Origin of the sequence: Novispirillum itersonii, assembly GCF_014205675.1 — a bacterium.
Lineage (GTDB): Bacteria > Pseudomonadota > Alphaproteobacteria > Rhodospirillales > Rhodospirillaceae > Novispirillum > Novispirillum itersonii_A.
Genome location: NZ_JACIIX010000003.1, coordinates 226723 through 284393, shown reverse-complemented (window position 1 = coordinate 284393; position 57671 = coordinate 226723). Strand labels below are relative to the sequence as shown.

The following is a 57671-nucleotide window of genomic DNA, read 5'->3' as shown; positions in this document are numbered from 1 at the left end:
CCGACACAATATGCGGAAGGCCATAAGCATTTCCCCTGAGTCTGTCAGGGGCTGATTCTTTTTCTGTACGTAAAAAGGGGGATGGTGCCGCAGAAGGGACTTGAACCCCCGACCCACGCATTACGAATGCGTTGCTCTACCAACTGAGCTACTGCGGCACACACAGGCGATGAAGCTTCATCGTCTTTCCATCCGGCCATCCCTTTGCTTGCAGAGGCAGACCGGACCGGCTAATCAAAGGCATCCCGTTCCCGGGCAGCCTTCAGGCCGGTGTGGCGCGCAAGATAGACGTGCGGATCCGGTTTTGCAAGCCCCGTTTGAAACACCCTTTTCAATCACCGGATCTGCTTTCATGACCGCCTCCGCCCCCTTTCCCAGCCATCGGTATGTGCTGCTCGACCGCGACGGCACCATCAACGTCGATACCCATTATCTGTCTGATCCGGATGAGCTGCGACTCGAGACCGACGCGGTGGCAGGCCTCTGCCTGCTGCGCGATATGGGGTTCCGCTTTGCCGTGCTGACCAACCAGTCCGGCATTGCCCGCGGTTACTTCACCCGGGCCCGTCTGGAGGAAATCCACGACCGGCTGACGGCCCTGCTGGCGGAACAGGGGATCACCCTCGACGGGTATTTCATCTGCCCCCACGGCCCGGATGAAGACTGCCCCTGCCGCAAACCGCTGCCCGGTCTGGGCGAACAGGCCCGGCAGGCCCTGGGGTTTGATCCCCGGCAGGCGTGGATGATCGGGGATAAAGACGCAGACATCGGGCTGGGTCAGGCGCTGGGGGCAAAGACCGTTCTGGTCCGCACCGGCAAGGGCGCCAAAACAGAAGCGGCCGGGACCTGCACCCCGACCCTGATCGCCGACACTCTGGCCGATGCAGCCCGGCAGATCGCCGCCTACGAACAGGCCTGATCCCCGGACCGGTACAGATCCAGCAGCACCGGCGCGTGATCCGACGGCGGGGCCCAGTCCCGCCCGTCGGACAGCACCTGATATCCCGCCAGCTGCGGCTTCAGGGCCGGGGTCACCCAGACATGATCCAGACGGCGCCCCTTGTCCGCCGCCCGCCAGTCGGCGGCACGGTAGCTCCACCATGTGGAAATCCGGGTGTCCGGCGGGATAAACTCCCGCGCGGCATCAACCCAGCCGCTGCTGGCCTGTAGCCGGTGCAGGTGGTCCACCTCCACCGGCGTATGGGTGATGATCCGCAGCATCCTGCGGTGATTCCATACATCCGACGGCAGGGGGGCCACGTTGAAATCCCCCATCAGCACCGCCGGATCCTCCGGAGAATGCAGCGCCCGCAGCCCCTCTGCCACCGCCGACAGATACCCAAGCTTGTAAGCGAATTTTGGATTCACCGCCGGATCGGGCTCATCCCCCCCGGCGGGAATGTACAGGGAATGAACCGTCAGCCCGGCAACACGGGCCGAGATATGGCGGCAATCCTGCTTTCCCCCCCAGTCATGGACACGGATCTCCTGCAAGGGATGGCGGGACAGGATCGCCACGCCATTGTACCCCTTCATTCCGGCCACCGCCTGATGCGGATAGCCAAAGGCGGCACAGTCTACCGCCGGGAACAGCGGGTCAGGGCATTTGGTTTCCTGAAGACAGATCACATCCGGCGCGGCCTCCTGCACCAGCCGCTGTAACAGCGGCAGGCGCAGCCGGACCGAATTGATATTCCATGAACACAGGCGCAGCACCGGCCCGGCCCCGTCAGGCCAGCCGGAATTCAAGGGCCGGAAGCCCTTCGACCTCAGCCCGGACCGCATCCCCCGGCACCAGCGCCGCAACGCCTTCCGGCGTTCCGGTAAAGATCAGGTCCCCGGCCGCCAGTTCCACCAGCTGTGACAGATGGGCGATGATCTCCAGCGGCGACAGGATCATCTCCTCCAGCGCCCCGTCCTGACGGACAACGCCGTTCACCGACAGCCGGATCCGGCTGCTGGCGGGCAGGACCTGATCCAGCGGAGCCGACAGCGGCAGCAGCGCCGCCAGCGGTGCCGACCGGTCAAACCCCTTGGCCATATCCCACGGACGGCCCGCCTTCTTGGCTTCGGCCTGAAGGTCCCGCCGGGTCAGATCGACGCCGACCCCGACACCATACAGGGTTTCCGCCGCCTGCTCCGGCGACAGGGCACTGCCGCCGGACTTCAGGGCCAGCACCAGCTCCACCTCGTGGTGCAGATCCGACGTTGCCACCGGAAACGGCAGGGTTGCCCCGGACGGAACAACGGCATCCGCAGGCTTGCAGAAAAAGAACGGGGCTTCTTTGGTCGGGTCCCCACCCATTTCCCGGGCATGGGCGGCATAGTTGCGCCCGACACAGAAAATGCGGCGCACCGGAAAGACAGCGTCCAGCCCGGACACAGCCACGGTGACGGCGGGCGGCGGAGCAAAAACAGTGGAGGTCATGGCAGGCAGATCCTGTGCTGGGCGGCGGACAAAGACTCAATGGTCCTTGGTTTTCGCACAGTTCGTCAGCCGGTTGAAGAGGGTAGCCCTGACAGGAAGGCCCCGGAGGTCGGGCTGAAAAAACGGAACGCCCGGTCAGGGGGGGACCGGGCGTTCGGCTCCGTTAGGAGCACCGGAAAGCGGTAGGGGAAACCGTTTCCGGGGAAGGACAGGCATTTCGCACTGTCCGTGTCGGGATTTGATTTAAGTCAAAATTGTCTGATCCGCCACATCAACATCAGCATGTCAGACATGCGACAAACGCATGACGGTTGCATTATAGAGGAAGATACTCATCCATAGATCCCCGGGCCGGAGGCAGATCAGCCATCCCCTGTGCGGTCTGGCACCTTCAACATCCTGTTTTCCCCGGATTTTTCTTCCAGACGGGGATATCCGCCCCGGACAGCGCCTTAGCGGTTGTCGCCGGGAAGATCGGTGTAGACGAACAGCTCATTCTTAAAGGTCACGGCGGTTTTTGCATCAAACAGCGACACCATGGTCTCGATGCCCTGCGCATCAGTCACCCGCCACTGCCGCAGCTCGAAGGGGGCATCGGCAAACACCAGCGTCAGTTTCCCGGCAGCGGGATCGGATGCCATCACCACATCCACCTCATTCACCCCTTTTGCCCGGCGGACACCGGTCAGGATGATATCGGGGTCAGAGAAACGGACATTGTCGCGCAGCAGAATTCCGGCCGGAGTCGAATCCAGCGGCAGATGCGTCACCTGTCCGCTGTCTTTATCGACGTAAATCAGCCAGGTCCCGTCGGCGATGATCTTCACCTGCGACGGCGGATCATAGGACAGATTCATTTTACCCGGGCGCTTGATCGCCACCATCCCTTCCAGCGAAGAGCCGGAAGAGGTGATCTGAAGGATGCGGGCCTGAAGGGTTTTCAGGCCGGACATATAGGTTTCTGCGGTCTTCAGAAAGGCTTTGTCCTCGGCCGTCGGCGCATAGGCCGCAGGGCCACCCTGTGCGGCTGCCTGCGCCGTCGGCGGCAACAGGGCAGCGCCCCCGGCCAGCAGGGACATCGCCAGAACAGCAGTGGACAACAGGGTGCGGCGCGACAGCATGGGCAGGCACTTCCAGAAAAATACAGACAGAAAAAAGACGGACGGAGACAGGACGGTTCCCCGACGGTGTTACCGTGACCGCCGGGCCGGGTCATGTCTTTTTTCCCGACGGTCACACTCCTAAGGGGCGATCATGGCCAAACCATGACCGTCATCTCCCCCCGGACGGGTGATCAGAACCCGTCCTGCGGGGGCGGCAGCAGAACCTCCCGCTTTCCGGCGGAATTGGCCCGGGAAATCATCCCGTCCTTTTCCATCCGCTCTACCAGACGGGCGGCCCGGTTATAGCCGATCTGAAGGTGCCGCTGAATAAAACTGGTGGAGACCTTGCGTTCGCGGGCAATCAGGGCCACGGCCTGATCAAACAGCGCGTCCCCCCCGGCCCCGTCATCGGCACCGCCGCCGGTCAGCATGTCCAGAATGCTGGAGCCGCCCTGCTCCTCCTCGTCAATCACCGCCTCGATATACTCCGGCGTCCCCTGATCGCGCAGGAAGGAGGCAACGTCCTCCACTTCCTGATCGGAGACGAAGGGGCCATGGACGCGGCTGATCCGCCCACCGGCGGCCATATAGAGCATATCGCCCTGCCCCAGAAGCTGTTCCGCCCCCTGTTCGCCCAGAATGGTGCGGCTGTCGATCTTGCTGGTGACCTGGAAGGAAATCCGGGTCGGGAAATTGGCCTTGATGGTGCCGGTGATAACATCAACGCTCGGGCGCTGGGTCGCCATGATCAGATGGATCCCCGCCGCCCGGGCCATCTGGGCCAGACGCTGGATTGCAGCTTCGACATCCTTTCCGGCGACCAGCATCAGGTCAGCCATTTCATCGACGATCACCACAATGAACGGCAGCGGGGTCATGTCCAGCTGCTGTTCCTCGAACTCCGGCTTCCCGGTTTCCGGGTCGAAGCCGGTCTGCACCAGACGGGTCAGGGTCTGCCCTTTGGCACTGGAGTCGCGCAGCTTCTGATTATACCCGGCAATATTCCGCACCCCCATCTGGCTCATCGCCCGATAGCGGCTTTCCATTTCCTTGACCGCCCATTTCAGGGCGACGACGGCCTTCCCGGGATCGGTGACCACCGGGGTCAACAGGTGGGGAATCCCGTCATAGACGCTCAGTTCAAGCATCTTGGGGTCAATCATGATGAAGCGGCAGTCCGCCGGACTGAGGCGGAACAGCAGCGAACAGATCATGGTGTTGACCGCCACCGACTTCCCGGAACCGGTGGTTCCGGCAATCAGCAGATGCGGCATCCGCGCCAGATCGACATAAACCGGCGTCCCGCCAATATCGCGGCCAAGGGCCAGCGTCAGCGTCCCCGGCTGGCGCGGCATCTCTCCGGCGGCCAGAAGTCCGCGGAAGTTGACCATCTCCCGCTTGCCGTTCGGCAGTTCGATCCCGATTGTCGACTTCCCCGGCACCACGGCAATACGGACGCTGATCGCACTCATCGAACGGGCAATATCATCCGCCAGCCCGACAACCCGGCTGGTTTTCGTGCCCGGGGCCGGTTCCAGTTCATACAGGGTCACCACCGGGCCGGGGCGGACCTCGACAATCCGGCCATTGACGCCAAAATCATCCAGAACCCCCTCCAGCAGCCGGGCATTCTGGGTCAGGGCATCCTCATTGAAGGCAGAGATCCCGGTGCCCTTCAGCGGCTGAAGCAGATCCAGCGGCGGCAGACGGAACGGAACTCCGCCCTCTTCCGGCAGCAGCGAACTCTGGCGGGCCGCCAGCTCTTTCCGCGAGGCTGGCCTGGCCGGAGCAGGCGGCGGCGGAGCTGTAATCACCGGCTCGGGCCGGGGCGGCTCAGTCTCAGACGTCTCGCGGCGCGGTGTGCTTTTTTCGGTCCCTTTGGCCGTTCTGGGTGTCTTCCCCTGTGTCGGCCCCTGTGCCGGACCAACCGGAGCGGCCGGGGTCTGGCCTTCTTCCCCCTGCGCCAGCGGGGCAGGGTCCGTCAGACCGGTATCCGTTGCCGACAGAATCGGATCGCGGCGCTCAACGCCTTCTGCCCCTGCATCGCCACGGCGCAGGGTTTCCATCAGTTTCCGGCCCACCCGCCAATGACGGTGCTCCGCCCCTCTCTCCGGTTCCGGTCCAGAAGCGTCAGAGTCCTCCGCCCCATAGGCCTCCGGCGCGGTTTCCTCCGCCGGGTGACGGTCCCAGTCCTGCTCCGGACGGCGGACGTGGATCAGGCCAAAGAGGCGCCCAATCGCCCGCCATTCCCGCCAGCGCAGCATGGCAACCCACAGATACAGCACCAGCCCGAGAGCACCGGCCCCGATCTGCGCCAGCGGAATCAAAGACGGCGAGAGACCGTGATCCCGGACCACAAGGCGGAGGGTATTGATCAGCATGGTACCGCTGACACCGCCCAGCCCGACAGGAGCAATCCAGAACGCCGGAGGCGAGAACAGCAGCGCTGTAGCGCTGGCCAGAATCATCGCGATGACCAACACCACCAGACGCAGCCAGATCCAGCGGACCGGAGAGGCCAGCAGCAGCCGGAAGCCCCAGAAAATCAGCAGCGCCAGAGGGGCCAGAGCCAGCAGGCCAAACCCCTGAAACAGGGCATCGGCCGCCACCGCCCCCGGCAATCCCAGCAGGTTATCCACCTGCTTGGGGCCGGCCGTATTCAGGGATGGATCCGACGGGGAATAGGCCCACAGGGCCACGGCGAGAACGCCGGACAGCAGAATCAGCGCAAGGCCGATCAGACGGCGGCACAGCCGGATCAATGCCTCTTTTGCCTCGGGCGGCAAAAGGCGGGTCCGGTCTGGGGCGGCGGGGCGGGGGCGGGTGGATTTCCGTGTGGACATGGGCGGCACTATAAACAGAACAAACCGGGGACGGAATGCCCCCCGTCACAGAAAACCTGCCGCCACACACTCTTCGTGCAGAAGGCTGCGGCAGCGGGCGGTCCGCCCCTTGGGAAACGACCGGATCAGGCTGACAGAAGCGGCCCGAAGCGGTCACAGATCTGCTGATAGATATCGCGCTTGAACGGCACGATCAGCCGCGGAACATCGGCCAGCGGCACCCACTGCCAGGCGTTAAATTCCGGGTGTTCCGTTTCCAGCGTGATATCGCTGTCCTGACCGGTGAACCGCATCAGGAACCACTTCTGCATCTGCCCGCGATAGCGGCCCTTCCAGACCTTTCCGACCAGATCCGCCGGAAGATCGTAATAGAGCCAGTCATCGGTCTCAGCCAGCAGGTCTGCCGCGTTGGTGCCGATTTCTTCCAGCAGCTCGCGCCGGGCGGCATCCCGGGGATTTTCCCCCGAGTCGATTCCTCCCTGCGGCATTTGCCAGGCATCCTGATCCGTATCAATCCGCCGGGCGACAAAAACCTTGTTGTCGGCATTGACCAGCATAATCCCGGCACAGGGACGATACGGCAGGGACGAGAGATCAACCGGCGGAACAGACGGACGGGACATGATCATTCCTGACATCAGTACGGGTTTGCGATTGAGACCGCTCCGCCCCCTTAAACAGACCCCGTCGGAGAATGGACGGACTCCATACGGCCGAAACAGGGCAGCCGGAACAGGCTCAGGACCGGGCCGGGTGGCCCCCAAGCCAGACATCCCGGGGGAGACAGAGGCAGAACTCTAGCGGACTTTCCTGCCCGGACCAAGGCCATGCGGTCACGGCACAGGGGATCCGGGGCACTCCGTCAGCCTGACGGCATCCCGGTCACACCGGAAACCGGAGCAAACACAACCCCCTGCCCCTGCAAGGTGGCCATCCACGCCAGAAGCCGGTCATAGGCCAGCGGCGAAGGATTACTGACACCGATCGCGGTTCCGCGCTGTTTGGCAACCGTCACCAGATAGGACAGGCGGGCATCAAAGGCATCGCGGAAGGGGCGTTCGTCCACCATCACGATGTTCTGCACCACCGGGACCGAAATCCCCCGCATATCCCCCAGCCCCTTCGGGCTGGCCGTATGCACGTACATCAGCCCGTACTTGCTCAGGGCTTCCAGCAGCGGCCGCATATGCACCGGGGAGGCCCCGAACTTACCGCCCATCCGCCCCAGAAGGCCGACATAGCCGGTGGTCTTGCCCAGAATCGTCTCCAGCCGGGTCAGATTGTCAATCTGCGGCAGGATGGTCAGCAGGCCCAGCGGTCCGGGGTCCTGATTCGGGAAGTTTTCCGGTTCCAGCGGCAGTTCCAGCATCACTTCGTGACCATGGGCCCGCGCCTTCTTCACCAGCTCATCCAGCCGGGGCGAATATGGGGAAAAGGCGAGCGTCACTTCCGGCGGCAGCTTCAGGATCGCGGCATCCGTGGCATCGGGGTTCATCCCAAGGCCACCGATGATCACCGCAATGCGCGGAGCCGCAGCAGGCAACGGGGCCTGTGCCTTGAACGGGCGGGCATAGACCTGCCACGAGGCACGGCCATCCTTGCCCAGAATCGGCAGGATCCCCAGCGGGCTGCGCTTGGCCAGATCCGGATCCGGTGCCTCTTTCAGCGGGGCGGGCGGGGTCTTCAGCTCCGGCAGGGCCGCATAGCTGGGGGGCTTGGTTCCAGTGGTGCGCAGGGTCGGTCCCAGCGGGTCAACCAGCATCGGCAGGGAGGCCATCGGATCGACGACCTTCGGCTTTCCGGCAGCGGGATCCGCCGGGGCCGCCGCCGTTTCCGCCGGTTTCTCCGGCTGGGCCGCCGGAGCGGACTGCTCGGCAGGTGCCGGAGTCGCAGCAGCCGGATCCGCCCCCTCCTGCCCCTGCGCCAGCCATGGCCGACGCGAAGGCGATTTTTCCGTCCCCAGCGCGGCCCCGGTCTCGGCCTTTGCCTGCAGGGGAGATTTCGGCGGCGGCGGCATCGCCATGGTGACCCGGGTCCCGGAGACAACCGCCTCTGACGGCGGTACCGAAATCGGCACACCCTTCTCGTTCAGAACGGTCAGGCCTTCCGCCACCCAAGGCTCAGGCTCCGACGGGGAGCCGAACAGCCACCAGACACCCCCGGCAAGGGCGATCAACAGGGCAGCGGTTGACACCACACCGACCACCGAACGGCGGCGGCGGCGCTTCTGATAGGCATCATCCGCCGCATCCGTGGCAAACGGATCATCCGGCGGTGCCCCATCCAATCCCGGGAAATCGTCTTCAGCCCCGGCATAAGCCGCAGGCTCATCGAGTCCCCGCAGGGTCGGCTCTTCCCGGGTGGAGAACGGATCATTCGCCGCAGCGGCAGCAGGGGCGGCCCCCATCACCGGAACCGCAGGCTCCGGCCGTTCAATCACCGGAGGCGGCAGGGCTTCCAGTTCAGACGCGATCAGGGCCAGCAGGGTCGGGTTATCAAAAGGATCAGCCGCCTGTGCCGACGCCCCCTTCGACTTAAACCCCGGCAGCTTCGCCACCAATGGCTTCAGGAAGGCCAGCGGAGCAGACGTCGGCTGTTTTTTGCCGGAGCCGCCTTTTCCGGAACCGCCCTTCTTGGTCGGCTTGGCGGAGCGGGCCGATTTTTTCTCCTCCTCGGGCGCGAACGAGTCGTCATCGTCAGCATCGTAGGCAGACGAATCCTTCTGTTTGCGCTTCAGCAAGGATTTAAGAGAAAAAGCCACCCTGCTCCCCTGTATCCAGAAACCCGTCGCCTGTTTATGACCCGGATCCGGGCCCGCCCTCTCCGGTGGGCTTTTTCTGTCCGGAGACCTGACGGTCCACACGCAGACCGTCAGGTCTCCGGACGCACTATCGCCCGAACTATGCAGAACGGCCCGTTAAAGAAGCGTTAGGGCACTATAATCCGCACCACCTGCGACGGCGATGAAAAACATGCCAATAAGCCTATACAATAAAAAGAGAAGCCCGCACAGGCGGGCTTCTCTCTTTCCACAGGATCTTACTGAACGCTGGTCTGGCGTTCGCGGAAGATCGCCACACCGCGCAGAATGTCCAGCGCCCGGGACAGCTGATAATCCTCAGCCTTGCCATCGGCGGCGGAGGCCGGAGTCACATCGACCCCATCCTCACCCGCATCCGGGGCAGCCTTGCTGTCCTTCGGCTTCTTATCCGCGTCTTTCTTGTCCGCCGGAGCATTCGGATTCTTCAGGGCGTTCGGCAGATCAGCCTCCGCCCGGCGGCGCTGTTCCCCGGCACCGTCGGCAACCTTCAGCTGACGGACCTCGATATCCGGTTCAATCCCGACCGCCTGAATCGAGCGGCCCGACGGCGTATAATAGCGCGCCGTGGTCAGGCGCATTGCCCCATGACCGGCCAGCGGAATAATGGTCTGGACCGAGCCCTTGCCGAAGCTCTTGGTGCCGACGATGATCGCCCGGTGATGGTCCTGCAAGGCACCGGCAACGATTTCCGACGCCGAGGCCGACCCATCGTTGATCAGCACCACCAGCGGCAGGCCGTCGGTCAGATCGCCCTTCCGGGCATTATACCGCTGGGTATCCTCAGCATTCCGGGACCGGGTCGAAACAATTTCCCCGGCATCAAGGAAGGCATCAGAGACCGAAATCGCCTGATCCAGCAGACCACCCGGGTTGTTGCGCAGATCCAGCACAAAGCCGTGCAGCTTATCGGTGCCGATTTCCTTGCGCAGCTTTTCGATCCCGTCCTTCAGGCCATCATAGGTCTTTTCGTTGAAGGCGGTCAGGCGGATGTAGCCGATATCCCCTTCGCGGTGCCAGCGGGCCGACTTGATCTGAATGACATCGCGGGTCAGGTTGACGTCAAACGGCTGCTTGCCATCCCGGCGGATGGTCAGCTTGATCACCGTGCCGATCTTGCCGCGCATCTGTTCCACCGCATCCTGAAGGCTGAGGCCGAGCACCGGCTTGCCGTCGAGATGGGAGATCAGATCGCCCGGCTGCAATCCGGCGCGGAAGGCCGGAGTGTCGTCGATCGGCGAAACGACCTTCACCAGACCGTTTTCCATCGACACCTCAATCCCCAGACCACCGAACTCGCCCTTGGTCTGGACCTGCATGTCCTTGTAGTTTTCCGCATTCAGGTAGGACGAATGCGGATCAAGGCTGCTGAGCATGCCGTTGATCGCCGCTTCGATCAGCTGCTGATCGGTCACCGGCTCAACGTAGTCCCGGCGGACCCGTTCAAAGACATTCCCGAACAGATCGAGCAGACGGTAAATGTCTTCGTTCGAGCTGGCTTCGGTTCCCTTGGTCTCGGCCAGTGCCGGCGCAGACACCGTGGTTTGAAACGCAACCCCCGCCCCGAAGGAGAGAGCCGCCACGGCACACGCCGCAATCAGAGACTTCCGCATCATGTTCGCAGTATTCAACCTTTGCGAGCCGTTAGCCAAGGCAGGGGATTCACCGCCTGTCCGTCCTGACGCACTTCGACATAAAGGGCCGGATCTTCTGACGATCCCATAACCCCGACCGGTTCGCCAGCCTTTAAACGCTGCCCCACCGTTACGTCGATCCGCCCCATTCCGGACAGAAGCGTATGATATCCCCCGCGATGTTCGATGATCAAGAGCAGCCCATACCCCCGGAACGGGCCGGAGAAGGCCACGGTCCCGGAAACCGGGGCAACAATCTGCGCCGCAGAGCGGGTCCGGATGACCACACCCTTTGACGTTCCGCCTTCCACTGTGTCGCCATAGCGGGTCACCAGTGTGCCGCGGGCCGGCAGCCCGGCGCCGGACACTTCCTCTGCCCGCTCGGCCGGAACCGGCTTTTCCGGGGCCTTCGGTTTTCCCAAGGCGGCCAGACGGTTCGCTTCCGCTTCTTTTGCCTGCCGTTCCGCTTCCTGTCGGCGGCGCTCTTCGTCCTCGCGCTGCTTCCGTTCCACTTCCAGACGGGCCATCAGCTCCCGCAGGGAACTGGCATCCTTCGCCAGCGCCGCCGCCCGGTCAGCCGCCGCCTGCCGCTCCTTATCCGTCAGCTTGACCAAGGCCGCCTTCCGCTCAAACAGCTTGCTCAGCTTGTCGTTCTGGCGGTCAAGGCGGGTGGAGGTTTCGCCGATCTCCTTCCGGCGGCTGACGATTTCCTGCCGGACCTGTGCCAGCTTCTGGATTTCCTCCCGCAGGGCCGCCGCCCGGTCTTTCAGGGCCGGAATGGCGGAGCGCAGCAGAATCGCACTGCGCAGGGTCTCGTCAGGATCCCCCGGCTGCACCAGTACGGTCTCCGGCGGGCGGATCGCCAGACGTTCCAGCCCGGTCAGCACCTGAAGCATGGTCTGATCCTGCGTGCTGAGCTGGCTTTTCAGCGCCGCCTCCCGCTTACGCAGATCCGCCACTTTTGTTTCGAGACCGGAAAGCTGTTCCTCATAATCCTGCGAGGAGCGGGCCGCCTTCACGATGTCATCGCGCAGGCTGTCCAGCTCCTTTTGCAGGTTTTCTGCCTTTTCCTGAAGCTGCCGTTCTTTTTCCCGGCTTTCCTCAAGCTGCTTTTCGACCTTCTTCAGCTCCTGATCCGGGGCTTTCGGCGTTTGCGCCATCGCCGGACCAAACTGGAGGGAAACCCCAAGCGCCACCGACACCAGCCACAGGGCCGCCGGACGGCAGAGGGAACCCGTCCGGAGGAACGGCCGATGCCGTTCCCTCCGGGAGGCGTTCCCTGCCCTGCCCCGAACTGTCGTGCCCCCGTGCCGGAGTCGTTGCACTGCCGGTCTTACTCCGCTGCCTGACGCAGGGACGACACGCCGCCCAGCAGGGAGGCCCCGGTCATTTCCCCCGGCTGCGGCAGCCCCATCAGGGCCAGCATGGTCGGGGCCAGATCGGCCAGACGGCCATCCCCCAGAGAGGTCACCCCGGCCGGACCGTTGACCAGAACGGCGTGAACCTTCCCGACCGTATGCTGGGTATAGGGCTCCCCGGTTTCCGGATCCTTCATCAGCTCCGCATTGCCGTGATCCGCCGTCACCAGCATGACGCCGCCAACGTCCTTCAGGGCGGCTTCCAGCCGGGTCAGGCAGCCATCAATGGTCTCCGCCGCCTTAACCGCCGCCGCCATAATACCGGTATGACCGACCATATCGCCGTTGGCAAAGTTAACGACGATCAGGTCAAAGGCCTGATCCCGGATCGCCTTTTCCAGATGGTCGGTGACCTCCGCCGCCGACATTTCCGGCTGGAGGTCATAAGTTGCCACCTTCGGGCTGGGCACCAGAATCCGTTTCTCGCCCGGATAGACTGTCTCTTCCCCACCGTTCAGGAAGAACGTGACGTGGGCATATTTTTCGGTTTCAGCGATCCGCAGCTGGGTCAGGCCCGCCTTGGACACCACCTCACCCAGAATACCGCTGAGAGTTTCCGGCTCGAACAGTGTGTCCAGCCACTGGGTATGGGCCTTGGAATATTCCACCAGACCCAGTGCCTTGGCAAACGGCACCACCTTCGAGCGGGCAAAACCGTCGAAATCCGCATCCAGCAGGGCCTGCGTGATTTCCCGCGCCCGGTCCGCCCGGAAATTGGCCATCAGCAGGCCATCGCCGGTCTTCATGCCTTCGAAACCGCCGATCACGGTCGGCAGCACGAATTCATCAGTCTTTTCGGCGGCGTAAGACGCCTCCATGGCGGCAATCGCGTTGGGGGCTTCCTGCCCCTTGCCGGACACCAGCGCATCATAGGCCAGCTGCACCCGGTCCCAGCGCTTATCGCGGTCCATGGCGTAGTAGCGGCCGGAGACGGTGGCAACCTTCAGCTTCGGCAGATCCCGGGTCGCTTTCAGGAAGTCCTCCAGATACCCCTTGCCGGACTTGGGCGCCGTATCGCGGCCATCCATGAAGGCGTGGACGCAGACCGGAATACCGTGGGCATTCAGGGCCGCCGCCAGCGCCGCCATCTGATCCTGATGGCTGTGCACGCCGCCGGGGCTGAGAAGCCCCATCAGGTGGACGGAGCCGCCGCTGGCCTTCATTGCCGCGACAAAGGACTGGAAAGTGGCGATCGTTTCAAGCCCGCCCGCGGCCAGACAGGCATCAATGCGCGGCAGATCCTGCATCACCACCCGGCCGGCACCGATGTTCATATGCCCGACTTCAGAATTGCCCATCTGCCCACCCGGCAAACCGACATCCAGCCCTGACGTCTCAATCAGGCTGTTGGGATACTGTTGCAGCAGCCGGTCCCAGGTCGGGGTGTTGGCCTGCGCAATGGCGTTGTCTTCGGTCTCAGGGCGGTATCCCCAGCCGTCAAGGATACACAGGACGGCGGGCTTCGGGCGGTTGGACACAGCAGTCATGGCAGCAGACACAGCTCCGGGGCGGAACAAGGGGACAGAAGGATCCCCTGACTATACGGTCTCGCTGCCGAAAAGCGAAGGCGGCAAACGCAGGAAAATCGACGGAAACCGCCCTGTCCGGCCAGCCTGCCCCCGTTGCCGGGGCCCCCGGGATTTACGTCCGGCCAGCGGCAAGGGCCGGATCGAACAGGGTCCACCGCCCCTTGCCCGCCAGTTTTGCGGCATACATCGCATCATCGGCATGGGATAGCAGCTCATCCGCTGTGTCCCCATGGTCAGGATAGAGGGCAACCCCGATGCTGACCCCGACCTGGAGGAAATGTTGCATCCACGGAATGGGCTCCTGTATCACCGTCAGCAGCTTTTCCGCCACATGCGCCGCCGTGCTGACCACTGTGACATCGGGCAGCAGAACGACAAATTCATCACCGCCGATACGGGCCGGAGTATCGGACTCCCGCAGGGCCTGACGCAGGCGCTGGCCGCTGACCGCCAGCACTTCGTCCCCGGCATCATGCCCGAAACGGTCGTTGATGGCCTTGAAGCCGTCAAAATCAAGGAACAGCAACGCCAGCTGCCCGGAGGAACGCCGGGCCTGCCGGATGGCGGTCATCAGACGGTCCGACAGCAGGGAGCGGTTGGCCAGACCGGTCAGCTGGTCGTACAGGGCCAGATAACGGATACGGTCAACCGTCCGCCGCCGCTCAATGCTGATCGCCACAATGTCACAGATCCGGCGCTGGAGATCGAGTTCACTGTCGGTCGGGGCCCGTTCCGTCGAGAAATAAATCCCGATGGTGCCGAGCACCCCGCCGGTGGAGGCCAGAATCGGCTGAGACCAGCAGGCCCGCACCCCGAATGTTTCCGCAAGGGAGCGATAATCCGCCCAACAGGGATCCCGGAACAGATCCGTGCTGACAACAGCCTCGCCGGTATAGGCGGCCCGCCCGCAGGAGCCGATGGCCGGACCGATCTCAATCGCCCCGAGCGCCGCCCCATACTCCGGTGACAGACCGGGGGCGGCAACCGTACTGAGCTGTTTCTGTTCTGAAAGCTGCATCAGGCTGGCCTTGGCGCCCGGAATCTGGGAATCCAGCAGGCGGCAGGCCCGCGCCGCCACCACGGTCAGATCCTCATCCCGGCTGATCAGCTCCATCAGTTCCCGCTCCCCGCGCAGCAGGGCTTCGGCGCGGCGGCGCTCGGTGATATCGCTCCCGGCACAGACCACATGGCTGATGGTCCCGCCCCCCGTCTGCAACAGTGGGGACATCGCCCATCGGATCAGCCGCTGCTCGCCGGAGACAGACGTCAGGGTCGATTCCAGTGTCTGCGCCGACCCTTCGGTGAGAACTGCATGAACCGCCGTCTCCAGATCAGTTCCGGCACCGAAATCAGCCAGTGCGGCCCCGGCCATGTCCACTTCGGTATATCCGGTCACCTGCTCACAGGCGCGGTTGAAGGTGACGACCCGCATCCGGCGGTCCACCACCACCACCAAAGCCGCCACCGTCCGCAGGACAGTGGACACAAAGGACTGCTCCCGGTTGAGCCGGGCGTTGGTAGCCTGCACATCGCTCAGCGCCCGTTCCAGCATCCCCTCGGCCATCCGCCGGGCGGTCACATCCCGCAGGAACAGGGCGAAATGGGAAACCCGGCCCGTGCTATCAAAAACCGGCGAAACCGACAGTTCCAGCCAGTATTCCTCAGCGCCGCCGCGGCGGGCGACCAGATCACAGGCCACATCCCGCTTCACCTGCAAGGCCTGCCGGATCCGTTCCAGTTCCGGTCCGTCCTCACATTGGGACAACAGCGCGTCGATCCCCTGCCCGACAATCATGGTGTCAGTCAGTCCGGTTACCGACGCAAAGGCAGGATTGGCATACTGGATCTCAAAATCCGGAGCACTGGCGTTGACGATCAGGATCCCCTGACCGGAGGCCACCAGCGCCCCGTTGCGGAGGCGAAGTTCACTCTCGCGCTCCCACATCTTGCGTTCACGCTGAACCACCGCACTGACATCATTGATCTGAATGACGCAGCCGATCTCTCCGGCCACCACCGGCCGGATCTGGACACTGATATCCAGCAGAACACCGGGGGCATCCAGCGGGCGGTGCAGGGGAATCGGATGGTGATGCAGTTTGTTTGACAGCAGCCGCGACACACCCAGCGTCAGCGCATCGTTGATACCGTCCAGCAGCCCGGCGGCCAGCCTGTCTTCCCCGAAGACCTGCTCCAGCCGCCGTCCGCTCACATGGGTGACATCAATCCCGGCCATCCGGCTCATCCACGGATTCCAGTAGAGAATCCGCCGTTCCCGGTCGAGCAGGATCACCCCGGACCCCATCGCATCCAGAACCGGATAGCCCACCGTCTGCGGTCCCGGGGGAACCCCTTCCCCGGCCCGGCTGCCCGATATCGTCTGTTCGCTCAACAGCTGCATCATCTTTCCCCCCCGCCATTCCGTTAGCCGGACAGGCTGTCCAGATAGCGGTCAATCAACGACAGAAAAACCTGAGCCGCATTCATATCGATCAGAAAGGCAAGGTATCCGCGAAGATTTCTGGACCGTAATGTAAAATCAATCTGTACCAGCATCACCAGTGTCGCCTCGTCCACCGCAGGCACCTGCGGGGCCGGAGTAATCCGGTGGAAGGCCTCAAACATCTCCGGCCACAGACCCCGGTAGGTCTCCGGCAGCGAGGCCCGGACCTCCGCCTGCAAGGTATTGCCGATCGTGGCCAGACAATGGTTGAGGATAATGTTCCCCAGCTCGGCCAGCGTTTCCTGCTCCAGCTCAGAGATATCCTCGGCCGGAAGATCATCCCCGACCACCAGCCGCACCAGTTCCATGCTGCGCGGGCCGGGAAAGATCAACGCCGCCGTGCCGGACGCAAAGCCGCTGAACGTCTGCATCACCCCGGCCATCTGTCCGCTGTCGGTCGCCTGTAGATGCGTCTGCGCCTGATCCTGCGAACAGAACTGCACTTCCGGCACCGACAGCAGCACTTCATCCCCGACCAGACGGGAAAAGGCATCGGCAGCCCGGCCGACCCCCAGATTCATCAGTTCTGTGACCACATCCTGCTGGTCTGGTGTCAGGGTGACGGTCATCCCTGCCCCCCGGCGACAAACGCCTGCAACTGGGCCAAAGAGGCCGGTTTGGCAACAAAGGCCATTCCCATCTCAATGGCCCGGCGGGAAACCGCATCCTGAATATTGGCCGTCACCAGAGCCATCCGCAGGTCCGGAAGGCGCTCTTTCAGCACCCGGGCCAGCTCCAGGCCATCATGACCGGGCATGTTGAAATCAATCAGGGCCAATTCCGGAACATGCGCTTCAATCTGAACCAGAGCGTCATCATAGGATCCGGCTTCAACGATTGAGCAATCAGGAGCGATTTCCGTCAGCTGACGCCGCAGCGACATCCGGGCGACCCGGCTGTCATCAACAATCAGAATGCACAGCCCCATCTTCACCTCTCCCTTCCGGTTCCTGACCGGGCGCGCGCACCCCTCCGGTCTCTCCTGCCTTATTAGCATTGGGTTCAGGGGCTGATGCAATCGTTCATAAGGCCCAATATCCATAAATTTTTACAAATCCCCGACCCTCTTTCCCGGAAAGAAACGCGCTTAGGCCTTCCTTTCCCGGCTCAGGGGCGGCATCCTTCCGCCGGTGGAGGACCCTGCCGTTTTCCCGCTGTTTTGAGACGCTGACGAGGCCCCCTGTGACCCACTCCTGGCGCGATGCCCTGACCGTCTACCGTGACCGCCGGGTGCTGATCATCCTTCTGCTTGGCTTTGCGTCCGGGCTGCCGCTGCTGCTGGTGTATGGCACGCTGTCCACCCGGCTGGCGGAAAGCAACACCAGCCTGACCACCATCGGCCTGTTCTCCTGGGCCAGCACCGCCTATGCCATTAAATGGATGTGGTCGCCCCTGACCGATCGCCTGCCGTTTCCCCTGCTGACCCGCTGGCTGGGCCAGCGGCGCGGCTGGCTGCTGGCCAGTCAGGCCGCAACCGCCCTGACCATGGTCGGGCTCGGGGCCAGCAACCCGGAAACCGCCCTGTGGCAGACCGCCCTGTGGGCCGTCGCTCTGGCTTTTGCCTCCGCCACGCAGGACATCGTCATCGACGCCTACCGGGTTGAAAGTCTGGAAGACTGGCAGCTCGGGGCCGGAGCCGGGGCGGTGGTTCTGGGATACCGGATCGGCATGATCGCCGCCGGGGGCGGAGCCCTGATTCTGGCCGATCAGTTCGGCTGGTTTGTCGCCTATGCGGTCATGGCCGCCCTGATCGGCCTGACCATGATCATCACCCTGCTGATGCCGGAACCGAAACGGCCAACCGGAGATCAGCCGGTGCCATCGTCTGCGACCATCCCCCACCGGAGCGGAGTCGCGGAGTGGTTCAACGCCGCCGTTATCCTGCCGATGCGGGATTTTACCCAGCGTCAGCACTGGGTCATGATCCTGCTGTTCATCGCCCTGTATAAATACGGCGACGCCCTGCTGGGCGTGATGGCAAACCCGTTTTATCTGTCGATCGGGTTTACCAAGACCGATATCGGGCTGGTCTCTAAATCCTACGGGGTCGTTATGACCATCGTTGGCGGCCTGCTGGGCGGCATCGTGGTGGCCCGGCTGGGGATCATGCGGTCCCTGCTGCTGTGCGGGCTGCTGCAAGCGGCCTCTAATCTGGTGTTTGCCCTACAGGCCCTGACCGGCCCCAGCCTGCCGATGCTGATGGTGACCATCAGTGTGGAAAACCTGACCGGCGGCATGGGCACGGCGGCTTTCGTCGCCTATCTGTCCAGCCTGTGCAACATCGCCTATACCGCCACCCAGTACGCACTGGTCAGCAGCTTCATGTCCTTCGCACGGACGTATTTCGCCTCTGTCGGCGGCTGGCTGGCCGACCGGGTCGACTGGATCAGTTATTTCCTGATTTCCACCGCCGCCGCCCTGCCGGGCCTGCTGCTGCTGCTGTGGATGATGAAAACGTTCCCCCGGCAGACCGAGGATGTCACCGTCTCCGCCCTCGCCGAGGACGGAGACTGACCCTGAGCCGGAACCGGAGCCGGAGCCGGAACTGGTAAAACTCAGGACAGGCCCATCAGACTGCGGGCAAAGTCCTCGGCGGCGAACGGCTGGAGGTCCTCCGCCGTTTCGCCAACGCCGATAAAGTGCACCGGCAAGGCAAACCGCTCCGCCAGCGCAACAACCACGCCGCCCTTGGCCGTACCGTCCAGCTTGGTCATCACCAGACCGGTGACATCGACCATTTCCTTGAAAACATCCACCTGTTGATGCGCATTCTGGCCGACGGTGGCATCCAGCACCAGCAGCGTGGTGTGCGGTGCGGTGGGATCCAGCTTCTGGATCACCCGGCGGATCTTCCGCAGCTCTTCCATCAGCGCACCCTTGTTGTGCAGACGGCCGGCCGTATCGATCATCAGCACATCATCCTGCCGGGCCATGGACTCCTGAAGGGCGTCATAGGCCAGACCGGCGGCATCGGCCCCGGTTTCCCGGGCAATCACCGGGCAGCCGGTGCGGTCGCCCCACACCTTCAGCTGCTCAACCGCCGCCGCCCGGAAGGTATCCCCGGCGGCCAAGGTCACCGAAAGTCCCTGTTCGCGGAACTGGCGGGCCATCTTGCCGATTGTGGTGGTTTTACCGGCCCCGTTGACGCCAACCACCAGAATCACATGCGGCTTGCGGGTTTTATCGAGGATCAGCGGCTGCGCCACCGGGGCCAGAAGGCGGGCCGCCTCCTCCGCCAGAGCCAGACGCACTTCCTCTGCCGTCACATCCTTCCCGAAGCGGGATTTCGCCAGCGCCTGCGTCAGCTTCGACGCCGTGGAAACGCCAAGATCCGCCGTGATCAACAGCTCTTCCAGCTGCTCCAGCGCCTCATCGTCCAGCTTGCGCTTGGTGAACAGATCGGAAATGCCGGAGCTCAGGCGGGATGACGACCGCGACAGGCCATCCTTCAGCCGCTGGAACCAGCTTTTCTTTTCCTGAACCGCCACCGGAGCGGCGGGGACCTGATCCTCCATCCCGATTGACGGACCCTCTGGCACCCTCTCCGGAGCCGCTGGCTCCTCAGAAACGGCGACATCCGGAACCGGTCCTCCCGACACCGCCTCAACTGGGGCTGCATCGGCCTCAGGGGCAAGGTCCGGAGTGGGTTCAGGGGCAGAAGCCGCCTCTTGCGGCGCGGCCTCAGCAGGGGCAGATCCGCCGCCGAACAGACGGCGCAGCCAGCCTTTTTTCTGCTCCGGGGCAGACGCCCCGTCAGCGGCACCGCGGGAGGAAACGGGATCGCTCATCAGCACACAGTCCCCAAAAGCTCAGTCTCGGTGGCCCCGGTCAGGCGCACGCTGCGCAGGGTACCTTCCTGTACCGGCGCGTCAACCCGCACCGTTGCATAATCCGGGGCATGGCCGGACGTTGCGGTCTCGAACAGAACCTCGACCGTGTTCCCGATCTGGGTGCGCAGGTGCGCTGCCAGCCGGTGGGCTCCCGCAGCCCGCAGCTCCGCCGCCCGGGCCTTGGCGATGTCTGCCGGAACCGGCGGGATCTTGGCGGCCGGTGTCCCCGGACGGGACGAATAGGGAAAGACGTGCAGATAGGTCAGACCCGTCTCTTCCACCAGACGGACCGTATTGGCATGCATTTCATCGGTTTCAGTCGGGAATCCGGCGATCAGATCGGCCCCGAACACCACATCCGGACGGCGGCGGCGGAGATCGGCACAGAGATCAATCACATGGTGGCGCAGATGGCGGCGCTTCATCCGTTTCAGGATCATATCATCCCCCGCCTGCACCGACAGATGCACATGCGGCATCAGCCGGGGCTCGCGCCCGAACAGATCAAGCAGATCGGCATCAATTTCCACCGGATCCAGCGAGGTCAGCCGCAGGCGCGGCAGCTCCGGCACCAGTTGCAGCAGACGCCGCACCATCTGCCCCAGCGGCGGCTGACCGGGCAGGTCATGACCGTAGGAGGTGATATCGACGCCGGTCAGCACCACTTCCTTATAGCCATTGGCCACCAGCGTGCGCACCTGTTCCACCACCGGCCCCAAGGCCACCGACCGGCTCGGCCCCCGGGCATAGGGGATGATGCAGAAGGTGCAACGGTGATCGCAGCCCTGCTGCACCTGAATAAAAGCGCGGTCGCGCCCTTCAAACCCGCTGAGCAGATGTTCCGCCGTTTCGCGGACGGTCATAATATCCTGCACCAGCACCGGCTGGTTACTGCCGACCCGCCAGCTGTCCGCCTGCAACTTTTCGGCATTGCCGATCACCCGGTCCACTTCCGTCATGGCGGCGAAACGGTCGGGATCGAGCTGAACGGCACAGCCGGTGACAATGATTTTGGCCTGTGGATTATCGCGCCGCGCCTTGCGGATCGCCTGCCGGGCCTGCCGCTCCGCCTCTTTGGTGACGGCACAGGTGTTGATGATGATGGCGTTGTCCAGTCCGGCGGACCGGGCATGATCGCGCATCACTTCCGACTCATAAGTATTCATCCGGCAGCCGAAGGTCATCAGCCGGGCTTCCCCCGGCCGCGACTCATCCAGCACCGGTTCCAGCACCGGCTGCTCTCCATCCGTATCCCCGTGGATATGGGGAACATCGGGTGAGGTCTGGGAAGGGCGGGACTGCGTCATGCCAGCAGGGATCCGTCAAAAATGCCGGTGAAACTGGTGGCGGTCGGGCCGCTCATCAGCACATGGCCATCGCTGTCGCGCCACTCGATCATCAGGCTGCCGCCATCCAGAATCACCTCGGCACGCCGGTCGGCCAGCCCCCGGCGGGCAGCGGCCACCAGCGTGGCACAGGCCCCGGATCCACAGGCCTGCGTGATTCCGGCACCGCGTTCCCACACCCGCATCCGCAGACGGTCCCGGGCCTGAACCTCGACAATTTCGATATTGCAACGCTTGGGGAACAGCGCATGGTTTTCCAGCACCGGCCCCACCTCCGTCAATGGCACCGCCGCCACGTCCTCAACGAAGAAAACGGCGTGGGGGTTGCCCATGGAGACCCCGACCGGATCGTGCAGATCCCCGGCCCCGATCCCAAGGTGCAGGGTATCCCGTGCCTCGGCCAGCGGCAGATCCTGCCAGTCCAGCCGGGCCGGTCCCATATCGACGGTCACCGTGCCGTCTGTGGTCCGGGTCGCGGGCAGCAGCCCGGAAACGGTTTCAATCACCACGGCATCGCTGCCGGTTTCAGCCATCAGCAGCGCAGACACGCAGCGGGTCGCATTGCCGCAGGCCCCGGCGACCGATCCATCCGGATTGCGGATCCCCATGAAGATGGTCGCCCCGGCCTGACGCGGCGGCTCGATGGTGATGAACTGGTCAAAGCCGATCCCCCGGCGGCGATCCCCGATCCGGCGGACCTGCTCCTCGGTGAATCCGACCCCGGACTGGCGGACATCCACCACCACAAAGTCATTACCCAAACCATGCATCTTGCGGAACGAAACCGTCATGACGACTCCACCGGGTTATTGTCCCCAACCGCCCGCACTGTCGCGGATGTCCCGGGGAAAGGCAAGGAAACCCCGGTCAGGCACTGTGGACGAAACAAGACAAAACGCCCGCAGCCTTCCGGCAGACGGGCGTTCTGGGCTTTACGGAAAGCCGGAAACCACGCAGCCGGATCAGGCAGCGCGCAGCAGTTTTTCCAGCTTGGCAGTCGCGGCATCGGTTTCGATCTGCTCGACCGCCGCCAGTTCACAGGACAGCCGTTCCAGCGCCTGTTCATAAATCTGACGTTCGGAATAGGACTGTTCCGGCTGGGTGCTGCTGCGGTACAGGTCACGGACCACTTCGGCGATCGCCACCGGATCACCGGAGTTGATCTTCTGTTCGTATTCCTGGGCGCGGCGGCTCCACATGGCGCGGCGCACCTTGGCGCGGCCCTTCAGGGTGGTCAGCGCCGATTCCATGATCTTCTTGGTCGACAGGCGACGCAGGCCGGAAGTCTTGGCCTTGGCCACCGGAACGCGCAGGGTCATCCGCTCACGGTCAAAGCTGATGACGATCAGTTCCAGCTCGTGGCCACCGATCACCTGCTTTTCAATATCGACGATCTGACCGACCCCATGGGCCGGGTAGACAACATATTCGCCGGGACCAAAAGACAGAGTGGACATTTTTCTTTTCGCTTTCTCGTCGCTACGTCGCACTGCGGCAACACGTCCGAAACCGGCAAGGGGGTCAACCGGGGCGGACAGTCTCTCTCAACCCTGCCGCGACAGACGGCGGAGGGAACCGGGGCGCAGAAACCGCCCGCTCAACCAGTGTTCCGTCGCCGGGTCTGGGAGCAGGAGCCTCTGATATCGTTCTGTGAAGAAAAACGCTCGACCACAGGGCCGAGCGACGAGAGAGTATGTACCATAAAAATGGGGTACCGTCAGGTAAAAAAACCGTAATGACCCCATGCTAAAACAGCATAGGTGATAAACAGTCTAATTATCAAACATCTGAGGTCATTCCCGCAGACGGAGCCGCCGCCCGGAAGTTGACCGATCCCCTGACTTTCCACCAGATCGCCCAAAGGCTTACGACCTCCACGGGCTATTCCGAATCGCATTACCACTGAAGCGTGCCTTTTTCCGCAATGCTGTGATGCCCGTCACCGTGAAACTGATCAGATTTGATGTACATCAGCGGCGGGCAGGTTGAATCGGGCTGCGCCAGCGCGCTGATTCAGCCTATGGGGGCTCCCGCCCTGCCACCACCGGCTTCCGGTATGGCAGGGCGGGGCAACCCCTCGACCCCGCCTCTCCTCCGGCTTCATCCCCTGAAAAAGCAACAGCCGCCCCGGATACCGGGACGGCTGCGCATCATCCTGAAACCGTGCCGGAACCGCAGCTCCGGCCGCAGGTCAGCCGCCCGGCTTGGTGCTGACCATATCGGCCTTGCCCGGCTTGTTCTGCCAGTCATCAGCCCCCGGCATCGGGTCTTTCTTGCGGGTGATGTTCGGCCACTGGGTCGAATAGGTGCGGTTAAATTCCGCCCACTTGGCCGCCAGTGCCTCGGAATCCGGGAAAATGGCTTCCGCCGGGCATTCCGGTTCACACACACCGCAGTCGATGCATTCATCCGGGTTGATGACCAGGAAGTTTTCCCCTTCGTAGAAACAGTCTACGGGGCAAACCTCGACGCAGTCGGTGTACTTGCACTTAATGCAGTTTTCGGTAACGACGTAAGCCATCTGCGGTCAACTCTCCGCTGTACTGTCCAAGAGGGCGGCGGGCTCTCTCTTCCGCGCCGACGATCACATGTTCCGACAGGTCCTAGTCGTGCCGACGCTCAGCGTCAAGACTGATCCCGGGATTATCCCGTTTTGGCGACCTGATCCGCAAGAACCGCAATTTACAATCATTCAATAGTAAATAGGGCCGCAAAATACATCGGAAACGCGGGGCACTCTACTCCCCCCGTCTTTAAATGACCAGAACAGAAAGACCCCAAAAAGGCAGGGTTCAAGCCGGTTCCGCACCGCCCGGCCATCCGCTGCCGCCCCGGGACGGGGGAGGGAACGGGGGGACTATTCCCGCCCTTCCTGCACCGAGATCAACCGGTCAACCCGGGCCAGATTTTTCTGGGTCACAAAGACATTCCGGTTCATTCCCATCGCAGAATAAACCTCCAGCGCCCTGGCAAAACTCTCCGACGCTTCGCGCAGAACCGGGAGATCCCCCGACCGCTTGCCTTGCGCAAACCGGCAGGCCCCAATGTTGTTCATCAGGCCAGCCCAGCGGCGCGGAGCCTTTTCTTTCGACCAGACTTCCGCCGCCCCTTCAAAAATCTTACAGGCCCGGCCGAGAATCTCCGAATTCCCGGAAAATTCACCCAGATGGCTCATCACGGCCCCCATGCTCTGCTGCATTTCGGCCCAGCGGTCCGGATTTGCCCCTTTGGTCCACACTTTTGCAGCATCAAAATAGGACTGAACCGCTTCCTTCATCACCGTTGTCTTGCCCCCGGCCACTGCCAGCCGGTGCAGGGCCCGGCCAGCCTGCGCCCTCAGCAAAGCAAACTCTTCGGGGAATGTTTCAAAGGTGAACACATCGGCGGCCAGCTTGAAGTGGTGGGCCGCCTCTTCCAGCAGATCATTGCTGCGGTCTTCGATGCCGAACTTCATCTGGATATCGCCGAAGCGGACCCGGGCCGCCGCCACCTGCGCCGAGGTCAGCTGATCCTTCCCCTTGGACAGGGCTGTCCGGATCATCTCAAGGGATTGCCGCAGGACCTCCGGCTCATCGGTCCGGAACCCGACTTCCGCCACCATCGCCGCATAACACAGGCTGGCTGACGCCGAGGCATGGGCGGAGCCTGAGGCCGCAAGGGCCTGACACTGGCGCTCCGCCGCAGGCATCAGTCCGCGCAGACGGTCCAGACGATGCTTCCGGGCCGCATCCGCCGGACAGGCCAGAGCAGCCACCGCACAGGCAGCAATCAGATCACCCCGCTCGCCGAACGGAAATGGCAGATCAAGGAAGTCACCGGGCAGAAGGGTGCCGAAGCCAGAGTCCCCTTCCAACTGGGTCGGAACGAAGCGCAACCGGACGGTCGCCCCCATCACCTGCCCGAAAATCACCGCCTGCGCCCCACGGCTCAGGCCCCCGCGCCGGGCAAGGCGGGTCGCCGCCGCCAGAGTGGACGGCAGCACTTCGCCGTCATCAACCACACCGCAGCTGCCACCGACCCGGCGGGCGGTGCCCCCCCGGATCGACCGCAGCGTTTCCGCCACGGCATCACTGACAGCGCCGCTGTCATTCTCAAAATCCGTCACCAACACGACGGACTCGACCGCTGCCACCACGGTCTCTGCCGTGCCGTCCCCGGCGTCCACCGCCTGAGGAGACGCTTGCAGCAATCGGGTCAAAAAGTCCCAGAATGCCATTGCCCCAACGCCAAAAGCCTCACCTGTGCCTCATCACCGCTGCACCGGTGCCCGGGTACCGTCCCCCCGAAGCCCCCAGCCCCCACCCGCGGCCATGCTACGCCGGCAAGTGTAGCGAATTTTACAGGTGTGGAAAGATTTTCCACACCCCGGCCCTCGGCAGACAGGCTTATGGGCACCACGGCATCTTACGACCGCCGTGATAGGCATACGCCAGTCCCGACGCGATCAGGACAGCGGAAAGATCTTTTCCATCAGGCGTCTGGAGACGGGCCACCACCCGGCCACCGTATTTATCCGGCTCCACATCCAGCAGCTGGACAGTTTCCCCTTCCGGTAAGGACTGCATCACCACGGCCCGTGCCTGCGCCGCCAGCTCTTTCTCTCTCGGGCAGGCCCCTTTCAGTTCCGGCGTATCCACCCCCTTCAGGCGGACGAGAGTTTCGACGGTCTGGTTCAGCCAGATCCGGGCAGAGACCCGGACCGTATCCCCGTCAATCACCTTCAGGACCACCGCATCAACCGGACCGGGGATCTCCTCCGCCGCCCGGGCACCGAGACCTGCCCCGCCAAGGCCGATCAACGGCAGCAGGGCCGACAAGACAGAACGGGTAAAACGGCGGACCGGCATCGGAAACTCTCATGACATGCTGACTCGCCTGCTGGCTCCTACCGGAAACCCTATAAGGGGAAAGAGAACAATACAAGAACACTTTAGGAGTCTGCGAGGCGGTTATCCCGACCCCGGTGGCAATCCTCCACGGGTTTCTTCTGTGGAGAATGGACCCTTTTCCCCACTCACCCCCAGCCCCCGCAGACCCCCGTCCGGAAATCCTCAACAGCATTAAAAGTCACTGCACCGTCCGTTCCGCTCCCAATCGCCAAAACGGGTCGGCTCAGGGCCTTTTGGTCCACCAATCTCCTGATCGTGTTTATTATTTTCTGAGTCTTCCGCTGCTTTCTCACCGCTCTCCACACTGTTTTCAACAGGCTTATCCATCGGCTCAGCCCCATGGATCTCCACAGAGTTATCCACAGAATGTGCCGGAGTCGTTTCAGAATTATCCATCATGTTCTCCACAGGCTTCAGCCAAAGATGCATCCAGACCGTCAGCGGGTGTCCCCTTCCTCAGCGTGATATTCGCGAATGAGACGGATCCCCTCTTGACGGCTGTCTTCTGCTGTTTACCTATACACTCAGGGGCCGGGCACAAGTGGTTTTTCCCGCCCCGCCCCGCCGCCTGCCGTCCGGTGCAGCGGCCGGGCACCGTCAGCCGGACACGGACTGGAGGATTTCCCGATGCGCTTTGCGCGGACGGCCCTGCTGCTGGCGGCGATGACTGCCCTGTTCCTGACCGTCGGGTACCTGATCGGCGGCCCCGGCGGCACGCTGATCGCCTTTGGTGCAGCCGTGGCGATGAACCTGTTTGCCTACTGGAATTCTGACCGCATGGTGCTGTCGATGTACGGCGCGCAGGAGGTCGGCCCGCAGGAGGCGCCGAATTTCTACGGCATCGTCGCCGAACTGGCCCGCCGGGCCAATATGCCGATGCCCAAGGTCTATATCATCGAGTCGGATCAGCCGAACGCCTTTGCCACCGGCCGGGATCCGCAGCACGCCGCCGTTGCCGCCACCACCGGCCTGCTCAACCGCCTGAACGGCGAGGAAGTCGCCGGGGTGATGGCGCATGAACTGGCCCATGTGCGCAACCGTGACACCCTGATCATGACCATCACCGCCACGCTGGCCGGGGCAATCTCCATGCTGGGGAACTTCGCCTTCCTGTTCTCCGCCACCCGCAGCAATGACGAGAACGGCAACAGCAATCCACTCGGCATGATCGGCAGTCTGGTGATGATGATCGTTGCCCCGCTGGCGGCCATGCTGGTGCAGATGGGAATCTCCCGTGGGCGCGAATACGAGGCGGACCGTCTGGGGGCCCAGATCTGCGGCAATCCGCTGGCGTTGGCCTCGGCGCTGGCCAAGCTGGAACAGGGGGCGCACGCCACCTACAACAGCGCGGCGGAGCGGAATCCGGCCACCGCCCATATGTTCATCATCAACCCGCTGCACGGCGGAGTTCGGGATAACCTGTTCTCCACCCATCCCAACACCCGCAACCGCATTGCCGCGCTGGAAACGCTGGCGGCGGAGATGGGCATCCGGGGCGGTGGCAGCGCCGGGTTTGCCCAGCCGCGCAGCCCGTGGGGGCAGCCCCCGGCCTCCCCGCCCCGGAAAGGGCCGTGGGGATAATTATCTGGAGGATAAGTCAGCCCCCTGATGCCAGCAGCCCTCCGGTCATCGTGTGGTGGTAACGGATCTGGCGGTGGTCTTCCCCGGCCGGGGCCACCTGCCAGTCCCAATGCAGCGGAGCCTGCGCAAAAGCGGGCAAAGCCACCCCATGCACCAGATCATACCGTTCCTGCACCGCCCCGGTGCGGATATGCGTCCCGATGCGGGCGGTATCACAGATCAGGCCGACCCGCCCCGGCAACGCCTGAAGGGCCGTCAGATGCGCGGCGATCACCTGCGCCTCCCACTGGCGGATCCGGTCCGGGATCAAAGCGCCGCCGTGCCACGCCACCACCGCCGGACGCAGCGATAACTGACTGAGACAATTGGCGGAAATCACCAGATCGGCCTCCACCGCCTGTGGAAAAACCGCCTGCGGGTCCGGCAGGCTGCCCCGGGCCGCCGTCTCCGCCATCCGGTCCAGACACCCGGTCAGGTCGGTTTCACACAGCTCGACTCCGGGGAAAGACCGAACCGCCCGCCGCACCGACGGCATATGGAACAGATCGACCAGCACCACCCGGCGGAACGTCCGGGTCAGGACTTCCAGCGGGATTTCCAACAACAGGCCGGATCCGAGAATCACCGCGCAGTCACGGCCCGGAGTCTGCTCCGCCCACGCGGTTATCAGATGACGGCAGGTTTCATGATGCGGCTGCCACGCCCGCCGCAGGCGGTGCGCCCGGCTTTCCAGCGCGATCAGATCATAGAGAACCCCGGCGTCTTTCAGGGCTGCCGGGCAGCGGATCAGGGTGTGTTTCAGCCACTCGATCAGCATCAGCGCCGCCCGAACAGCTTTTCAATATCCTTCAGCTTCAGCTCCACATAGGTGGGGCGGCCATGATTGCACTGACCGGAATGGGGGGTCACCTCCATCTGCCGCAGCAAAGCATTCATTTCGGGGGCGGACAGGACCCGCCCGGCCCGCACACTGCCATGACAGGCCATGGTGCCGCAGACATCGGCCAGCCGGTCCTGAAGGGCCAGCGCCTGATCGGTTTCGGCCAGATCATCGGCCAGATCGCGGATCAGCCCCTGCACATCGGTATCGCCCAGCAGCGACGGAATCTCCCGCACCACCACCGCGCCGTCGCCAAAGCCTTCAATCACCAGCCCGAGAGCGGCCAGATCCGCCGCCTTGGCCACCAGCCGGTCAGCGGCAGCGGAATCCAGCTCCACCACTTCCGGGATCAGCAACATCTGCCGCCGGATTCCGCCGGAGGCCAGCGCCTCCTTCATCCGTTCATAGACCAGCCGCTCGTGGGCGGCGTGCTGGTCAACAATCACAAGACCATCCGCCGTCTGCGCCACGATATAGGTGTTGTGAACCTGCCCCCGCGCCACCCCCAGCGGATAGCGGGCGGCCTCATCGGCCGGATCAACCGGTGTTTCCACCGCCCGGGCAAAGGGGGCCGCGGTGTAAGATCCCGGGGCCATCCGCTCGCTGAAACCATCAGAAGGCAGGGTGGCCGCCCCCCAGCCGGGCGACTGGGACTGAAAGGCGGCATCGCGGACCGCCGCCGGCGGCGGAGCCGGACGGTTCCACAATGACCCGGTGAACGGCAGGGCCGGGCGGGTGACGGCAGCGTCCCCCTGCGGCAACAGTGCCCCCAGCGCCTGCGCCGCCACCGTGGAAGAAGCCCGGTGCCCGGCCTCGTTCAGGGCATGGCGGATCGCCCCGACAATCAGCCCGCGCACCAGTCCCGGATCACGGAAGCGGACCTCAGCTTTGGCCGGGTGCACGTTCACATCCACATCCGACGGCGGCAGATCCAGATACAGGGCCACCACTGCGTGGCGGTCATGGGCCAGAAAATCCTGATAGGCCCCGCGCACCGCCCCAGTCAGCAGGCGGTCCTTCACCGGGCGGCCATTGACGAACAGGTACTGGTGCTGGGCATTGCCCCGGTTGAAGGTGGGCAGGCCGACATGCCCGGACAGGCGCACGCCCTCCCGCTCGGCATTCAGCAGCACCGCGTTGTCGGAGAACTCCCGTCCCAGCACATCGGCCAGCCGTTTCAGCCGCGCATCAAACAGGTCCCCCTGCGCCGCGTTCAGGCGCAGGGTGGTGCGGGACTCCCCGGTCAGGGTGAAGCTGACATCCGGGTGGGCCATCGCCAGCCGCTGGATCACATCCTCGGCGTGCTGATATTCGGTGCGGGACGCTTTCAGGAATTTCAGGCGGGCCGGGGTGGCATAGAACAGATCCCGGACCTCGATCCGGGTGCCAAACGGATGCGCCGCCGGTTCCGGTGCGCCTTTCAGGCCGCCTTCAATCAGCAGGCTCCAGGCACTGTCCTGCCCGGCCGGGCGGCTGGTCAGGGTCAGGCGCGCCACCGATCCGATCGAGGGCAGCGCCTCGCCCCGGAAGCCGAGAAAGCCGATATTGAACAGGTCATCGTCCGGCAGCTTGGAGGTGGCATGGCGTTCCACCGCCAGCTCCATCTCCGCCGGGGTCATGCCCCGGCCATCATCGGTGACGATAATCGCCGCCTTGCCGCCATCCACCATCGTCACGTCAATCCGGCGGGCCCCGGCATCGACGGCATTTTCCACCAGCTCCTTCACCGCAGAAGCCGGGCGCTCCACCACCTCACCCGCAGCGATGCGGTTGATCAGGGTCGGGGGCAGCAGACGGATGGTCATCGGAACAGTCTCGCGGATCAGGGCAGGAGCACCCCGCCCGACTGTACCTTATTGCCGCAGGCGTTTGTAGGCGTTGATCAACCCGTTGGTGGAGGAGTCATGCGACGACACCTCGCCCTCGCCGGTCAACTCCGGCAGAATCTGCTTGGCCAGCTGCTTGCCCAGTTCCACCCCCCACTGGTCAAAGCTGTTGATGCCCCAGATCACCCCCTGCACGAAAATCCGGTGTTCATACAGCGCCACCAGAGCCCCAAGGGTGAACGGCGTCAGCTGCGGCAACAGGATCGAGGTGCTGGGCCGGTCTCCGGGGAACTGCTTGTGCGGCAGAAGTTTTTCGATTTCGGCTTCGGAACGGCCCTCCGCCACCAGTTCAGCCCGGGCTTCCCCGGCGGTTTTACCCCGCATCAGGGCTTCCGACTGGGCGAAGAAGTTGGACAGCAGCTTGGCGTGATGGTCCCCGACCGGATTATGGCTGGTGGCGGCGGCAATAAAGTCGCAGGGGATCAGCCAGCTGCCTTGATGGATCAGCTGATAGAAGCTGTGCTGACCGTTGGTCCCGGCCTGCCCGAACAGGATCGGGCCGGTGGTATACTCCACCCGCTGGCCATCCACCGTCACGCCCTTGCCGTTGGATTCCATATCCACCTGCTGAAGGTGGGCCGCAAGACGGTCAAGGTACTGATCATAGGGCAGAATCGCCTGCGCCGGAGCCCCGAGGTAGGTGGTGTGCCACACCCCGACCATCCCCAGCAGCATCGGCAGGTTGTCGTGCAGCGGGGCGGTGCGGAAATGCTCGTCCATGGCATGCGCCCCGGCCAGCAGTTCCTCGAACCGCTCAAAGCCCACTGCCAGCGCAATCGGCAGACCGATTGCCGACCACAGCGAATAGCGACCGCCGACCCAGTCCCAGAATTCAAACATATGCGCCGGATTGATCCCGAAGGCCGAGACCTCCTTCTCATTGGTCGACAGCGCAACGAAATGGTTGGCCACCGCCTCTTCGCCCAGATGCTCCACCAGCCAACGGCGGGCGGTGTGGGCATTGGTCAGGGTTTCCTGCGTAGTGAAGGTCTTCGACGCCACAATGAACAGGGTGGTATCGGGGCGGCACTGCTTCAGGGTCTCCATCATGTCGCTGGCATCGACGTTGGAGACAAAGCGGACGGTCAGATCGTGACGGTGGTAGGGAGTCAGCGCCTCCGTCACCATCCGCGGCCCAAGGTCGGAGCCGCCGATACCGATATTGACCACCGTCTCAATCGGCTGGCCGGAGGCCCCGCGCCAGATGCCTTCGCGCACGGCATCGACAAACCGCTTCATCTTGCCGAGGACGCGGTTGACGTCCGGCATCACATCATGGCCATCCAGCAGGACCGGCCGGTTGCTGCGGTTGCGCAGGGCGACATGCAGCACCGCCCGGCGTTCGCTACAGTTGATGCGGTCGGCGGCAAACATCCGGTCCCGCGCCGCTTCCACCTGCCGGTCGCGGACCAGATCGGTCAGCAGGGCCAGCGTCTCATCGGTCAGGCGGGTCTTGGAGAAATCCACCACCAGCCCGGACAGATCACCGCCCGGCTGGCGGGAAAACCGCCGGAACCGGTCCGGATCCGTATCGAACAGATCGCGCAGATGCAGGGAAGCGGTTTCCGCGGCATGGGCCCGCAGACGGGCATCAGCCGGGGACGTGGTAAGCAGCGACATGCGGCACCCAATAAGGAACGGGGGCCGTCCGCGCGCTTCTCTCCGGGATCAACAGACCCGGAACAGACAGGCCGGAGGGAGATATCCCCCTGAGGTATCATCCATCAGCGTAACCGTTCCTGCGGTAAGGTCAACGGGCGGCGCGATGCGACTCCGGGGTTACCCACAACCTTCACACGGAATCTGGCACACGGAATCTGGCACACGGAATCTGGCACACGGAATCAGACACACGGCATCAGGCCGATCCGTCCCCTTTAAACAGAATGGCCTCCTCCGGTCCGGGACCGGGGGAGGCCACTGTTGAACCATAACGAGCCGACCGTTACGGAGCCGTCGGAACGGTCAGGGTCGGCGTCACCCCTTTTGGGCGCCCGACCACCACGGTTTTCAGCTGATCCGCCTGCCACAGGCGGCGGGCAGCGCGGCGGGCATCCTCCAGCGTCACCGCCTCCACCCTGGCGTTCCGGGTCTTCAGATGATCCAGCGGATAGCCATCCATCTGCATCGACATCAGCATCGCCGCCACCGATCCGGTGGAGGTGAAGCGCAGCGGCCACGATCCGATCAGATAGGATTTTGCCGCATCCAGCTCTTCCTGCGTCGGGCCGTTTTCCGCCATTTTCCGCCATTCCCCGGCAATCACCGACAGGCTTTCCCCGACCCGGGCGGCATTGGTGGAGACACCGCCGACAATCAGCGGAGCCCCGTCCAGATCCTGAAAATAGGCATACACCGAGTAGGCCAACCCGCGCTTTTCACGGACCTCGGTCATCAGACGCGATGAAAATCCGCCACCGCCAAGGATGTAATTGACCACATAGGCCGGATAGAAATCCGGATCGGCGCGATCCAGCCCCGGCTGGGCAAACACCGCCACCGCCTGCGGCAGATCACGGTCAATCACCGCGGTGCCGCCCTGTTCCGGGATCGCAACAGCGGCGAGGGCGGGGACGTTTGCCACCTTCGGCAACGCGCCGAAGGTCTTATCCAGCATCTGCCCCAGTTCCAGCGGGGAGATATCGCCGGACACACCGACCTTCAGGCCATCAAGGGTCAGGCGGGAAGCGACGAAGGCCCGCAGATCGGCGACTTTCAGGGCCGAGACCGTCTTGACCGTGCCTTTGGCCGGGCGGGAATAGGGATGCCCCGGGAACAGCAGGCGGTCCAGCGCCTCCCCGGCGATGCTGTCCGGATCTTCGGCTTCTTCCGCCAGCCCGGCCAGAATCTGGTGCCGGACCCGGTCCAGCGGCTCCGCATCAAAGCGCGGCTTGGTCAGCGCCAGCCGCAGCAGCTCAAACGCCTCCATCCGGTGGTCGGAAACGGTTTTCAGGGTGCCGGTAAAGCTGTTGGGGGATGCGGAAAAGGACAGATGGATCGCGGTGTTTTCCAGACGGGTGCGGAAGGCGAAACTGTCGAGATCCCCCGCCCCTTCATCCAGCATGCCGCTGACCAGTGTCGCCAGCCCTTCCTTCCCCACAGGATCATAGGCCGATCCCCCGGCCTTAAAGCCAAGGCTGACCGACAGCACGGGGACGGAATGGTCCTCCACCAGCCACGCCTCGATGCCGCCGGGGCTGATCACCCGCTGGGCCTCCACCGCCTGTGCGGAGGCAGACAGCGTCATCGCCGCCCACAGACCCATCACCACTCCAGCCACAAGCCCGGACAGTTTCCCTGCTTTCAGGGACAGACCGATCGTCATCATTCTTACTCCGTTACGGCTTGGCGCCGGTCTTGGGCTTGGCGGGGGTCTTCGACCTGGCCGGGGCCGCCGGAGGCGCGGGCGGCGTTTCCGGCAGCAGCAGGGCGCTGACTCCGCCCTCCTCCCGCAGGACCAGCCGGGCCGCCTCCATCACCTGTTCCTGAGTGACGGTATTGATCTGCTGGGGCCACTGTTCGATGTCATTCAGCGTGGAGCCAACCGTCAGGGCGGATCCAATCGCCTGCGACGCCCCTTGCAGGGTATCGCGGGCATACAGCACCCCGGCGCGCATCCGCTGCCGGGCCTCCAGCACTTCCTGCTCGGTCACCCCGTTCGCCAGCAGCGCGGCGATCTGGGCCTTGACGGCATCGCGGACGGTTTCGGGAGAAACCCCGGGACGCGGCAGGGCGTAGACCGTGAAGGTCCCCTCATCCACCGCCAGCGGGCTGTAGCGGCTGCCCGCGCCGACCGCCAGCTTATCTTTGACCACCAGCGACCGATACAGGCGGCTGACCGGCCCGCCACCGAGAATTTCCGACAGCACCTGAAGGGCCAGCACCTGCTGGCGGTCGGTGGCGGTCGTCACCCCCGGGGCGCGGTGGGTCCAGCTCCATTCCGGCTGCGCCACCCGGGGATGACGCATCTGTAAGGCGGCCTGTACCTGCGGCCCGGTGTCCTGCGGGCGGCTGCGGGTGATCTCCGGCCCGCGCGGCAGCGGACCAAAATACTGTTCCGCCAGCGTTTTAACCTGCTCGACTGTCACATCCCCGGTCACCACCAGCGTGGCGTTGTTGGGGGCATACCAGCGGCGGTAAAACTCCAGCGCGTCCTCCCGCGTCAGGGCCTTCAGCTCGTTGGCCCAGCCGATCACCGGATTGCGGTAGGGGTGTACGCCCCACAGGGCGGCATCCACCCGCTCCCCCAGCATGGCGGAGGGTTCGTTCTCAACCCGGCTCAACCGCTCCTCGACCACCACATCGCGTTCGGTCAGGACCGTGGCATCGTCCAGACGCAGATTGCGCATCCGGTCCGCTTCCATCTTCATCAGCAGCGGCAGATGTTCCACGGCGATGGTCTGGTAGTAGGCGGTGTAATCCGAGGAGGTGAAGGCGTTATCCTGCCCGCCGTTGCGGGCGATGATGCGGGAGAATTCCCCCGGCGGGATCTCCGCCGTGCCCTTGAACATCAGGTGTTCCAGCAGATGGGCGAGGCCGGACTTGCCCGGCGGCTCATCCGCCGCCCCCACCTTATACCACACCATCTGGTTGACCACCGGCACCCGGTGGTTTTCCACCACCACCACCGTCAGGCCATTCTCCAGCGTGAAGGTCTTGGCATCGAACAGCGGATGGGCCTCCGCCGCCGTCACCATCGGAGTCGGCGGCACCACGGTCCCGGGCAGGGCCTGTGCCGGGGCCATCAACGCCAGCAGAGACACCGCCAAAGCAGGCAGACCGAAAGACACCCGGCCCCCGGCACGTCGGGCAACCGGTGAAAACGGACGGGAAAAGGGAGGAGAACGGAGGGCCATCGGGGAATTCCGGTTCGATAGGTCGCGGACGGTGATCAGGAGAAAAACAAAGGGCCGGAGATACCAGTCCCCGGCCCGATGATCATAGAAAAGACTGTGGCATCAGAAAGGCGTTGTGCCCATCCGGCCTTAAAACATGCCTTCCAGCATGCCGCGCGGGCGGCGCTCAATCTGCGGGGTGTCGCCGGAGGAAACCGACTTGCCGAGAGCCTGATTCTGCCGCAGGCGCTTCGCCTCTTCCGCTGCGTTGACGACGGTGCCCTCAGGCTCCGGATCCCGCCAGAACACCAGACGGTCAGTAAAGCTCTTTTCCTCTTCCGCCAGCGTCGAGCTTTCCTTGTTCACAAGGGACCGGATATCCGGCGGTGCGCTGCCCGCCCCGGCTTCCTTCAGCAGAAACTGCTCCCCGCTGCTCATCCCGGCCCGGGCGTAGGCCTGAGAACGGACGCCGGTCAGGGCAGAGCGGGCCTGATCCGCGGTGGTCCCTTCCTGCGGGCGGGTTGCGCCGGGTTCCGGCGGACGCATCTTGAAGTCCGGGGGGACGGTCAGCGGCGCCCGCGACACCACGGTGAATTCATCGGGTGTCTGCTTTTCCAGACCGAGCATCTTCTTCGCCCCGCCACCGCACCCGCTCAGGGTCAGACCGGCCGCAACCAGCAGGCACAGAGATCCGATCAGCCGACGAGACATGAACCATCCTCCAAAACCGGTCGGTCCGGCACGGGCCGGAAACGACAAACAGACAGCACAGTTGTATTTCAGCTTTCCCGCCGGAACAAGCTGTCTGCAATCAGCAGCGCCGCCCCGACAGAAATGAAGGCATCGGCCAGATTGAAGGCCCAGAAGTGCCAGCCGCCGATGAAAAAGTCGATGTAATCGGCGACCGCTTCCCAACGGACCCGGTCAATGCCGTTGCCCAGCGCCCCGCCGATCATCAGGGCCAGCGCCAGACGCAGCAGAACCTGCTGCGCCCGCGCCATCCAGATTACCAGAAACACCGAGAAACCGACCGCCAGCGCCAGCAGCGGCCACGGCCCCAGCGCACTGTCGTGCAGGAAGCCGAAGCTGACGCCCCGGTTCCAGGCCATCACCAGATTGAGGAACGGCAGCAGTTCGATCCGCATCGGATCGCCGCCGGAGAGGCCGACAACCCACAGCTTGATCAGCTGATCAGCCGTCAGCGCCACCAGCGCCAGCAGCAGACACAGCCAGAACGACCGATTGAGAACCATTCCGTCAGTCAGGCGGCGGATCATCATGCCACCGCCCCGGCCATCGCGGTCACCGCCTCATCGCAGCGGCCACAGACACCGTCATGGCTGTGGCTGCCGACATCGGGCAGCACCTTCCAGCAGCGCTGGCACTTTTCACCGGAAGCGGTTTCCACCACCGCGCCGACCCCGGCAACGTCGGGCAGGGCATAGGCCCCGTCCGGAGCATCGGCCGCATTCAGGGTGATGCCGGAGGTGATGCAGACATCCGCCATATCCACACCGTCGATCTGCGCCAGCAGATCCGCCGGAGCATAAACCTGCGGATGCGCCTGCAACGAAGCCCCGATCACCTTGGCATTGCGGGCCCCTTCCAGCGCCCCCAGCACCACGCGGCGCACCTTGCGGACCGCTTCCCAGCGCTCGGCCAGCGCGTCATCGCGCCAGTCCGCCGGAATGGCGTCGAAGGTGGTCAGATGCACCGAGACCTCTTCGCCCGGGTTACGGCACAGCCACGCTTCCTCGGCGGTGAACACCAGGAACGGGGCCATCCACTTCACCAGCGCGTTGAACAGGGTGTTCATCACGGTGCGGCAGGCCCGGCGCACCGGATCATTCGGCGCATCGCAGTACAGCGCATCCTTGCGGATGTCGAAGTAGAAGGCCGACAGGTCGGAGGTGCAGAAGGCGTTCAGCTCAGCGAACAGGGTGTGGAAGGTGAAGTCGTGGCAACACTGCCTGACCACCCCATCCAGTTCGGCCAGACGGTGCAGGACCCAGCGTTCCAGCTCCGGCATCGCCGCCACATCGGTCACCGCCTCGTCAGCAGTGAATCCATCCAGCGCCCCCAGCATATAGCGCAGGGTATTGCGCAGACGGCGGTAGGTCTCGGCGGTCTGCTTCAGGATTTCCGGCCCGATCCGCTGGTCATTGGCGTAATCGGTGGAGATCACCCACAGGCGCAGGATATCGGCGCCATATTCATTGACCACGTCCTGCGGGGCAATGGTGTTACCCAGCGACTTGGACATCTTGCGGCCCTGCTCGTCGAGCGTGAAACCGTGGGTCAGCACCGCATTGTACGGGGCCCGGCCCCGGGTGCCGCAGGCTTCCAGCAAAGAGGAATGGAACCAGCCGCGATGCTGGTCAGACCCTTCCAGATACAGGTCGGCCGGCCAGTGCAGGTCTTCCCGGTGTTCCAGCACGAAGGAATGGGTCGAGCCGGAGTCGAACCACACGTCCAGCACGTCGAAGACCTGTTCATAGTCTTCGGCCTTATAGGAGTCACCGAGGAAGCTTTGCGGATTGTCCTCGAACCACGCATCGGCCCCCCGGGCCTCGACGGCGGCGGTGATCCGGTCCAGCACCGCCTGATCGCGCAGCGGCTCGCCGGTGGCCTTGTTGACGAACACGGTGATCGGGGTGCCCCAGGTGCGCTGACGCGACACACACCAGTCCGGGCGCTGTTCGATCATCGAGCGCAGGCGGTTCTTGCCGACCGCCGGAACAAAGCGGGTATCGTCAATGGCCTGAAGCGCCTTGGCGCGCAGGTCGTTGGCTTCCATCGAGATGAACCACTGCGAGGTGGTCCGATAAATCAGCGGAGCCTTCGACCGCCACGAATGCGGATAGGAATGCACCAGCTTGCCATGGGCCAGCAGACGCCCGGCCCCGGTCAGGGCCTCGATCACCGCCGGGGCGACCTTATAGACATGCTGCCCGGCAAACAGCGGGATGTGGGCGGCATAGGTGCCGTCATCCTGCACGGTTTCCGGCACGGCGATGCCATGCTCACGGCACAGCATGAAGTCGTCCTCGCCATGGCCCGGGGCCTGATGGACGATCCCGGTGCCCTGATCGGCGGTGACGAACTCACCGGCCAGCATCGGCACGTCAAAGTCATAGCCCTGCCCGCGCAGCGGATGGGCACAGAGGGTACCAGCCAGATCGGCACCGGACACGGCGGCTTCCACCTCGGCGGTGAATTTGCCGACCTTCATCACCTCTTCCGCCAGCGCCGGGGCCAGCAACAGGCGGTCACCGGCCTTCACCAGCGCCCCCTCGGCCACATCGGTCACCCGGTACACGGCGTACTCCAGCGCCGCGCCATAGGCCAGCGCCCGGTTGCCCGGCATGGTCCACGGGGTGGTGGTCCAGATCACCACATCGGCCCCGGCCAGTGCCGCCACCGGCGACGACACCACCGGGAACCGCACCCAGATGGTGGTGGAGGTGTGATCGTGATACTCGATCTCGGCTTCAGCCAGCGCGGTCTTTTCCACCACCGACCACATCACCGGCTTGGCCCCCCGGTACAGGCTGCCGTTCATCAGGAACTTGCCCAGCTCGCGCACGGTCTGCGCTTCGGCAAAGTAATCCATGGTGACATAGGGATTGGACCAGTCGCCCAGCACGCCGAGGCGCTTGAATTCGCTGCGCTGGACATCAATCCACTTTTCGGCGAACTCACGGCACTGGCGGCGGAACTCGGCCACCGGAACGGCGTCCTTGTCCTTGCCCTTCTTACGGTATTCCTCTTCGATCTTCCATTCGATCGGCAGACCGTGGCAGTCCCAGCCCGGCACATAGACCGAGTCCTTGCCCTGCATCTGCTGCGAGCGGGAGATCACATCCTTCAGGATCTTGTTCAGGGCATGACCGATGTGCAGATGGCCGTTGGCATAGGGAGGGCCGTCATGCAGGACAAACTTATCCCGCCCCTTCGATTCCCGGCGCTGACGGGCATACAGGCCCATCTTTTCCCAGCGCTCCAGATGGCCCGGCTCCTGCTTCGGCAGGCCGGCCCGCATCGGGAAATCAGTCTTCGGCAGAAAAACGGAGGCTTTGTAATCCACGGTCATGGAACGGTTCTCAACTCTGAATACGGTGTCAGTCCTGGGCAGCCGGCCTGTCCGGTCCCGGAGGAGGGATCAGGCCGTGTGGTTTTCGGCACCACGGGCCAACATAATTCGCGCCTGCGCCGCATCGGCCAGAATCTGGGCCTTCAGGGCCTCAAGACCGGAGAACTTCTGTTCCGGGCGCAGGTGGTGCAGGAACCGCACCCGCAGGTGCTGGCCGTACAGATCGCCGGAAAAGTCAAACAGATGCACTTCCAGCAGGTCATCGGTTTTATCAAAGGTGGGGCGGCGGCCATAATTGGCAACCCCGCCGACCCAGTCCGTTTTACCGCCACGGTCGATTCCGGCCTGTACCACATACACCCCGGTGGCCGGACGGCTGTAATCGCCGAGACGCAGATTGGCGGTCGGGAAGCCGATGGTGCGGCCCCGGGCATCGCCATGTTCCACCCGGCCTTCAATTTCCCACGGATGGCCCAGAATGGCGGTCGCCGTCTCCGTATCACCGTCGGCCAGCGCCGTGCGGACAACGGTGGAGGAAAACACCGTCCCCTGATCGGCGCCGGTGACCAGATCACCGGTCACCAGATCAACCGCCGTCACCTCAAAGCCGCAGCGGGCGGCGTGTTCGCGCATCACCTCCACCGATCCGCCCCGGCCCTTGCCGAAGGCATAATCGGCCCCCACCACCACATGCGACACCCCCAGACCACGCACCAGAACCTCCTCGATGAAGGTTTCGGCACTTTTGGCGGCAAAGGCGGCGTCAAAATGCTGCACATAGAGGAAATCCACCCCCAGCGCCTCGATCAGGCGGGCCTTCAGGCGCAGGCTGGTCAGGGCAAACGGCGGCAGGTCAGGCCGGAACAGGCGGCGCGGATGTGGATCAAAGGTCATCACGGCGGCGGGAACCCCGGCCAGCCGGGCCCGGCGCAACGCCTCGCCGATCACCGCCTGATGGCCGCGATGGACGCCATCAAAGTTTCCGAGGGCAATCACGCTGCCCCGGAACTCCGGTGAAAACTCGTCGTAATGGCGAAACAGGCGCATGGCGGATGAAATGCTCTGGATCCTGACGATGCCCGGTCCTGATCAGGGATCCGGGCTGTGGATGAAACCCCACAGGGGTAGACGATCCGCGCCTTAAAGGCAACGGCAGGATTGTAAAAAGCCTGCCGCCCGCCTTCGGAACCGGGTGGAGTGCTTACAGCGGCTCTCCCTGCATCAGCTTCGGCAGGGCCCCGACGTCGCCCATGGCGTGGCGCATGAAGAACCGCTTGAGGCCGGGCAGCTTGTTTACCACCGCCATCCCGGCGGTGCGGGCCAGCCGCAGCGGCGCGAGATCGTTCGAGAACAGCCGGACCAGACCATCGGTCATCCCCAACATCAGAACGTTATCGAAACGACGCCATTTCTGATAGCCTTCCAGCACGGTGGCAGCCCCGACATCGACGCCCAGCCGCTTCGCCTCCACCACCTTCTCAATCAGGGCGGCAACATCACGCAGGCCGAAATTCATCCCCTGTCCGGCCACCGGATGCATGCCATGGGCGGCATCCCCCACCAGCGCCAGCCGCAGATCAATATAGCGGCTGGCATGCTGAAGGGTCAGCGGATAGCCGAACCGCTTGCTGACCACCTTGACCTCTCCGAGGAAATCCCCGAACCGGCTCATCAGCTCGGCATGGAATTCTTCCTCCGGCAGCTTCAGGATGGTCCATGCCAGCGGATCCTTCTCCGTCCACACCAGCGAGGAATGATGCCCGCCCGGCAGCGGCAGAATGGCGAACGGCCCCGACGGCAGGAACCGTTCATGGGCAATGCCGCGATGGTCCTTTTCATGCCAGACGGTCATGACGATGCCGACCTGATTGTACGGCAGGCCATGTTGCAGGCGGATGCCAGCCATCTCACGGATCTGGCTGCGGCGGCCGTCGGCGGCCACCACCAGACGGGCCCGGATCACCCGGCCGTCCGTCAGGGTGACCGTGGCCCCATCCACCCGGCGCTCCACCGCCGCCACCGAGGCCGGGGCCAGCAGGGTGGCTTTCTCCAGTTCGGCAAAGCGGGCGAGGATTCCCCGGCGGATGGTGCGGTTTTCCGCCATATAGCCCATCGGCGCCCCGACCTCACGGTGATCGTAATGCAGGTGCAGCGGGCTGTTGCTGTCGGTGACGCGGATATCCAGAATCGGCTGGACATCCGCCACCATATGCGCCCACACCCCGGTGCCGTCCAGCACCCGCTGGCAGGCCAGCGCAATGGCGGATGACCGGCCATCGTAGCCGGTGTCCAGCAGAACGGCGGCGTCATCCTTGTCGATGCAGATGGTGCTGACCCCGTGCTGGGCCAGCCCGCAGGCCAGCGTTCCGCCGACCAGACCACCCCCGACCACCACCACATCACAGGTCAATACCGGGCCGGACACCCCGGCGGAAGACGATACGGTCTGGGACATGAACGGCACTCCTGACAGAAACCGGGATAAAAGCGGCAGGGACCCCGTGCCCTGAATTCCGGCGGAACTGTGGCCCGAAGCCGGGCCGATGTCCAGTCTTCAGCCGGGGGATTCCCCCTGTCCTTCAGCCCCGGTTCTTCAGCCCCGATCCTTCAGACAGTGTTCAGATACCCCACATTAAACTTAATCAAGGTTTGACGTGCCTCAAGGCGCAACCGGCCAGACTGGCTTTAATTCCGGGACAACGGTATGAATAGCCCCGATCCGCACACTGTCCCGCTTCGACGGGATCTTGTAATCCCCGGCACCGGACGCCACTTTGCGGGCGCCGGGTCCGATCGGGCCCAGACCACGGGAGTCCTGATGCACCGGTTCGCCAACCCTACCCGCTTCCTGCGGCTGGCCGACGCCATCCTGCCGTGGAGCATCGCCGCCACCGTTCTGGCTCTGGCCGCCGGACTGGTGTGGGCCCTTGTGTTTTCTCCTGCTGACTATCAGCAGGGGGATACGGTCCGCATCATGTACCTGCATGTGCCTGCCGCGTGGATGGGGCTGTTTGCCTATACCGCCATGGCGGTGGCCAGTGCCGTCGCCCTGATCTGGAAACACCCGCTGGCTGATCTGGCCGCCAAGGCCAGCGCCCCGGTCGGCGCCTGCTTCACCTTCCTGTGCCTTGTCACCGGATCGCTGTGGGGCAAGCCGATGTGGGGCACCTGGTGGGTGTGGGACGCCCGCCTGACCAGCATGCTGATCCTGCTGTTCCTCTACCTCGGTTACATGGCGTTGCAGGGGGCTTTCGATGATCCCCAGCGCGGCCAGAAAGCCGCCGCCGTGCTGGCGCTGGTCGGCTTCGTCAACGTGCCGATCATCAAGTTCAGCGTTGACTGGTGGAATACCCTGCACCAGCCGGCCAGCGTGGTGAAGATGGGCGGCCCGGCCATTGATCCGGCGATGCTGGTGCCGCTGCTGGTGATGACCATTGGCTTCAAGGCGTATTACGTCACCCTGCTGCTGCTGCGCATCAAGGCCGAAGTCGCCGATGCCAAGATCCGAGCCCTGCGCCTGACGGAGATTCACGGCTAAACGGCCGGGAGCATCAGGACAGCACCGGAAACAAGATTAAATTTTATTGAGTCAGGAACGAGAGAGATGAACGGTTTTCTGTCGATGGGGGGATATGGGGGCTATGTCTGGCCCGCCTATGCCCTGACCTTCTTGGTTCTGGCGGCTCTGGGCGTTGCCACGGTCAGCGGCCTGCGCCGGAAGCAGAAAACCCTTGAGCTGCTGCAAAGCAGCGTCCGCTCCGCCCGTCGCCGCCGCGATGACGCTCCTGCCTCCGGCCCGGGAGAAACCGCATGAGCCGCGCCGCCACCCGTAAGAAACGCCGCCTGTATATGGTCGTTGCCGGCCTGCTGCTGCTGGGGACCGCCACGGCACTGGTCCTGACCGCCTTTCAGGACAATCTGGTGTTCTTCTACAGCCCGACCGACGTACAGGCGAAAAAGGTCGGTGAAGACCGCCGCTTCCGTCTCGGCGGGCTGGTCAAGGAAGGGTCGGTGATCAAGGCCGGATCCGAGGTGCGCTTTACCGTCACCGACATGAACGCCGACCTGCCGGTCAGTTACGCCGGGATCCTGCCTGACCTGTTCCGCGAAGGGCAGGGCGTGGTGGCCGAAGGGAAGCTCGACCGCTCCGGCGTGTTTGTCGCCAAGGAAGTTCTGGCCAAGCACGACGAAAACTACATGCCGCCGGAAGTGGCGGACGCCCTGAAAAAGTCCGGCCAGTGGACCGGGGCGCAGACTGAGGCCGCCTCCCACAAGGCCCCGAAAAACTAAGTCATTCCGACAGCCGCCACGCCCGCCTTGCAGGAGCGCTACATGACCTTAAGTATTGCTGAACTTGGCCAGTTTTCTCTGGCGCTGGCACTGTGTGTGGCGCTGGTCCAGTCCATTGTTCCCCTGTGGGGAGCCCAGCGCGGCGACGGGGCGATGATGGCCATGGCCCGCCCCGGTGCCGTCGCCCTGTTCCTTCTGGTGGCGATTGCCTTCGGCTGCCTGACCTATTCCTTCGTGGTGTCGGACTTTTCCGTCTCGGTGGTGGCCCAGAACTCCCACTCCGACAAGCCGATGCTGTACAAGGTCGCCGGGGTGTGGGGGAACCATGAAGGCTCCCTGCTGCTGTGGATCACCGCGCTGACCTTCTTCGGTCTGGCCGTGGCGCTGACCGGCCGCAACCTGCCGCCGCAGCTGCGGGCCCGCGCCCTGTCGGTGCAGGCGATGATCACCTTTGGCTTCCTGCTGTTCATCCTGCTGACCTCCAACCCGTTCATCCGCCTGAATCCGCCGCCGATGGACGGCAAGGGCCTGAACCCGCTGTTGCAGGACCCCGGCCTCGCCTTCCATCCGCCGATGCTCTACCTCGGCTATGTCGGGTTCTCGATGGCGTTTTCCTTCGCCGTCGCCGCCCTGATTGAAGGCCGGGTCGATGCCGCCTGGGCCCGCTGGGTGCGCCCGTGGACCCTGACCGCCTGGGTCTTCCTGACGCTGGGGATCGCGCTGGGGTCATGGTGGGCCTATTACGAACTCGGCTGGGGCGGCTGGTGGTACTGGGACCCGGTGGAAAACGCCAGCTTCATGCCGTGGCTGGCCGGGACCGCCCTGCTGCATTCCGCCATCGTCGTGGAAAAGCGGGACTCCCTGAAAAGCTGGACCATCCTGCTGTCGATCCTGACCTTCGCCATGAGCCTGCTCGGCACCTTCCTCGTCCGGTCGGGGGTGCTGACCAGCGTGCACGCCTTCGCCACGGACCCGACCCGCGGCATGTTCGTGCTGCTGCTGCTGGCGGTCTCCGTCGGCGGGGCCCTGATTCTCTATGCCTTCCGCGCCCCCTCCCTACAGGGCGGCGGCCTGTTCACCCCGATCTCGCGGGAAGGGGGACTGCTGCTGAACAACCTGCTGATGACCACCGCTATGGCCACCGTGCTGCTCGGTACCCTGTATCCGCTGATCGCTGATGCGCTGGTGCTGGGCAAGGTCTCGGTCGGTGCCCCGTTCTTCAACGCGGTGTTCGTGCCCCTGATGGTGCCGCTGATCGTGGTGATGGGCATCGGCCCGATGCTGGCGTGGAAACGCGGGGATCTGCGCGGGGCGCTGTCCCGCCTGTGGGTGGCGCTGGCCGCCACCGCCGTCACCATGGCCGGGTCGTGGCTGTATGTCGGCGGCACGGTGGATGACCTGCTGGCCGCTTTCGGCTTCGGGCTGGCGGCGTGGCTGCTGGTGGCAACGCTGGTGGAATGGGCGGAGCGGATCAGGCTGTTCCGCGCCCCGGCCGGGGAAAGCCTGCGCCGCGCCGCCAATCTGCCGCGCGCCGCCTGGGGCATGACCCTTGCCCATGCCGGAATGGCGCTGGTCGTTGCCGGGGTCACCGCCTCCTCCGCCTACAAGGGCGAACTGGTGCAGTCGCAGAAGATTGGCGAAACCGTCCGCATTGCCGGATATGACGTCACCCTGACCGCGGCCACCACGGTCCCCGGCCCGAACTACGAAGCCCAGCGCGGCGTGTTCGAGGTCCGCAAGGACGGCGCGCTGATTGCCGTGCTGACCCCGGAAAAACGCCTGTACCGCTCCCCGCCGATGCCGACCACGGAAGCGGCGATCCACACCAACGGCCTGTCCGATCTGTATACCGTGATCGGCGACCCCGATCCGGCCCTGCCCGGTGCCTATGTCACCCGCCTGTACCACGAGCCGCTGGTACCGCTGCTGTGGTATGGCGCGCTGCTGATGGCCGCCGGTGGGCTGGTCTCGCTGACTGACCGCCGCCACCGCGTCGGCGCCCCGGTGCGGAAACGCGCGGGGGCCGCCGCTGCCGCAGCGGCCAAAGCCTGAGGAAAGACAGAGCGATCATGCGTAAACTGATCTTTATCGCCCCGACCGTGATGTTTGTGGTGCTGGTCGGCCTGTTCGCCGCCCAGCTCCTCAGCGGACGCGACCCCAAGACCATCCCCTCGGTGCTGATCAACCGCCCGGTGCCTGACTTTGCGCTGGAAGAACTGCCGGGCCGGGGCATGCCGCTGCGCTCCTCTGACCTGAAAGGCGAGGTGTCTCTGGTCAATATCTTCGGGTCATGGTGCGTCGCCTGCGCCATCGAACACCCGTTCCTGATGCAGTTGAAGCAGCAGAAAGCCATTCCCATCCACGGCATCGACTGGCGGGAAAAGAACCCGATGGACGGCCTGCGCTGGCTCCAGAAAAACGGCGACCCGTACACCCGGGTCGGTCTGGACCCCGACAGCAAGGTCGCCATCGACTTTGGCGTGACCGGCGCGCCGGAAACCTTCGTCGTCGATAAGAACGGGGTCATCCGCTACAAGCACATCGGTCCGGTCACCGCCGAGGTCTGGGAACAGACCCTGAAGCCGCTGGTGGAGGAACTGCGCAAGTGAAACGCCTCGCTGTCCTCGCCCTGTCCGCCCTGATGCTGTCCGCCCCGCTGGCGCTGGCCGTGCAGCCGGACGAAATGCTGAAAGACCCGCAGATGGAACAGCGGGCCCGGGATATTTCCAAACATCTGCGCTGTGTGGTCTGCCAGAACGAAAGCATCGACGAATCCAACGCCGATCTGGCCCGCGACCTGCGCCTGCTGGTGCGGGACCGGCTGACCAAAGGGGATAACAACGATCAGGTGATGCAGTACATCGTCGACCGTTACGGGGATTACGTGCTGCTGCGCCCGCCGTTCAAGATGACGACGCTGGCCCTGTGGGCCGGGCCGCCGCTGTTCGCCCTGCTGGCCCTCGGGCTGGGATGGCGGCTGTACCGCCGCCCGGCCGGTGCCCGCCCGGATGACGCCCCGACAGCCACCCCGCTGAGTGCGGAAGAACGGAAACGGCTGGAAAAACTGCTGCGGACTGAGGAGAGCGGGTCGTGACCCTGACATTGGTAACCTTTGTCGGCCTGACCTTCGCCGTTCTGGTGATGCTGGCCCTGCCTCTGCTGCGCCGTCAGGGGGGGCCGGTGATCCGGGCCGCCTTCGACATGCAGGTCTACCGCGATCAGCTGCGGGAACTGGAGAAGGATCTGGAGCGTGGCGTGGTCACGGCGGAACAGGCCGATGCTGCCCGCCTTGAGATTCACCGCCGCCTGCTGGCCGCCGATACCGAAGCCCGGGCTGCCGGAGCCGGACAGGGGGCCTTGCCGGGGCGGCGGGGCCGGATCCTGACCACCGTCATGCTGGCGATCCTGCTGCCGGTTCTGGCCTTTGGCCTGTATGGGCGTCTGGGGTCTCCCGGCTACCCGGACCGCCCGCATACCGAGCGGATGGCCGAAATGCTGGGGCTGAGCCCCGATCAGGCCAAGGCGCTGCGCACCACCGCCGAGACCATGACGAAAGCCCTGTCCGATGGCAGCGGAAAACAGTCTGACTGGGTGGCCCTTGGCCAGACCTGGCAGCAGCTGGGGGACTATACCAAGGCCCTGAATGCCTATGATCAGGCCGCTGAAAAGGGTCCTCTTGATGCCGCCAGCTGGGCCTCGATGGGCGAAGCCAACGTCATGGCCAGCAACGGGCAGGTGATGCCCGGCGCGAAAGAGGCGTTCCTGAAAGCGCTGGCGCAGGACCGGAACGACCCGCGCAGCCGGTATTATCTCGGCATGGCGGCGGTACAGGCGGGCGATGCCCCACGCGGAATCGCCATCTGGCGCGATCTGTCGCAGGACTCCCCCCCGGATGCCCCGTGGATGCGGATGCTGCGGTCACGGATCGCACAGGCAGCGCAGGAAGCCGGCATCCCGCCGATGTCGGTCAGCCCGCGTCACCCGCTGGACTCCCGCCCGGTGGAAACCGTCGCCCTGCCGTCCGGTTCTGCTCCGCCGCCGGATCAGCAGGCCCCGTCTGAGGAAGGCTTCACCCCGGACCAGAAGGCCATGGTCGACAGCATGATCCAGCGGCTGAAGGACCGGCTGGCCACCAGCCCGCAGGACCCGGAAGGCTGGGCCCGTCTGGGGAAATCCCTCGGCGTGCTGAAAGACTATGACGGCTCCGTCAAGGCCTATGCCACCGCGGTGGAACAGGACAGCAAGAACGTCGGGACCCGCCTTGATTACGGGATGGCCCTGCTGACCCGGGCGGAAAACACCAAATCCCCCAGCCTGCCGGACGCATTCTATGAACAGGCGAAGTGGATGGAAACCAACGCCCCGGAAGAGCCCGGCGGGCTTTACCTGCGGGCGCTGGCCGCTGAAAGCCGGAAGCAGGCGGACGCCGCCATTGCCCTGTGGACCAAACTGTCTGCGGTGATGCCGCCGGACAGCCCGGCCTATGCGATGGCACAGGACCGCCTGAAGGCTCTCGGGGCACGATAGCCTGCCCCGCACGGGGAACAGAAAAGGCCGCAGGAGCGATCCTGCGGCCTTTTTCTCAGATTCCAGCCATCCCGTCCGGTCAGGCATAGGTCCGGATGTCATCAATCACCTTGCCGTCATTGGGCAGGGATCCCGGTTCCACCAGTTCCACCTGCCCCTTCAGCTTGGTCACGTCCTGCAAAGTCCGCTGGAGGATCTGATCGAATCCTTCCGCAGCCCCGGCAACCTCGACCCGGATCAGCATCTGATCGACGTTATCCACCGAGGACGCCACCAGCCGGGCCCGGCGGATTTCCGGATGCCGCTTCACCACTTCGGCGACCTGTTCGGGGTGCACGAACATCCCCTTGATCTTGGTGGTCTGGTCGGCCCGGCCCATCCAGCCCTTGATCCGCATATTGGTGCGGCCGCAGGGGCTGATGCCCGGCAGCAGGGCGGTCATATCGCCGGTGGCAAAGCGGATCAGCGGATATTCCGGGGTAAAGGTGGTGACGACGATTTCCCCGACCTCGCCCGGCTCGACCGGATCCCCGGTGCCGGGGCGGACGATTTCGACGATCACCCCTTCCTCAACCACCATCCCCTCCAGCGCCGGGGTCTCATAGGCGACGACGCCCAGATCGGCGGTGGCATAGGCCTGATAGACATCAACGCCCAGATCCCGGATCAGGGCCCGCAGGCTGGGCGGAAGCGCCTCGCCCGACACCAGCCCCTTCTTCATCGAGGAGGTATCAAGGCCCAGTTCTTTGGCTTTTTCGAGGACAATCCGCAGAAAACTCGGGGTCCCGCAGTAGCCGACCGACCGCATGGCGGCAATCGCCTGCGCCTGCTGTTCGGTCTGGCCGATCCCGGCCGGGAACACCAGACAGCCCAGCGCCCGCGCCCCGTCATCCAGAATCCAGCCACCCGGCGTGAAGTGGTAGGAGAAACTGTTGTGCACCACATCCCCGGCCCGGAACCCGGCGGCATACAGGGCCCGGGCCGCCCGCCAGTAGTTGGCCCCCAGCCCCTGCGGCTCGTTGATCGGGCCGGGGGATTGAAAGATCCGCCCCACCGACCGGCCCCGCGCCACCAACCCGCCAAACGGCGGAGTCAGGGCCTGCACCTCTTTCAGGGCAGATTTCCGCAGCACCGGCAGCTTTGCCAGCGCCGCCCGGTCCGTCACCTGTGCCGGATCAACATCCTTGAGGTGGGTGGCAAAAAAGTCGGTCTGGGCCTTGGCGTGGGCAATCAGCCCCGGCAGGGCGGCAAACAGATCCTGCTCCCGCTGCTCCGGCGAACGGGTCTCCAGAGCATCAAGATGGTCCGGCCCGGTGTCCTGTGCGCTCATCTCCGTCTCCCTCCCTTACAGCCAGCGCTTCCGGCGGCGGTAATGCTTGACGTCCTTGAAGCTCTTGCGGCCCTCGGCGGCAAGGCCGAGGTAGAATTCCTTCACGTCATCGTTTTCCATCAGGCGCTGGGCCTCGCCTTCCATCACCACGCGGCCGTTTTCAAGAATATAGCCGAAGGTGGCATACTTCAGGGCGATGGTGGTGTTCTGCTCCGCCAGCAGGAACGATACGCCTTCCTTCTGGTTCAGCTGCCTGACGATCTCGAAGATTTCCTCGACCAACTGTGGAGCCAGCCCCATCGACGGCTCATCGAGCAGAATCAGCTTCGGCTTGGTCATCAGGGCCCGGCCGATGGCGACCATCTGCTGTTCCCCGCCGGAGGTATAACCGGCCTGACTGCTGCGGCGCACCTTCAGGCGCGGGAAATAGTCATAGACCATCTCCAGATCCCGCTTCACCGCCGCCGCCCCTTCGGTCCGGGTATAGGCACCGGTCAGCAGGTTCTCTTCCACCGTCAGGTGACCGAAGCAGTGGCGGCCTTCCATCACCTGCACCACGCCCATCTTGACGAGGTCATTGGGGGTCAGGTTCTGAATGCTGCGGCCGTTGTAATCGACGGTTCCCTTGGTGACTTCCCCGCGCTCTGCCCGCAGCAGGTTGGAAATCGCCTTCAGGGTGGTGGTCTTGCCCGCGCCGTTGGCCCCGAGCAGGGCAACGATGCCCCCTTCCGGCACCGCAAGGGACACCCCCTTCAGCACCAGAATCACGTGATCGTAGATCACCTCGATGTTGTTAACCCGCAGGATCGGCTCGGCAACCGCAGGGCTGCTGGCAGTCTGAACGGCATGCAGGGTGGCTTGGCTCACGACGGGTACTCCCTAAAAACACTGCACTGCGCCGGGGCCTGCGGCCCGAACAGCGACGCGGTTTTTCCTTTTGGGCAGGCCCGCCCCCGTCAAGACAGGGAACACGGGGGCGGGCTGCCGGTCACATCATCCGGTTTCCCGGAACTGGGGAGACCCCTCAGTTGCAGGTCCGCGGCGTAATGTTCTTCTCCTTGGCGTACTGGGCGGCGGATTCCTTGTACATTTCGGTCAGGAAGCCGTCGCGGCGCGGGGTGATCCAGTCAGACACCGGGGTCCAGGCAGCCCCCGACCACTGCTGAATCATCACCTTCCCACCGCCTTCATGGTCCTTACAGGACAGTTGCAGCGGTGCCATCAGGCCCTTCAGGCCCAGCTTGTCGAGAGCGGCATCGTCAAGCTTCAGGTTTTCCAGACCCCAGCGGATCTGTTCCCCGGTCATCGGCTTGTTGCCATACTTGGTCATGGCGGTGCGGATGCCTTCAGCCATCAGCACGGCGGAGATCAGGCCACGGTTGTACAGGATGTCGCCGACCTTATCGCGGTCGCTGGCACCCTTGCCCTTCTCGTACAGGTTCTTGAGGATGTCTTCATGGACCTTGTAGTTGGCACCGGCGCCATGGAACTGGGCAGCCAGATAGCCCTTGGCATCCATGCCCGCCGGGCGGACGTCGACTTCAGAGCCGGACCACCACACACCGACAAACTTGTTCATCGGGAAGCCGACCGCCGCCGCTTCCTTGATGGCGGTGGAGTTCATCACCCCCCAGCCCCACATGATGACCCAGTCCGGCTTCAGCTGACGGCCGATCTTCAGCCAGGTCGCCTTCTGCTCCAGCCCCGGATGCGGCACCGGGAACAGGTCCAGCTTGAAGCCGTCCTTCTCCGCCAGCGCCTGAAGGGTCTTGATCGGCTCCTTCCCGAAGGCGGAGTCATGATAAACCAGCGCGATCTTCTTGCCCTTCAGGCTCTTTTCCTGAGCCTCAATGTGCTGGACGATGGCGTCAGCACCGGCCCAGTAGGTCACCGGCGCGGTGAAGATCCACTCAAACACCGCCCCGTCGGAGGCATCGGCGCGGCCATAGCCGGAGGTGATCATCGGGATCTTATCCGCGCGGACACGGTCCATCAGGGCGTAGGTGATGCCGGTCGACAGCGGCTGCACCGAAGCACCGCCGGTCGGGCCCTTGCCCTTCAGCTTTTCATAGCATTCCACGCCTTTGTCATTGTTATAGGCGGTGTCGCATTCTTCGTAGACCAGCGGCACGCCATTGATGCCACCGTCACGGGCATTCAGCAGCGACACATAGTCGGCGAACCCGTCCGCCCACGGAATCCCGCCCGGCGCATAGGGGCCGGTGCGGTACACCAGACCGGGCACGAACTGCCCGTTTTCCTGCGCCTGCGCCGGAGCAACCGACAGGGCCGAGGCGGCCAGCGTGGCACCGACAGCGGCGAGAGCGAGTTTCTTGAAAATCATGCGCGTCCTCCCATGGACTTTTTGAGGTCTGACGTTTTTCTTCATCAGGCAGCCGGACTTCCGGTCTGCGGGATCCGGGCTTGGCGGGGCGGTTGATCCACCCCTGCCCGTGTTTTTGGTATCGGCTGTGGCCGGGCCTGTTCCCTGAGGGATATCAGTACGGGAACGGCCACAGACGCAGCTTTTCCTTACCGATCTGCCACAGCCGGGCCAGCCCGTGCGGCTCAACGATCAGGAAGAAAATGATCAGCGCCCCGAAGATCATGTATTCAAGGTGCGAAATCATATCGACAGGAATGTTCAGGCCCAAAATGTGCGGGGCGTTGGTCAGGATCACCGGCAACAGCACCATGAATCCCGCGCCGAGGAATGATCCAAGGATCGACCCCAGACCGCCGATGATGACCATGAACAGGACCTTGAAGGAAATCTCGATCGAGAAGGCCAGCGGTTCCACCGATCCGGTGTAGATGAAGGCCCAGGCCGCCCCGGCGATCCCGCAGTAGAAGGAGCTGATGGCAAAGGCCGAAAGCTTGGTCTGAAGCGGCTTGATCCCGATGATTTCCGCCGCGATATCCATATCGCGGATCGCCATCCACGCCCGGCCGAGGTGGCAGCGGGTCAGGTTCTTGGCAGCCAGCGCCAGAAAGCCGACGAACACCAGCAGGAACAGATACTTGGCGGTGTAGTGGGCACTGGACCCGGTCACCATGATGTCCCCGAAGATCGCCCGCGGCGGGGCCGAAATCACCCCGGAGGACGAATAGTTGGTGAACCATGGCACCTTATTGAACAGCCACAGCAGGAAGAACTGCGCCGCCAGCGTCGCCACCGCCAGATAGAACCCCTTGATGCGCAGGGACGGAATCCCGAACAACACCCCGACGAAGGCGGTGATCACCCCCGACCCCAGAAACACGAACACAATGTTCAGATCCGGGAAGGCGGTGGACAGCTTGTAGGCGGCAAAAGCGCCGGTGGCCATGAATCCGCCGGTGCCGAGCGACAGCTGCCCGGCATAGCCGGTCAGGATATTCAGCCCGATGGCGGCGATCGACATCACCAGAAACGGGATCAGGATGGTGGTGGTCAGATATTCAGTGGCAACCAGCGGTAGAACACCGAGGGCAATCGCGGCGATGACGGCAATGCCAACGCGGTCCTGCAAAATCGGGAAAATCTGCTGATCAGCGGCGTAGGAGGTTTTGAACTGGCCTGCCTCACGGTACAGCATCTGTGCTTACTCCTTACACACGCTCGATGATTTTGTCGCCGAACAGGCCCTGCGGCCGGAACAGCAGGAACACCAGCGCCAGCATGTAGGCGAACCAGTCTTCAATGCCGCCGCCGATGGCGTCAGCCCAGTACACTTCCGCCACCTTTTCACCGGCACCGATGATCAGGCCGCCGATGATGGCCCCGGGAACAGAGGTGAAGCCGCCGAGGATCAGCACCGGCAGGGCCTTCAGGGCCACCATCGCCAGCGAGAACTGCACCCCGAGCTTCGATCCCCACATCACCCCGGCGACCAGACCGACCAGACCGGCGACGGTCCAGACAATCGCCCAGATGGTCTTCAGCGGAATCCCGACCGACAGCGCCGCCTGATGGTCATCCGCCACCGCCCGCAGGGCGCGGCCGACACGGGTCTTCTGGAAAAACACCGCCAGAACGGCCACCAGAGATCCGGCAACAACCGCCGCGATGATGTCAAACTTGTTGACCAGCACCCCGCCGATTTCCAGCGGGGTCTGCGGCAGGCCGATATCCAGAACGCGGACACTGGACCCCCACACCGTCTGACCGAACCCGTCAAGGAAGTAGGTGACGCCGATGGTGGCCATGAACAGGATGATGTGCGGCTGGTTGACCAGCGGGCGCAGCACCACCCGTTCAATCGTCATCGCCAGCAGGACCATCACGCCGATGGTCAGGATCAGCGATCCCCACCACGGCACTCCTTTGTCGATGAACCCGGCGAAGAACAGGGCCGCGAACAGAACCATCGCCCCCTGCGCGAAGTTAAAAACACCCGAGGCCTTGAAAATCAGCACGAAGCCGAGCGCCACCAGAGAATACATCACCCCGGACAGCAGGCCCCCGGTCAGAACTTCCACGAAGAACAGCGGGGAATCAGCAATCTGCACAAAGGGGCTGATAAAAAAATTGTAGAGGAAGTCCATCGGACTCATCCTTCCATCTTGAACCGGGTCCCGCAGGAGCATTTTCCGGTTAAGAGAACCCTGTTGACTGAAAATGCCCGTCCCCAACGGATCCAAGCGTTTTCAACCACAAAACCGGTGTCCACTTTTGCTGAAACCGCTCTAGTGGCCGCCGCCCAGATAGGCGTCGATCACATCCTGATTGGCCCGGACTTCATCCGGGGTGCCGTCGGCCAGCTTGCGGCCATAATCCAGCACCACCACCCGGTCGGAGATATCCATCACCACCCCCATGTCGTGCTCGATCAGCACGATGGTGGTGCCGAATTCCTTGTTCACGTCGAGGATGAAGCGGCACATGTCCTCCTTCTCCTCAAGGTTCATCCCGGCCATCGGCTCGTCGAGCAGCAGGATTTCCGGCTGGGCCGCCAAAGCCCGGCCCAGTTCCACCCGCTTCTGGAGGCCGTAGGGCAGACGCCCGACCGGCGTCTTGCGGACAGCCTCGATCTCAAGAAAGTCGATGATCTTTTCACAGAACTCGCGGTGTTCGGTCTCTTCCTTCCGCGCCCGGCCCAGATAAAAGGCCTGCGCCAGAACCCCGGATTTCATCATGGTGTTACGACCGGTCATGATGTTGTCGAGGGCACTCATCCCCTTGAACAGGGCAATGTTCTGGAAGGTGCGGGCAATCCCGGCACGGGCGGCCATAAAGGGGCGCATACGCTTACGCTCCTGCCCCTTGTGGATCACCTTGCCTTCCTGCGGGTGATAGAACCCGTTGATGACATTGAGCATGGAGCTCTTGCCCGCCCCGTTGGGGCCGATGATGGCAAGGATTTCATGCTGCCGGACATCAAAGCTGATGTTGGTCAGGGCCCGGACCCCGCCAAACGACAGGCTGATATTCTGAACCGACAGGATCACGCCCCCAATCTTGTGGCGGCCATCGGCAGTAAAGGCGTCGCTGCCGGATGCAGCGGATACAGCAGTGCTGGACATAGGGGAACTCCCCGGAAAAGTCAGGCGGAACCGGTGATACGGGGGGCGGGCCTCAGCCCGCCTTCCGCAGCGGCGTTGCCGGGGCCGGCTTAACGGCGGCGGCCCGGATCGCCAGATCGGCGCGGACCACCCCCTTGCGGCCATCCTCAAACGTCACCTCGGTCTCCACCCGCACGCTGGTGCGGCCGTCGAACAGGGCTTCGATCTGATCGGCATAGCGTTCGTTGATGAACTTGCGGCGGACCTTCCGGGTCCGGGTCAGTTCACCATCGTCCGCGTCCAGTTCCTTATGCAGCAGCAGGAAGCGCCCGATCTGGCAACCCGACAGCATCGGGTCGGCGGCAAGGTCGGCGTTGACCTTTTCCACGCACTCCTGAATCAGGTCGTAGACCACCGTCTGGGCGGCCAGATCCTGAAACCCGGAATAGGCCAGTCCCCGGCGTTCCGCCCAGTTTCCGACCGCTTCCAGATCAATGTTGATGAAGCAGCCGACACTGTCCCGCTTATCGCCGAAGGCCACCGCCTCCTTGATAAAGGGGAAGAACTTCAGCTTGTTTTCCAGATACTTGGGAGGGAACATCTGGCCGGACAGCATCCGGCCGACATCCTTGGCGCGGTCGATGATCTTCAGGTGGCCCTGTTCATTAAAGATCCCGGCATCGCCGGTATGCACCCAGCCATCCGCCGTCTTGTCTTCCGCCGTTTTGTCCGGCTTCTTGAAATAAGCCTGAAACACCCCGGGGCTGCGGAACAGCACTTCGCCGTTTTCGGCAATCTTCAGTTCCACGCCCGGCGCAGGCTTACCGACCGTGTCGGCATAGACCTCGCCATTGGGCTGCACGCAGATGAACACGCTGGCTTCGGTGGAGCCATAGATCTGTTTGATGTTGATGCCCAGCGACCGGTAGAAGGAGAAGATCTCCGGCCCGATCGCCTCCCCGGCGGTATAGGCCAGCTTGATCCGGCTGAAACCGAGGACATTCTTCAGCGGCCCGTAGACCAGGGCATTGCCCATCCCGTACAGCAGGCGATCGCCGAACGACACCGGCTTGCCGTCCAGAATATCAACGCCGACACGCCTGGCGACATCCATGAAGTAGCCGAACATCTTCCGCTTCAGCGGGCTGGCATCCTCCATCCGGATCATCACCGTGGTCAGGATGTTTTCGTAGATGCGCGGCGGCGAGAAGAAATAGGTCGGCCCCAACTCCCGCAGGTCAATCAGCAGGGTTTCCCCGTTTTCCGGGCAGTTGACCGTGAAACCGCAGACATAGGCCTGCGCCATTGAGAACAGATGGTCCCCCACCCATGCCATCGGCAGGTAGGCAAGAACGTCCTCGTCAGGGGTCAGGCCTTCCATCTCGACGTTGTTGCGGGCGGTGATCAGCACGTTATCAAACGTCAGCATCACGCCCTTCGGCTGGCCGGTGGTGCCGGAGGTGTACAGCATCACCCCGATATCACTGCCCTTCCCCTTGGCGATTTCCCCATCCAGAAAGCCCGGATTGGCCGCCATCAGGGCCCGCCCCTTCTCCTGCACCGAGGCAAGGGAATGGATGAACGGCTGATGATAATCCCGCATGCCACGGTCATCCTCAAACAGGATGGTCTGTAGCTTCGGGCACTGATCCTTGATTTCCAGCAGCTTGTCGACCTGCTCCTGATCCTCGACCACGGCGAGGACCGCTTCCGCATGCTCCAGCACAAACTGCATTTCGCGGGCGACGGAGTCCTGATAGACCGGCACTGGCACACCGCCCAGCACCTGCACGGCCACCATGGACCAGTACAGCTGGGGCCGGTTATCGCCGACAAGGGCGATAGTGGCGCCGCGGCTTACGCCAAGGGCGGAGAATCCGGCGGCAAGAGCCATGATCTCATCGTGGACCTGTTTCCACGACCATGTCTGCCAGATGCCGAAATCCTTCTCGCGCATGGCGGGATGATTGGGGCGGACCTCTGCATGGTGCTTGAGCAGCTTCGGCAGGGTATCCATCGCCCGGGTGGTGGTGATTGCGGAGGCCATCAGACAGACCCTCCCCACAGACCGGCAGACGCACCCCGGCAACCGCTCACGAACGTTTCCGTCATGGACGTTTCCTTGGACATCAGTTTCACTCCCACGCCACCGGGCCTGTCATTGTGACGGCCCTGCGGCACTGCCCTTTCAGACGGGAGGCTGCTTGTGTGGACTCATCGGGGTTTCCCGGGTCCGGCCTCTTCTCGGCTGGAAGGCAACACGCGTTCTTACAACGTACTGTTTTTGTGATTTTGTGATTTTGTGATTTTTTGGTCTTGCTGGATCGTCGCCCCGGTTTTGCCGCCCCTTGAACAGACGACAGACTCCGATGGCTTTTTTTGCCGCCCGGTCCGATCGCCCGCCGGAACGGCGGGGCAGACAGG

The 57671-nt window shown here is 63.8% G+C and carries 47 protein-coding genes and 1 tRNA gene; 10 read left to right on the top strand and 38 right to left on the bottom strand.

All coding sequences use genetic code 11. The annotated features are described in order from the left end of the window. Positions 1-82: 82 nt before the first annotated feature. Positions 83-158 (bottom strand) — tRNA-Thr (locus FHS48_RS06325). A gap of 194 nt (positions 159-352) precedes the next feature. On the opposite strand from FHS48_RS06325, the gene gmhB reads away from it, so the two are divergent. Then, positions 353-919, top strand: coding sequence for a D-glycero-beta-D-manno-heptose 1,7-bisphosphate 7-phosphatase (gene gmhB / locus FHS48_RS06320; RefSeq protein WP_184262467.1), 567 nt, complete (start codon positions 353-355; stop codon positions 917-919). Here the strand turns inward: gmhB and FHS48_RS06315 are convergent. The 12 genes from FHS48_RS06315 to FHS48_RS06260 all read right to left on the bottom strand — a co-directional run bounded on the left by FHS48_RS06315 (position 904) and on the right by FHS48_RS06260 (position 17204). After that, complete coding sequence (locus FHS48_RS06315) at positions 904-1713, bottom strand: exodeoxyribonuclease III (RefSeq protein ID WP_260402380.1); 810 nt, start codon at positions 1711-1713, stop codon at positions 904-906. The genes gmhB and FHS48_RS06315 overlap by 16 nt on opposite strands. A gap of 16 nt (positions 1714-1729) precedes the next feature. Next, positions 1730-2428, bottom strand: coding sequence for a fumarylacetoacetate hydrolase family protein (locus FHS48_RS06310; RefSeq protein WP_184262463.1), 699 nt, complete (start codon positions 2426-2428; stop codon positions 1730-1732). Between the two features lie 452 nt (positions 2429-2880). Next, on the bottom strand, positions 2881-3549 hold the full coding sequence (locus FHS48_RS06305) for a LolA family protein (protein ID WP_184262461.1): 669 nt from the start codon (positions 3547-3549) through the stop codon (positions 2881-2883). A 173-nt stretch (positions 3550-3722) separates the two neighbouring features. After that, positions 3723-6317, bottom strand: a complete 2595-nt coding sequence (locus tag FHS48_RS06300; protein ID WP_416046506.1) for a DNA translocase FtsK 4TM domain-containing protein — start codon at positions 6315-6317, stop codon at positions 3723-3725. 182 nt (positions 6318-6499) lie between these two features. Beyond that, positions 6500-6997 carry an RNA pyrophosphohydrolase gene (locus tag FHS48_RS06295; protein ID WP_184262457.1) on the bottom strand — a complete coding sequence of 166 codons (498 nt, stop codon included), beginning with the start codon at positions 6995-6997 and terminating at the stop codon, positions 6500-6502. 239 nt (positions 6998-7236) lie between these two features. Beyond that, positions 7237-9135 (bottom strand): divergent polysaccharide deacetylase family protein, encoded by a 1899-nt coding sequence (locus tag FHS48_RS20410; protein ID WP_184262455.1) that lies wholly within the window; start codon positions 9133-9135, stop codon positions 7237-7239. Between the two features lie 278 nt (positions 9136-9413). Further along, positions 9414-10808 (bottom strand): S41 family peptidase, encoded by a 1395-nt coding sequence (locus FHS48_RS06285; RefSeq protein WP_184262454.1) that lies wholly within the window; start codon positions 10806-10808, stop codon positions 9414-9416. Between the two features lie 11 nt (positions 10809-10819). Next, positions 10820-12028, bottom strand: coding sequence for a murein hydrolase activator EnvC family protein (locus FHS48_RS20405; protein WP_184262453.1), 1209 nt, complete (start codon positions 12026-12028; stop codon positions 10820-10822). Positions 12029-12159: 131 nt separating this feature from the next. After that, positions 12160-13731, bottom strand: a complete 1572-nt coding sequence (gene gpmI, locus FHS48_RS06275; protein WP_184262452.1) for a 2,3-bisphosphoglycerate-independent phosphoglycerate mutase — start codon at positions 13729-13731, stop codon at positions 12160-12162. 154 nt (positions 13732-13885) lie between these two features. Then, positions 13886-16177 (bottom strand): diguanylate cyclase domain-containing protein, encoded by a 2292-nt coding sequence (locus tag FHS48_RS06270; protein WP_184262451.1) that lies wholly within the window; start codon positions 16175-16177, stop codon positions 13886-13888. A gap of 20 nt (positions 16178-16197) precedes the next feature. Continuing rightward, positions 16198-16845 (bottom strand): chemotaxis protein CheC, encoded by a 648-nt coding sequence (locus FHS48_RS06265; protein ID WP_184262450.1) that lies wholly within the window; start codon positions 16843-16845, stop codon positions 16198-16200. After that, positions 16842-17204: a response regulator transcription factor gene (locus FHS48_RS06260; protein WP_184262449.1), complete on the bottom strand. Its 363-nt coding sequence runs from the start codon at positions 17202-17204 to the stop codon at positions 16842-16844. The genes FHS48_RS06265 and FHS48_RS06260 overlap by 4 nt, the downstream gene beginning before the upstream one ends. Positions 17205-17458: 254 nt before the next feature. Between FHS48_RS06260 and FHS48_RS06255 the strand changes: the two genes are divergently transcribed. Further along, complete coding sequence (locus tag FHS48_RS06255) at positions 17459-18790, top strand: AmpG family muropeptide MFS transporter (protein WP_184262448.1); 1332 nt, start codon at positions 17459-17461, stop codon at positions 18788-18790. Between the two features lie 41 nt (positions 18791-18831). On the opposite strand, the gene ftsY is transcribed toward FHS48_RS06255, so the two are convergent. From ftsY to FHS48_RS19910, 8 genes are all read right to left on the bottom strand, one after another. Then, positions 18832-20064, bottom strand: a complete 1233-nt coding sequence (ftsY, locus tag FHS48_RS06250; RefSeq protein ID WP_184262446.1) for a signal recognition particle-docking protein FtsY — start codon at positions 20062-20064, stop codon at positions 18832-18834. Further along, positions 20064-21413 carry a tRNA (N(6)-L-threonylcarbamoyladenosine(37)-C(2))-methylthiotransferase MtaB gene (gene mtaB, locus FHS48_RS06245; protein WP_184262444.1) on the bottom strand — a complete coding sequence of 450 codons (1350 nt, stop codon included), beginning with the start codon at positions 21411-21413 and terminating at the stop codon, positions 20064-20066. The genes ftsY and mtaB overlap by 1 nt, the downstream gene beginning before the upstream one ends. Next, entirely contained in the window at positions 21410-22243 is an 834-nt protein-coding gene (gene dapF, locus FHS48_RS06240; protein WP_184262442.1) for a diaminopimelate epimerase, read from the bottom strand. The genes mtaB and dapF overlap by 4 nt, the downstream gene beginning before the upstream one ends. 171 nt (positions 22244-22414) lie before the next feature. Further along, complete coding sequence (locus tag FHS48_RS06235; RefSeq protein WP_184262440.1) at positions 22415-22909, bottom strand: CarD family transcriptional regulator; 495 nt, start codon at positions 22907-22909, stop codon at positions 22415-22417. A gap of 734 nt (positions 22910-23643) precedes the next feature. After that, complete coding sequence (gene fdxA / locus FHS48_RS06230) at positions 23644-23973, bottom strand: ferredoxin FdxA (protein ID WP_184262438.1); 330 nt, start codon at positions 23971-23973, stop codon at positions 23644-23646. 336 nt (positions 23974-24309) lie between these two features. Further along, a complete protein-coding gene (locus FHS48_RS06225; RefSeq protein ID WP_184262436.1) occupies positions 24310-25641 on the bottom strand; it encodes a hypothetical protein in 1332 nt (443 codons plus the stop codon). Between the two features lie 196 nt (positions 25642-25837). Continuing rightward, entirely contained in the window at positions 25838-26299 is a 462-nt protein-coding gene (locus FHS48_RS06220; protein WP_184262434.1) for a thermonuclease family protein, read from the bottom strand. A 213-nt stretch (positions 26300-26512) separates the two neighbouring features. Next, positions 26513-26737: a DUF1674 domain-containing protein gene (locus tag FHS48_RS19910; RefSeq protein ID WP_311769093.1), complete on the bottom strand. Its 225-nt coding sequence runs from the start codon at positions 26735-26737 to the stop codon at positions 26513-26515. Between the two features lie 231 nt (positions 26738-26968). Between FHS48_RS19910 and htpX the strand changes: the two genes are divergently transcribed. Beyond that, complete coding sequence (gene htpX / locus FHS48_RS06210; RefSeq protein WP_184262432.1) at positions 26969-27922, top strand: zinc metalloprotease HtpX; 954 nt, start codon at positions 26969-26971, stop codon at positions 27920-27922. 16 nt (positions 27923-27938) lie between these two features. Here the strand turns inward: htpX and FHS48_RS06205 are convergent, their stop codons facing one another. From FHS48_RS06205 to FHS48_RS06160, 10 genes are all read right to left on the bottom strand, one after another. Beyond that, on the bottom strand, positions 27939-28739 hold the full coding sequence (locus FHS48_RS06205; RefSeq protein ID WP_184262430.1) for a hypothetical protein: 801 nt from the start codon (positions 28737-28739) through the stop codon (positions 27939-27941). Then, positions 28739-30607 (bottom strand): DNA mismatch repair endonuclease MutL, encoded by a 1869-nt coding sequence (mutL, locus tag FHS48_RS06200; RefSeq protein ID WP_184262428.1) that lies wholly within the window; start codon positions 30605-30607, stop codon positions 28739-28741. The genes FHS48_RS06205 and mutL overlap by 1 nt, the downstream gene beginning before the upstream one ends. Positions 30608-30655: 48 nt before the next feature. Continuing rightward, positions 30656-32308, bottom strand: coding sequence for a glucose-6-phosphate isomerase (gene pgi / locus FHS48_RS06195; protein WP_184262426.1), 1653 nt, complete (start codon positions 32306-32308; stop codon positions 30656-30658). A 325-nt stretch (positions 32309-32633) separates the two neighbouring features. Next, on the bottom strand, positions 32634-34016 hold the full coding sequence (locus tag FHS48_RS06190) for a M16 family metallopeptidase (RefSeq protein WP_184262425.1): 1383 nt from the start codon (positions 34014-34016) through the stop codon (positions 32634-32636). Between the two features lie 10 nt (positions 34017-34026). Next, a complete protein-coding gene (locus FHS48_RS06185; protein WP_260402364.1) occupies positions 34027-35544 on the bottom strand; it encodes a M16 family metallopeptidase in 1518 nt (505 codons plus the stop codon). A 129-nt stretch (positions 35545-35673) separates the two neighbouring features. After that, complete coding sequence (locus FHS48_RS06180) at positions 35674-36234, bottom strand: DUF3035 domain-containing protein (protein WP_184262424.1); 561 nt, start codon at positions 36232-36234, stop codon at positions 35674-35676. A 68-nt stretch (positions 36235-36302) separates the two neighbouring features. Next, positions 36303-36803 carry a signal peptidase II gene (lspA, locus tag FHS48_RS06175; protein ID WP_260402363.1) on the bottom strand — a complete coding sequence of 167 codons (501 nt, stop codon included), beginning with the start codon at positions 36801-36803 and terminating at the stop codon, positions 36303-36305. Then, positions 36800-39616: an isoleucine--tRNA ligase gene (gene ileS / locus FHS48_RS06170; protein WP_184262423.1), complete on the bottom strand. Its 2817-nt coding sequence runs from the start codon at positions 39614-39616 to the stop codon at positions 36800-36802. The genes lspA and ileS overlap by 4 nt, the downstream gene beginning before the upstream one ends. A 69-nt stretch (positions 39617-39685) precedes the next feature. Beyond that, the gene (locus FHS48_RS06165) at positions 39686-40663 is read right to left on the bottom strand and encodes a bifunctional riboflavin kinase/FAD synthetase (RefSeq protein ID WP_184262422.1); all 978 of its coding nucleotides are present in this window, start codon (positions 40661-40663) and stop codon (positions 39686-39688) included. Positions 40664-40817: 154 nt separating this feature from the next. After that, positions 40818-42071 carry a UbiH/UbiF/VisC/COQ6 family ubiquinone biosynthesis hydroxylase gene (locus FHS48_RS06160; RefSeq protein WP_184262421.1) on the bottom strand — a complete coding sequence of 418 codons (1254 nt, stop codon included), beginning with the start codon at positions 42069-42071 and terminating at the stop codon, positions 40818-40820. Positions 42072-42434: 363 nt separating this feature from the next. Between FHS48_RS06160 and FHS48_RS06155 the strand changes: the two genes are divergently transcribed. The 7 genes from FHS48_RS06155 (at position 42435) to ccmI (ending at position 48433) form a co-directional block, all read left to right on the top strand. Further along, a complete protein-coding gene (locus FHS48_RS06155) occupies positions 42435-43154 on the top strand; it encodes a heme ABC transporter permease (protein ID WP_184262420.1) in 720 nt (239 codons plus the stop codon). Between the two features lie 66 nt (positions 43155-43220). Beyond that, positions 43221-43430 (top strand): heme exporter protein CcmD, encoded by a 210-nt coding sequence (ccmD, locus tag FHS48_RS06150; RefSeq protein WP_260402362.1) that lies wholly within the window; start codon positions 43221-43223, stop codon positions 43428-43430. Continuing rightward, positions 43427-43906: a cytochrome c maturation protein CcmE gene (gene ccmE / locus FHS48_RS06145; RefSeq protein ID WP_184262418.1), complete on the top strand. Its 480-nt coding sequence runs from the start codon at positions 43427-43429 to the stop codon at positions 43904-43906. The genes ccmD and ccmE overlap by 4 nt, the downstream gene beginning before the upstream one ends. Before the next feature lie 42 nt (positions 43907-43948). Further along, positions 43949-45958 (top strand): heme lyase CcmF/NrfE family subunit, encoded by a 2010-nt coding sequence (locus FHS48_RS06140; RefSeq protein WP_184262417.1) that lies wholly within the window; start codon positions 43949-43951, stop codon positions 45956-45958. A gap of 17 nt (positions 45959-45975) precedes the next feature. Then, positions 45976-46515 (top strand): DsbE family thiol:disulfide interchange protein, encoded by a 540-nt coding sequence (locus tag FHS48_RS06135; protein ID WP_184262415.1) that lies wholly within the window; start codon positions 45976-45978, stop codon positions 46513-46515. After that, positions 46512-47000, top strand: a complete 489-nt coding sequence (locus FHS48_RS06130) for a cytochrome c-type biogenesis protein (protein WP_184262413.1) — start codon at positions 46512-46514, stop codon at positions 46998-47000. The genes FHS48_RS06135 and FHS48_RS06130 overlap by 4 nt, the downstream gene beginning before the upstream one ends. After that, entirely contained in the window at positions 46997-48433 is a 1437-nt protein-coding gene (gene ccmI, locus FHS48_RS06125; RefSeq protein WP_184262411.1) for a c-type cytochrome biogenesis protein CcmI, read from the top strand. The genes FHS48_RS06130 and ccmI overlap by 4 nt, the downstream gene beginning before the upstream one ends. 79 nt (positions 48434-48512) lie before the next feature. Here the strand turns inward: ccmI and FHS48_RS06120 are convergent, their stop codons facing one another. From FHS48_RS06120 to FHS48_RS06090, 7 genes are all read right to left on the bottom strand, one after another. After that, a complete protein-coding gene (locus FHS48_RS06120) occupies positions 48513-49763 on the bottom strand; it encodes a phenylacetate--CoA ligase family protein (RefSeq protein WP_184262409.1) in 1251 nt (416 codons plus the stop codon). Between the two features lie 15 nt (positions 49764-49778). Further along, a complete protein-coding gene (locus FHS48_RS06115) occupies positions 49779-50630 on the bottom strand; it encodes an ABC transporter ATP-binding protein (protein ID WP_184262407.1) in 852 nt (283 codons plus the stop codon). Between the two features lie 157 nt (positions 50631-50787). Then, entirely contained in the window at positions 50788-52107 is a 1320-nt protein-coding gene (locus FHS48_RS06110) for an ABC transporter substrate-binding protein (protein ID WP_184262405.1), read from the bottom strand. 154 nt (positions 52108-52261) lie between these two features. Further along, positions 52262-53341 (bottom strand): branched-chain amino acid ABC transporter permease, encoded by a 1080-nt coding sequence (locus tag FHS48_RS06105; protein ID WP_184262403.1) that lies wholly within the window; start codon positions 53339-53341, stop codon positions 52262-52264. 13 nt (positions 53342-53354) lie between these two features. Next, positions 53355-54290 carry a branched-chain amino acid ABC transporter permease gene (locus FHS48_RS06100; protein WP_184262401.1) on the bottom strand — a complete coding sequence of 312 codons (936 nt, stop codon included), beginning with the start codon at positions 54288-54290 and terminating at the stop codon, positions 53355-53357. A 141-nt stretch (positions 54291-54431) separates the two neighbouring features. Beyond that, positions 54432-55268, bottom strand: coding sequence for an ABC transporter ATP-binding protein (locus FHS48_RS06095; protein ID WP_184262399.1), 837 nt, complete (start codon positions 55266-55268; stop codon positions 54432-54434). A 52-nt stretch (positions 55269-55320) separates the two neighbouring features. Continuing rightward, on the bottom strand, positions 55321-57294 hold the full coding sequence (locus FHS48_RS06090) for an AMP-binding protein (RefSeq protein ID WP_184262397.1): 1974 nt from the start codon (positions 57292-57294) through the stop codon (positions 55321-55323). Positions 57295-57671 lie beyond the last annotated feature (377 nt).

Excerpts from the sequence above, each read along its gene's own strand:
- gmhB (WP_184262467.1), top strand. The coding sequence starts at position 353 with ATGACCGCCTCCGCCCCCTTTCCCAGCCATCGGTATGTGCTGCTCGAC.
- FHS48_RS06310 (WP_184262463.1), bottom strand. The coding sequence starts at position 2,428 with ATGACCTCCACTGTTTTTGCTCCGCCGCCCGCCGTCACCGTGGCTGTG.
- FHS48_RS06305 (WP_184262461.1), bottom strand. The coding sequence starts at position 3,549 with ATGCTGTCGCGCCGCACCCTGTTGTCCACTGCTGTTCTGGCGATGTCC.
- FHS48_RS06295 (WP_184262457.1), bottom strand. The coding sequence starts at position 6,997 with ATGTCCCGTCCGTCTGTTCCGCCGGTTGATCTCTCGTCCCTGCCGTAT.
- FHS48_RS06285 (WP_184262454.1), bottom strand. The coding sequence starts at position 10,808 with ATGATGCGGAAGTCTCTGATTGCGGCGTGTGCCGTGGCGGCTCTCTCC.
- gpmI (WP_184262452.1), bottom strand. The coding sequence starts at position 13,731 with ATGACTGCTGTGTCCAACCGCCCGAAGCCCGCCGTCCTGTGTATCCTT.
- FHS48_RS06270 (WP_184262451.1), bottom strand. The coding sequence starts at position 16,177 with ATGATGCAGCTGTTGAGCGAACAGACGATATCGGGCAGCCGGGCCGGG.
- FHS48_RS06265 (WP_184262450.1), bottom strand. The coding sequence starts at position 16,845 with ATGACCGTCACCCTGACACCAGACCAGCAGGATGTGGTCACAGAACTG.
- FHS48_RS06260 (WP_184262449.1), bottom strand. The coding sequence starts at position 17,204 with ATGGGGCTGTGCATTCTGATTGTTGATGACAGCCGGGTCGCCCGGATG.
- ftsY (WP_184262446.1), bottom strand. The coding sequence starts at position 20,064 with ATGAGCGATCCCGTTTCCTCCCGCGGTGCCGCTGACGGGGCGTCTGCC.
- mtaB (WP_184262444.1), bottom strand. The coding sequence starts at position 21,413 with ATGACGCAGTCCCGCCCTTCCCAGACCTCACCCGATGTTCCCCATATC.
- dapF (WP_184262442.1), bottom strand. The coding sequence starts at position 22,243 with ATGACGGTTTCGTTCCGCAAGATGCATGGTTTGGGTAATGACTTTGTG.
- FHS48_RS06235 (WP_184262440.1), bottom strand. The coding sequence starts at position 22,909 with ATGTCCACTCTGTCTTTTGGTCCCGGCGAATATGTTGTCTACCCGGCC.
- fdxA (WP_184262438.1), bottom strand. The coding sequence starts at position 23,973 with ATGGCTTACGTCGTTACCGAAAACTGCATTAAGTGCAAGTACACCGAC.
- FHS48_RS06220 (WP_184262434.1), bottom strand. The coding sequence starts at position 26,299 with ATGCCGGTCCGCCGTTTTACCCGTTCTGTCTTGTCGGCCCTGCTGCCG.
- FHS48_RS19910 (WP_311769093.1), bottom strand. The coding sequence starts at position 26,737 with ATGGATAATTCTGAAACGACTCCGGCACATTCTGTGGATAACTCTGTG.
- htpX (WP_184262432.1), top strand. The coding sequence starts at position 26,969 with ATGCGCTTTGCGCGGACGGCCCTGCTGCTGGCGGCGATGACTGCCCTG.
- FHS48_RS06205 (WP_184262430.1), bottom strand. The coding sequence starts at position 28,739 with ATGCTGATCGAGTGGCTGAAACACACCCTGATCCGCTGCCCGGCAGCC.
- mutL (WP_184262428.1), bottom strand. The coding sequence starts at position 30,607 with ATGACCATCCGTCTGCTGCCCCCGACCCTGATCAACCGCATCGCTGCG.
- pgi (WP_184262426.1), bottom strand. The coding sequence starts at position 32,308 with ATGTCGCTGCTTACCACGTCCCCGGCTGATGCCCGTCTGCGGGCCCAT.
- FHS48_RS06190 (WP_184262425.1), bottom strand. The coding sequence starts at position 34,016 with ATGATGACGATCGGTCTGTCCCTGAAAGCAGGGAAACTGTCCGGGCTT.
- FHS48_RS06185 (WP_260402364.1), bottom strand. The coding sequence starts at position 35,544 with ATGGCCCTCCGTTCTCCTCCCTTTTCCCGTCCGTTTTCACCGGTTGCC.
- FHS48_RS06180 (WP_184262424.1), bottom strand. The coding sequence starts at position 36,234 with ATGTCTCGTCGGCTGATCGGATCTCTGTGCCTGCTGGTTGCGGCCGGT.
- lspA (WP_260402363.1), bottom strand. The coding sequence starts at position 36,803 with ATGATGATCCGCCGCCTGACTGACGGAATGGTTCTCAATCGGTCGTTC.
- ileS (WP_184262423.1), bottom strand. The coding sequence starts at position 39,616 with ATGACCGTGGATTACAAAGCCTCCGTTTTTCTGCCGAAGACTGATTTC.
- FHS48_RS06165 (WP_184262422.1), bottom strand. The coding sequence starts at position 40,663 with ATGCGCCTGTTTCGCCATTACGACGAGTTTTCACCGGAGTTCCGGGGC.
- FHS48_RS06160 (WP_184262421.1), bottom strand. The coding sequence starts at position 42,071 with ATGTCCCAGACCGTATCGTCTTCCGCCGGGGTGTCCGGCCCGGTATTG.
- FHS48_RS06155 (WP_184262420.1), top strand. The coding sequence starts at position 42,435 with ATGCACCGGTTCGCCAACCCTACCCGCTTCCTGCGGCTGGCCGACGCC.
- ccmD (WP_260402362.1), top strand. The coding sequence starts at position 43,221 with ATGAACGGTTTTCTGTCGATGGGGGGATATGGGGGCTATGTCTGGCCC.
- ccmE (WP_184262418.1), top strand. The coding sequence starts at position 43,427 with ATGAGCCGCGCCGCCACCCGTAAGAAACGCCGCCTGTATATGGTCGTT.
- FHS48_RS06140 (WP_184262417.1), top strand. The coding sequence starts at position 43,949 with ATGACCTTAAGTATTGCTGAACTTGGCCAGTTTTCTCTGGCGCTGGCA.
- FHS48_RS06135 (WP_184262415.1), top strand. The coding sequence starts at position 45,976 with ATGCGTAAACTGATCTTTATCGCCCCGACCGTGATGTTTGTGGTGCTG.
- FHS48_RS06120 (WP_184262409.1), bottom strand. The coding sequence starts at position 49,763 with ATGAGCGCACAGGACACCGGGCCGGACCATCTTGATGCTCTGGAGACC.
- FHS48_RS06110 (WP_184262405.1), bottom strand. The coding sequence starts at position 52,107 with ATGATTTTCAAGAAACTCGCTCTCGCCGCTGTCGGTGCCACGCTGGCC.
- FHS48_RS06105 (WP_184262403.1), bottom strand. The coding sequence starts at position 53,341 with ATGCTGTACCGTGAGGCAGGCCAGTTCAAAACCTCCTACGCCGCTGAT.
- FHS48_RS06100 (WP_184262401.1), bottom strand. The coding sequence starts at position 54,290 with ATGGACTTCCTCTACAATTTTTTTATCAGCCCCTTTGTGCAGATTGCT.
- FHS48_RS06095 (WP_184262399.1), bottom strand. The coding sequence starts at position 55,268 with ATGTCCAGCACTGCTGTATCCGCTGCATCCGGCAGCGACGCCTTTACT.
- FHS48_RS06090 (WP_184262397.1), bottom strand. The coding sequence starts at position 57,294 with ATGGCCTCCGCAATCACCACCACCCGGGCGATGGATACCCTGCCGAAG.